The following is a 42,976-nucleotide window of genomic DNA, read 5'->3' on the forward strand; positions in this document are numbered from 1 at the left end:
CTCCTATTTGAAAAATTGTTAATAAATCATTATAATTTAATAAGGAAGGTGAAAAATGAAAAATTTTATTGATACAATAGTAGACTTTATTTATAAATTTGCAAAGCTTTTATTATTATTGCTCATTCTAGTAGCTACAACATTTTATGTTTACAAAACAATTAATTCAATGTTTTCCAAAAACTATACAAGTTCTCAAACTTACTCAAAGGATTTAAAAATCCAACAAGTTACTGAAGAAGTTAAAGACATTGAAATCACAATTCCACCTGAGGCAAAAGAATTGGATGTTTCAAAGATTTTAATCAGTGGAAACATAATTACCGATGAACAAGAATTCTTAGATTACTTAAAGCAAAACAATGTTACTGCTTTTAAGGATGGCAATTACAAATTAAATAAAAATATGACTACAGAAGAAATAGTAAATCAAATAAAGAAATAATTAATATCCCTTATTGACATAAGAATCGATAAGGGATTTTTTCTTTATTGGTTCAAAAACATTATTTGATATCAAATGTTGTTTAATATTTTCATTTATTGTGTGAAAAATCATCTTTTCATAATCTTTGAGTACAATTTCAAAAAGATTATCCCTCATTCTGTAAGACAAAATGTCTATGTAATACGCTTCAACATTCTTGTATTCTATTAATTCCAAAATCTTTAATATTGTATTATCTTTTTCTAGGTAATAGTTCCTGCATTTGTTTAAAGATGCAATATACTTCTTAGTTTTTTTGTTTTTGTATCTGTTAGCTATTGTATTGTATTCCTTAGCCTTTAAATTATAATATTGATAGTTAAAAACTCCCTCATTTACTGTTTTAATATCAGTGAAAGGTCTTAGATTGAAACTATTAATCAATACGTTGTTTCTTGAAATAAATTCCTGTTTTGTTAATTTCTTCTCATCTAACAAATCAATCAATTCATTTCTTTTTTTTACATAAAAATCTACATTTCTTTTCATAATTTTCCTCTAACTAAATTATAATTCATATTTCATACTTTTCAAAATTTGCAAATAAAAAACGGTAAAATATTTTTTTTAAATTATTTTACCGCTAATATTCTTATTCTATTATTGAAATATCATGATTTATAATTGAGTAAAATTCGTCTTGTATTTTTTGAATATCTCTGTTGTATTTTCCCATTACATACATCATTTTACATACTACTGATTCTAATGTCATATCTTTTGATTCCAATACGTCTAAATTTTCTCTGATTCTCATTCCTACTTGATATACTCCAATATCTGAACCTTCTTGTGGAACTTGAGTTGTCATCACGATTATTTTATTTGTAGAGTATTGTTCCATCAATCTTAAAAACTCTTCGGATATTCCTGCAGGCATTCCACCCACTCCATAACTTTCTACGATAATACAGTCGTATTTTTCGAAAATATCTTCTAAAATATCTGCTCTCATTGATGGAATTAATTTCAACAAATAGACGCTTTCATCTAATTTATTGTAAAATTCTACATTACTCTCTGACTTATCATCAATATATCTTAAAACTTTACCATCGTGAATAATAGCAATTAATGGATAATTAATTGAGTCAAATGCATCAAAACTTTTTGTTCTAACTTTTCTGGCTCTATTTCCACAAATAACTTTTCCATTGAACACTATATTAACTCCGTGTGATTTTTCTTTACTAGCAAATATCAATGCATCAATTAAATTATTCTTTGCATCTGTAATATCATTTGAAATGGATTTTTGAGCACCTGTAATTACGATTGGCTTCGGACTTTTTTGAATTAAATAACCCAACGCAGATGCAGTGTACGCCAAAGTATCCGTACCATGTGTTATTACAAACCCATCGTATTTATCATAATTCTCTTTAATTGTTTGTTTGATAAGTAGCCAATGCTCTGGTCTTATGTCTGTTGAATCAATACTGAATAAACTGATAGTATCTAATTCGAAATCAAATTTTCTAAATTTTACATATTCTAATATATCTTTTGCTTGAAGACCCGGCGCTAATCCTTTATCTGTAGAAACTGAAGCAATAGTTCCTCCAGTTGTAATTAATAGTAGTTTTTTCATACAATCCTCCTAGAAATAGTATAACACTTTACTTTTAAAAATTGTAAACAAATAACTTTACATACAATTTACAATAATATTATATGAATTTTAAACATTACATGTATTCTATTAGTGAATTAAATATGAAAGGATGATTTATTTGAAAATCAAAAAATTTATGTTAGTTGCTATGATGCTAGTATTTGGAGTATTCATGGTAGCATGTGCAAAACAAGATGATGGAAAAACATCAGACAACTCAAACAAAACAGAAACTACTTCTACAGATTCTAAATCAAACGAAAGTGCTGGAGGAGAAATCCACGTAGTATCAAGAGAAAATGGTTCAGGTACTAGAGGAGCTTTTACAGAAATCACTAAAATCTTAGAAAAAGGTGCTGACGGTAAAGAACAAGACAAGACAGTTTCTTCTGCAATCGTACAAAACAGTACTAACGCAGTTATGATGACTGTAGGTCAAGACAAAGACGCTATTGGATATATTTCATTAGGTTCATTAAACGACAAAGTTAACGCAGTAAAAATCAACGGTGTTGAAGCAACATCAGAAAATGTTCAAAAAGGTGATTACAAAATCTCTAGACCTTTTAACATTGCTCACAAAGGAGAACTAAAACCTCTTCCAAAAGATTTCTTAGATTATATTCTTTCAAAAGAAGGACAAGAAATTGTTAAAAAAGAAGGTTATGAACAACTTCCTGAAGAAGCTAAAGCTTACAACAAAAATTCTCAAAAAGGTAAAATCGTAGTTGCAGGTTCAACTTCAGTTTCTCCATTAATGGAAAAATTAGCAGAAGCTTATAAAGCAATGTATCCAGAAGTAGAAATCGAAATCCAATCAACAGGATCTTCAGCTGGTATGAACTCAGCTATTGAAGGTGTATGTGATATCGGAATGGCTTCAAGAGAATTAAAAGACAAAGAAAAAGAACAATTAAAAGCTCAACCTATCGCAATTGATGGTATAGCAGTTATAGTAAACAAAGAAAATACAAAAGCAACAGATTTAACTCTAGAACAAGTAAAAGATATCTTCACAGGCAAAGTTAAATCTTGGTCTGAAATTTCTAAATAATTCCTCTCAAAAAGCAGATCTCTTATGAGGTCTGTTTTTTATTTTGAAAGAATTTATTTTACATTTGTAAAATGTAATGTTTCCCTATTTCTACAGTTTTTTATTTTTTAACTCGAAAAACTTTACATTTAATTAACATTATTATCGCGTTAATTTTACAAGCTCTTGATAATATTAAAGTGAAAAAAAATAAAGAAAGGATTTAATATGAAAAAGAAATATTTATCTGAATCAATAATGAAATACGTATTTTTAGTATCAGCATTGACTTCTATCTTTGCAATAGTTTTAATATGTTTTTTCATTTTTGGTGAATCAATGCCTTTTATAAAAAAAGTTGGCTTAACTAATTTTATATTTGGTAAGGATTGGGCTCCGGTCGATGTCCCTGCCCAATTCGGTATACTTCCAATGATTATCGGTAGTATTTATGTAACTATTGGCTCCATAATTATAGGAGTACCAATTGGAATCTTTACAGCGATTTATCTTGCAAAATTCTGTCCAAAAAAATTATATAATTTTTTGAGACCTTGTATTGACCTAATGGCTGGTATTCCATCTATCGTTTATGGTTTCTTCGCCTTAATGGTTATAGTTCCAATGATTAGAAAGGCTTTTGGAGGAACTGGTATGAACATAGTCACAGCTTCCATTCTTTTAGGAATTATGATTTTACCAACTATAATCACTTTGTCTGAAAGTGCGATAAATACTGTTGTAGATTCTTATTATGAAGGAAGTGTTGCACTTGGAGCTAGTCACGAATTAGCTGTAATGGGAGTTGTAGTTCCTGCTGCAAAATCAGGTATATTATCATCAGTAATACTTGGAATTGGACGTGCCATCGGAGAAACAATGGCAGTTTATTTAGTTGCAGGAAATCAACCTGTAATAGCAAAAAGTATATTCTCAGGAACGCGTACTATGACAACTAACATCGTATTGGACATGGCTTATGCGTCTGGTGCTCATAGAGATGCTTTGATTGCAACTGCGATGGTATTATTCGTATTTATACTTTTAATAAATCTAGCATTTAATTTGATTAAGAGGGGTGTAAATAATGAAAAATAATTCTATTGATGTATCGGCAAATAGTTTAAAAAACTTAAGAAAAAATAAAACAAAAAGTAGAATTATTAAAGGTTTTATTTATTTGATGGCTTTTATTACATTAGCTGTATTGTTTTATTTAATTATTTACATGTTAGTTAATGGTATTCCCCATTTGAAACCTAGTATGTTCTCAAAACACTATACTTCCAAGAACGTATCAATGATGCCTTCAATTAAAACTACTGTTATGTTAGTTTTGTTGACATTATTAATTGCAAGTCCTATCGGAATATTTACAGCAATTTATTTGTCTGAATACTCCAAGAAAACTTCAAAAGTAGTAACTCTTATTAGACTTGCAACAGAAACATTATCTGGTATTCCATCAATTGTTTATGGTTTATTTGGTATGTTGTTATTCGTAATGAGATTAAAGTTTAGATATTCTTTAATATCTGGAGTTCTTACAATGTTCATAATGGTGCTACCATTAATAATTAGAGCCAGTGAACAAGCATTATTATCAATCGATGACGAATTAAGAGCTGGAAGTTATGCATTGGGAGCTGGAAAGTTGTATACTATAAGAAAGGTATTACTTCCTGTAGCAATGCCTGGTATTATGGCAGGTATTATCCTTTCAATCGGAAGAGTTGTAGGAGAAACAGCTGCTTTAATGTTTACATTGGGAACAGATCCTCGTGTACCAACTAGCTTATTACAGTCTGGAAGAAGTTTAGCGTTACACATGTATGTATTATCTTCTGAAGGATTCCATGTGGAAGAATCTTATGCAACTGGAGTTGTATTAGTAATTTTAGTTTTAATAATAAATATTGTTTCAAATTTAATAGGAAAAAAATTGACGAAAGGAAGTAAATAATGTCTAAGATAAGTATAAAAGATGTTGATTTATATTATGATGATTTTCAAGCCCTAAAGAAAATCAACATGGAAATGAAATCTAATGAGATCACCGCTTTTATTGGACCTTCTGGCTGTGGTAAATCTACAATGCTTAAGTGTCTAAATAGAATGAACGATCTTATTGATGGATGTAGAATCGAAGGTTTAATAACTTTAGATGGCAAAGACATATACGATAAGAATTACGATGTAAACTTGTTGAGAAAAAGAGTCGGTATGGTTTTTCAAAAACCTAATCCATTTCCAATGTCAATCTACGATAATATAGCTTATGGTCCAAGATTACATGGAGAAAAAAATAAAGCTAAGTTAGATGAAATTGTTGAAAAATCTTTAAAAGGTGCGGCTATTTGGGATGAAGTAAAAGATAACTTGAAAAAGAACGCACTTTCTATTTCAGGTGGACAACAACAAAGAATTTGTATCGCAAGAGCCTTGGCTGTTGAACCTGAAGTATTATTAATGGATGAACCTACATCAGCTCTTGACCCTATCTCAACTAATAAAATCGAAGATTTGTGTCAAGATTTGAAATCAAAATATACTATTATAATGGTAACACACAATATGCAACAAGCTGCTCGTATTTCTGATAAGACAGCATTTTTCTTGACAGGTGAAGTTATAGAATTTAATAATACTGATATACTGTTCTCAAAACCTGAGGATAAAAGAACAGAAGATTATATTACTGGTAGATTCGGTTAAAAAGAGGTGGTATTATGAGAAAATATTTTACACATCAATTAGAAGAATTAAAACATAATTTAATTTTTCTTGGAGCAAATGTCGAAAGACAAATCGAACAAAGCACTTACGCATTGGAAACTCAAGACTTGGAAATAGCACAAAAAGTTTATGATTCTCAAGAAACTATTTATGAAATGTCAAAAGAAGTAGAAGATACTTGTTTGAGACTTCTTACTACACAATCTCCTGTAGCCAAAGACTTGAGATTTATTTCATCAGCACTTAGAATTCTTTCTTGTATGAGTAAAATCGGAAACCATGCACAAGAAATTTCAGAACTTGTTATGTTGATTGGTAAATCACAACTTCCAAAAGATTTGACTATGATAAGATCCATGGGTAAATGTGCACAAAAAATGCTTGTAGAAAGTATCAACGCTTTTACTGATGATGATGTCGAATTGGCAAATTCTGTAATCAAAAAAGACGATGAGGTTGATGAGCTTTTTAATCACTTCATGGAAGAATCAATAGAATTGATTAAATCTGGTTGTGAAAATCCTGAACAAATTATCGATTTAATTCAAGTTGCAAAATACATTGAAAGAATTGGCGATAATGCAGAAAGAATCGCAACTTGGGTAATATTCTCAGTTACTGGCGAAAGATACGAGGAAAATGCACAATGATTTGCTGTGTAGAAGATGATAAAAGCATAAGAGAATTAATTATCTATGCACTTAATAATGAAGGCTACGATGCAATGGGATTTGGAGACTATGGAGAATTCAAATCCACATTGTATTCTTCTAGCATAGATTTAATTATTCTAGATATTATGCTTCCGGGAAAAAGCGGGCTTGAAATTTTAAAAGAAATAAGAAATAACGAAAAAACAAAAAACATCCCAGTAATGATGCTTACTGCCAAGACTACAGAATACGATAAAATAGTAGGTCTTGATAGTGGCGCTGATGATTATATGATCAAACCTTTTAGTATTATGGAACTACTAGCAAGAGTCAGAGCGCTACTAAGAAGATCCTCACTAAGTAAAACAAAATCTAAAATTATCTATAAGAATATTGAATTAGATTATGATAAGAGAACAGTTAGTGTTGATGGAGAAAATATAGAATTAACTTACAAGGAATTTGAATTACTGTACTATCTCCTATCAAATATCGGAAAAGTTTTGACTAGAGAAAATATCATGACAAAAATTTGGGGATTCGATTTTGAAGGAGAATCACGTACAGTTGATGTTCATATAGCCACTTTAAGGCAAAAACTTAAAAACGCTTCCAGCATAATCAAAACGATAAGAAATCTTGGATACAAAGCTGGTGAATGATGAAAAGAAAAATTTACACTAGAATTTCTCTTGTCATTATAATAGCTTTAGCAGTTGGATTAGGCTTACAAACATTTATATTTTATAATTATAACAAGTCTAAAGAAGAAACTTCTCTCCTACGTGAAATACAATACGTAGATTCTATCAGCGATAATAGTCGTGATAAGACTATTACAAATGTTAAAAAGTTTAAAAGGATTAATCCTTCAAATAGATTTACAATAATTGATGAAAATGGAAGTGTAGTATATGATACTGATACAAATGTAGACTCTTTGGATAACCACTCAAACAGAGAAGAAATACAAGATGCAAGAGAATCCAAAATCGGCTCAATAACACGTAAGTCTGATAGTTTTGATAAAAGTATGTATTATATTGCTATACTTCAGCAAAATTCTGATGTTCTTAGAGTTAGCTGCGAATCTTCTAGTTTTTTGAAAACTATTTTGGATTTATTGCCTTATACCCTATTGATATTAGCATTATCATTAATATTATTAATCGATATTAATAGAAGACAAATAAGACAAATCTTAGATCCTATAGAAACTATTGCCAATGAATTAGATGATAACATCGTTAATGACAAAGAATCAAAATTATTAGAACAACCAGTTTACGATGAGCTTATACCTTTTATCAATATTATTAGACGCAAGAATGATACAATAAAAAAATATGTAGATGAATTAGAAGAAAGGTCAACTACAATTAAAACTATTACAGACAATATGAGAGAAGGTCTTATCCTACTTGATAAGAATATGAATGTTTTGTCAGTTAATAAGTCTGCTGAGTTTTTATTTGGAGCAAATGATTCAAAGTATGAAGGAAGACCCTTTATTTCATTAAACAGAGATTTAAAAATCCATTCTGCAATAAAAAATGTAATATCAACTAAAACAGCTCATCATATAAATATTGAAATGCAAGGAATTCTATTATCAATGTATATTGCACCGGTATTAGATGAAGATACTATAAATGGAGTTTTATTGTTCTTAGTAGATGAGAGTGACAAAATTAAGGCTGAAAAAAGAAGAAGAGAATTTTCAGCGAATGTTAGTCACGAATTAAAATCTCCTCTTACTTCAATTAATGGTTATGCTGAAATGATAGCAAACAACATGGTTAGTCCAGAAAATGTAAGTAAGTTTGCTACAATAATACACCAAGAAGGATTGAGATTATTAGAATTAATCGATAATATTATTAAACTATCCAAGTTAGATGAATCAGAAGATAATATTGAAAAAAGTTTATTTAATCCTGAAAAAATAATCGATGAAATAGTCACTTCTAACCAAAACAAATTGGATAATAAAAAAATTGAACTTGTTACGGATTTACAGGAAAATTGCATGATATACGGTAACGAAAATTTAATTAAAGAAATGATTGAAAACTTAGTTACAAATGCAATTAAATACAACAAGATTTCAGGTAAAATTAAGATTTCAATATTCAAAGAAAATGACAAAACTAAAATAATTTGCGAGGATACTGGAATTGGTATAGCTGAAAAATACCAAACTAGAGTGTTTGAGAGATTCTTTGTTGTTGATAAATCACGTTCTTCACAAGAATCTACAGGGCTTGGATTATCAATCATCAAACACATAGTTGATATCCACAATGGATCTATTACTCTTGAATCTAAATTAGATGTTGGAACAAAAATCACGATAACGATTTAAATACGGCAAACTGCTTGTCGTATTTTTTTCGTTAAAATGATATAATAGTTATGTTAACTTGTATATACAAAATTATTAAACGATTTAGAAAGGAATAAAAAATGCAAAAAATTGCTATTCTATCTGATACTACATCTGATGTAGATCCATCAATTATTAAAGAATACAATATTGTAGAAGTCCCTCTTCAAATCATTTACAATTCGGAAGTTACGTATAAAGATAAATATGAAAAAAATATTGACGACGTTATAAACGACATTAATAGTAACACTATTAGTAGTTCGCTTCCCTTAACAAGTGATTTGATTGACAAAATAGAATACATCATATCAGAAGGATACACACATATAATAGCTACATGCATGAGCTGCGGAATTAGCGGGACTTATAATCTATTTCAACAAATATTAAACTTATACTCTGATAAAATTACATATCATTTGATAGACTGCAGATCATGTTCAATGGGAATGGGTTTTCTAATTGAAAAAGCTGTAAAAATGAAAGAAAATGGCATAAGTTTCGAAGAAATAGTAAAAGAATTAGAAAAGCTAAAAACAAAAGAAGATTTCTTTTTTACTGTAGACAAATTGGATTATCTTCACACAAGTGGTCGTATTAAACGATCAAGTAAAGTCGTTGGAAATCTATTAAACATAAAACCTATTATAACTTGCATCAAAAAAACTGGAAATTTGGAAGTTATAGATGCAGTAAGAGGCAGAAAAAAAGTCAACCAACAAATCCTTAATTATATAATTGACTTCGCAGCTAACGATCAAATAGACAATATCTATATAATGCATTCAAACCTACAAGAAAATGCAGATGAATTAGAAAAAGTAATACAAGATTATTATCCTAATGTTAAAATTTATAAGAGACCTATTTCTAGTCTTTTTGTTATACATACAGGTCCCCATATCTACGGAGCTGTTGTAACATTAAAATAAGGAAGGCATCATGCCTTCCCTTTTTAATTTAGTTTATTTTAATCCACTTTTATTTTCTTCTTCTTTTTTGTTTTTCAAGTTGAATTCTTTTCTTGTCATAACATCAACTACTTTGCAGTTAACTTCTACAACATCTAATCCAGTCATCTTCTTTACACTTTGTTTTACAACTTCTTGTAGTTGTTGGAATACTTTTACAGCTGATACTCCATATTCTAATATTACTGATACATCAATTGCAGCTTCTTTTTCGCCAACTTCAGCATCAATACCTTTAGTTGCATTATATCCACCGAAAGTTTCTTGAATTCCTGAGAAGAATCCACCTTCCATATCTAAAACACCAGGAATTTCTCTAACTGCTATTGCAGCAATTTTTTGAACTACAGAGTTATCAAAAGTTAGTTTTGATTCGTGTTTTTGTTCCTTTTCTTTTTCAGCTTTTTCTTCATTTACTTTGTTTACTTCATTGTATTTTTTTTCTTCCATCATTCTAATCTCCTTTTATACTATATTATTTCCTAAATAAATTCATCAAAAATCTGATAAATTTAGGATTACCTTCTTTATACAATCCATAACCATAACCTATACCAAAAAGCAATAGTATTAAGATTGTTGCCCAAAAACCAAGCTTTAAAAATGAAAGTGCAATTATTACACCTAAAATTCCATACTTAGTTGGTTTTCTTAACCCTGATAAATTTTTTATTAACCTTTCGTCAAATTTATCTTTTGAATCTTCTTTTACAAAAATTATTTTTCTTTGTTCATCTGGGGATTGAAAATTATCCAACATTTTATTATTGTTCATTCTTACCCCCTACACTACTCTTTTGCTAGTAGATTTTGCCAAATCCAAGAATTTTACAGTAATATCTTTAACTTTGTAACCAGTTAAAGTTTCCAGATTAGCCTTGATATCATTTTTGATATTTTCACCAAGACCTCCTACATTTGACATATCTCTTACTCCAACCTCTACATCACAATTCATATATGGTTCATTTGAATTGTGGACTCTTACATTAACATTAGAAGTTCTGACATCATTAAATTTATTTACAGTACTTTTTACAGTATTTTCAAGTGCATCTGTAGATATCATAACTTCTCCATCCTTGTCTTTTGAGATCAAGAAATCACTTAAACTATCAGAGAGTATTGCTTTAAACATTATTATAAGTGCCCCTAATAAAATTAAGGCTCCTATAACTGCTAATATATAAAAGCATACCTCATTCATCATGAGCTCTCTGAGATTATAACTAACTTGTCCAAAATTGAATACTGTGAAAAACATTACTAAAGAAAACAAAATTAGTAATATTGAAAACAATATATGAACAAATTTTTTAAATCCACTCATAAAACCTCCTTGTAAATTATTGATATATTTGTTACCTAATATATATACCACTTTTGAATAAATCCTAAACAACAACTTGTTAAATTATAAAAATTTAATCTTCAGTAATTATTTTAACTTCTAGCGCCTCACTTTAATTATACCCTTATTATTAATTTCTAAACATTCTAAAATTTTACAAAAACCGAAAAATTAGACAATTTGTTCAATTAAGATTTGTAAAATTATTTAATGGGTATATAAATATTGAATAAACTTACAATATAGGTTAATTTAAAGGAGGCAAATTTATGAAAATTAAAAATGTAACAGTTGCTGGTGGAGGAGTTTTAGGATCTCAAATAGCATTTCAAACTGCATTTAAAGGCTTTGATGTCAACGTGTGGTTAAGAAGTGAAGGTTCTGTAGATAGAGCTAAGCCACGTTTTGATGCATTAAAAGAAACATATCTAAGTATACTAGATAGAATTAAGGTTGGATTATCTGATGAAAACACTGTTAACTCAGTAATTATACCTAGAGGTATTTCTTCAGATCAATTGACACTTGATGATATTGAAAATTTAAAAAAAGATGTAGAAGAAGGATTCAATAGAATTCACCTTTTAACAGACTTAGAAAAATCAGTTGAAAATTGTGATTTATTGATTGAAGCTGTTTCTGAGAATCCAGAACAAAAATCTGATTTCTATAAGAATTTGGCAAAAGTATTAAATGATAATACTATAGTTGCAACAAATTCATCAACATTATTACCAAGTTCGTTTAAGGATTTACTTCCTCATCCAGAAAAATATCTTGCTCTTCACTTTGCAAATGAAATTTGGAACAATAATACAGCAGAAATTATGGGACACAGCGAAACTTCCCATGAAGTATACGATGAAGTAGTTAACTTCGCAAAAGATATAGGAATGATTCCATTAAAATTAAAGAAAGAACAACCAGGATATCTACTAAATTCATTATTAGTTCCACTATTAGATGCAGCAATGACTCTAAAGGCTTTGGACATAGCTGACATTGAAGATATCGATAACGCATGGAGATACGGAACAGGTGCTCCATTTGGACCTTTCCAAATACTAGATGTAGTCGGTCTTAAAACTGCTTATAATATCACTTTAAATAAACCAGATGTAAATGATGAAAATTCTGTAACATATCAGATTGCACAAATGTTAAAGAAATATATAGATGAAAACAAATTAGGTAGAGGAACAAAAGAAGGATTCTACAAATACTAATTAAATTGAAACAAGCTCTTGATAAAAATCAAGAGCTTGTTTGTTTTCAAAATATTTTATTAGTCGATCCAGCCATAAGCCTTCATTAATACTTCAACTGGCTTTCTTCCTTCGTGACCATTGATTAGCGGCTGAGTATCTGTATTTATTGCGTGAATAAAATCTTTGTACAATGGAGTGTGTCCGTTTCCGTACACATTATCGATAGATTTATCATCTTCCAATTCTCCGGTTTCAGACTCATCTTCAAATACCCAAGTTTTTATTTCGTTAACAGCTAACCCACCGATAACGGCAGTTCCTGTTGATCCAAATACAGAAATAGTTTCTTCAAGATTTTTAGGATAAACATCGGCACTACCTTCCAATAGTCCAATTCTACCGCTCTTAAATCTCATCAAAATTACGCCGTAATCTTCCATTTCTATGTCTCTTAGGAAAGTTTCAGTTTCAGCTTTTACGCTTACTAATTCATCGTCCATCATCCATAACAACAAGTCTAGTGCATGTATACATTGGTTCATCAATGTACCACCATCTAATGCCTTTGTTCCTCTCCATGGAGCTAAGTTATAGTAGTTTTGATTTCTGTTCCATAAAACCCTTGCTGTGATGTTTGTCATCTTTCCAAATTTATTAGCGTCAATTGTCTTTTTCAATTTTTGAATTGGAGGATTAAATCTATTTTGGTGACACACTCCAACTTTTAATCCTTTTTCATCAGCTAACTTATTAATTTTATCTATTTCTTCTAAACTCATAGCCATTGGTTTTTCAATCAATACGTGTTTTGATTGTTCTAAACAGTAAAGAGCTATCTCACCGTGGTAACCACTTTCTGTTGAAATAGAGCACATATCGATGTCGACTTCTTCTAACATTTTTTTGTAATCAGTGTATACTTTTACATCTCTGTCAGAAAATCTTTCCAAATATTCATCTCTTTTTTCGATGGCTCTTTCTTCAATAATATCGCATACTGCAACTAATTCCATTTCTGAATCATTGTTTGCAATTCCCTCTACGTGTTTATAAGAAATTCTACCACAGCCAATGATTGCGCATTTAATTTTTTGCATATTACCTCTTATAATAATTCTATTTTATCTTTATTGTTTTCTACGTTTCTTGTAGCGTATTTTGTATCAAATACAAATGGTGCATTGTCTACAACCATTTGATAATCAACATTTGTGTGATCTGCAGTTATAACAACTAAATCATAACCTTTAACTACTTCTGGATTAATTTCTTTTAATGAGTAAGTCTTAGATCCATCTGGATTGAAATATGAAGGATTGAATCCATCATAGTAATCGATAATAGCTCCTTCTTCTCTAAATTTATCCATTACAACAAATGCTGGAGAATCTCTTAAATCGTCGATGTCTTTTTTGTAAGCAATACCTAGAATTAAAACTTTTGAACCATTTAAAGGTTTTTTAAATTTTCTAGATAAAATCTTCATTGATCTATCTACAACCCATTCAGGCATACTATCATTTACAGTACCACTTGCTTCTATGATTGGCATGTGTACATCGTATTCTCTAGCTTTCCAAGTCAAATAGAATGGATCTAATGGTATACAGTGTCCACCTACACCAGGACCTGGATAAAATGCTTGATATCCATAAGGTTTTGTCTTAGCAGCGTCTACTACTTCCCACATATTGATATCCATTTTATTAGCTAGTTTAGCAAATTCATTTACCAATCCTATATTTACATTTCTATATGTGTTTTCAAGAATTTTTTCCATTTCAGCAACTCTTGGTGAAGATACAGTCATAACTTCTCCTTCAAGTACATTTCTGTACAATGCTGCTGCAACTTCTGTAGATTCTGACCCAATTCCTCCAACAACTTTTGGAGTATTCTTAGTTTTGTATTGTTTGTTACCTGGATCTACTCTTTCAGGAGAGAATGCTAAGTAAAAATCTTCTTCACATTTCAAGCCTGAACCATTTTCCAATATAGGTCTCATTAATTCTTCAGTAGTTCCTGGATAAGTAGTGGATTCTAAGACAACTATAGATCCTTTTTTCAAATGTTTAGAAACATCTGTAGTTGATTTCTCAACGTAAGAAATGTCTGGTTGTTGGTAAATATCCAATGGTGTTGGAACAGCAATAGCTATGAAATCACAACTTGCAACTGATTCAAAATCACTTGTAGCTCTTAATTTTCCAGATTCAACAATAGCTTTTAATTCTGAATCAACAACATCACCAATATAATTAACTCCATCGTTAACCATTTGAACTTTTTCAGGTTGTACATCAAATCCAATAACAGTATAACCTGCTTTTGCCTTTTCAACTGCTAATGGCAATCCTACATAACCTAATCCAACAACCCCTACTACTAGAGATTTATCTTCGATTTTGCCCAATAATTCTTCTTTTAAATTATTCATTTGATACCTCACTCAATTTATAATCATTTAATAAATATTTCTTGTCACAATTTTCACATATATAATCTGTGAGGGAAACTCTTTTTAGGTTTTCTCCACATGAACATGCATATCCATGATGTCTTGCTGGATTTCCTACTACAATTTCGTAATCCCCGACATCTTTTGTAACAACTGCTCCTGCTCCAATTATAGCATATTTGCCAATTGTGTTTCCACAAACAATAGTCGCATTGGCGCCAATAGACGCGCCTTCTTTAATAGTTGTTTTTCGATATTCATCTTTTTTCTCAATAAAAGCCCTTGGATTAATAACATTTGTAAACACACAAGAAGGTCCTAAGAACACACCATCTTCACAAACAACACCAGTATACACACTAACATTATTTTGAACTTTACAATTATTACCAAGTGTAACATCTGGAGAAATAACAACATTTTGACCAATATTACAATTTTCTCCAATAGTGCTACCTGACATCACATGACTAAAATGCCAAATTTTAGTACCTTTACCAATCTTTGTCTCTTCATCTATATAGCAAGACTCATGAGCAAAAAAGTCCATTATACTATCTCCTTTATAGAATTAATAATATATTCTCTTTCTTCATCGTTCATTTCTGGGAACAATGGAATTGCAAAAGTTCTTTCTGAAAGATATTCCGCATTAGGAAAATCTCCCTTTTTATATCCTAAATCATTAAAAGCTTTTTGTAAATGCATTGGGACTTTGTAATAAGTTCCAGTAGCAATGCCTTTTTCTTTTAATTTTGATTCTATTTCCTCTCTGTTTTCAGATTGTAAAATAAATAAGTGGAAAACGTGCTTTCCGCCCTCAGTTTCAGTTGGCATTAACAATGAAGTATCCTTCAAAGCTTCGATGTATCCGTGTGAAATACTTCTTCTATTTTCTGTATATTCATCTAAGTGTTTCAATTTAATTCTCAAAATAGCAGCCTGGATTTCGTCTAATCTTGAATTGTGACCGATTAAATAGTTGTAGTATTTCAATGGATTGTAAACAGTGTTGTCTCCTGAATTTTGTTCCACAACCTCAACTTCTTCATCATTTAATATAGCATAAGCTTTCATTCCATTTTCGCCACTACCGTGAACCTTCAAAGCTCTTATAATGGTTGCCAAATCATCATCATTAGTTGTGATCATTCCACCATCACCAAAACATCCTAAGTTTTTTGTAGGGAAGAATGAGAAACAAGCTACATCTCCTAAATTACCAACATTTTTTCCCTTGTATTGTGAATTAATTGCTTGTGCTGCATCTTCAACAACATACAAATTATGTCTTTTGGCAATATCATTTATTTCATCCATTTTACATGCATTTCCAAATAAATGAACACAAACAATTGCCTTTGTTTTGTCTGTGATCTTTTCTTCTATTTGAGAAGGATCGATATTATAAGTATCCAATTCAACATCACAAAATACAGGTGTAGCTCCAACAAATCTTATAGCTTCAGCAGTTGCAAAGAAAGTGTAATCAGTAGTTATAACTTCATCTCCTTCTTTGATTCCCAAAGACTTCAATGCTATAATCAGCGCGTCAGTTCCATTTCCAACTGTAATTGCATGTTTTACGCCAATTTTATTAGCTATTTCTTTTTCAAATTCTTTAACATTTTCACCCATTATATATTGTGCATTTTTGAAACACTCTAATACACTTGTATTTACTTCTTCTTCAATGTGTTTATATTGTCTTTTCAAATTCAACAATGGTATATTCATTAAAATCCCCCATTTAATTTCTCTTTATCTATATAAATAACTAATTAGTTATAAAATCTTCAATGTTTGAAGAATTATTTTAATATCATTTAATAAATTAATGTTTTCAATGTATTGTTTGTTTAGTTCGATTTTATTAGGCATAATTTCTTCAACATATGTCTTTTCAGGATTGTCAGATTTATCCAAAATTTCTGATTCATCTCTGTATTTTATACTTGCCAAATCCGTAATTCCTGGTCTAATTTTCAAAATATCTTTGTCCGAATCAGAATACATATCAACGTACTTTCTAACTTCAGGTCTCGGACCAACAAAACTCATATCTCCGACCAATACATTGAACAATTGTGGAAACTCATCTAATTTAGTTTTTCTCAAAAACTTTCCCACTTTCGTTATTCTAGGATCGTCTCCAACTGTTATTGCCATTCCCAATTTTGGAGCATCCACAACCATCGTTCTAAATTTCAAAATTGTAAAGTCCTTATTATTTTTCTTAACTCTTTTTTGCTTGAAAAACACAGGACCTTTTGAATCTAATTTTATAGCAACGGAAATTATAATCATTGGGATTGCCATAACCAAAATTCCAAATAAAGATGCTAAAATATCAAATAATCTTTTGATGAAAAGATTAAATTTGCTATTTTTAAGGATTTCATCTACTCGATTGTTCATATTATTTACCACTAACTATATCCTTGTAAGTTTCGATAACATATGCTACTTCATCATCTGACAATAATGTGTGAAGCGGCAATGTTATTTCGTTTTTGTATTGTTCAAAAGTATTAGGATAATCTTTAATGTCAAATCCTAAATTTTTGTATCCTGTCATCATTGCAATTGGTTTGTAGTGAACATTAGTAGCAATGCCTTTTTCTGCCATCTTCACGATTATATCGTTACGAGTTTGTTCATCGATACCTTCAACTCTTGTTAAATACAAATGACCGTTACTTGTGTAATCTTCACCAAAATGATTCAAATAACTAATTGAAGTATTATCTAAACCATCGTTATACATTTTGATTATTTCTTTTCTTCTAGCTAATAAATCGTCGTATCTTTCTAATTGTGCAAGCCCAATTGCTGCTAATATATCCGGCATATTGTATTTGTAATAAAGGCCTTTAATGTCGTATTCCCATGCACCTAATTTTGTTTTGGCTAATGCATCTTTGTTTTGTCCATGTAAGGAATATAATTGTAAATCATTGTAAATCTTATCTACATCACCAATGTTTATAGCAAGCATTCCACCTTCAGCTGTAGTAAAGTTTTTAACAGCATGGAAAGAGAAAGAAGCTATATCTTGGAATGATCCAATCTTTTTACCTTTATATGTTGAACCTAAAGCATGTGCGCTATCAGAAATCAAAGCAACTCTTCCCAAAGATTCTTGTATCTCATTTGAAGGTCTGAATATTGATTTCTTAGCTTCAATTATTTCATAAATTTTATCGTAATCAACAGGAACTCCTGCGATATCAACTGGAATAATAGCCTTAGTATTTTCATTTATGGAATCATATAATTTATCATAATCCATAAAGTAGGAATCCTTTTGAACGTCTACTAATTTAATTGTAGCATCCAAATGATCTATAACTGAACAGCTTGCAGTATAAGTGTAAGCCGAAGTAATACATTCATCCTTCTTACCATTTACGCCTAAAATCCTAAGCGCACATTCCAATGCAGCAGTTGCTGAATTAAAGCAACAAGTCTTTTTTGATTGTGTATATTCTTGTAAGTTTTTTTCTAATTGTTTGGTTTTTGGTCCAGTTGTAATCCAACCGGATTTTAATGCGTCTACCACTTCTTCAATTTCTTTATCAGAAATATCAGGTGGTGAAAATAAAATGTTCATAAACAACTCTCCTTATTTCACTAACTATATATTATACCACTAATCTGTGAAATTTTAGATATTAATGACGAAAAAGTTGACAAATTGTAGCATTTTTCAATTTTAAAATTTAAATATTCATAAACATTTCATAATAAAATGATATAATAATTATAGGTGATAATATGAAAAACGAAATCTTGTTGAACAATGGTTTAAGAATCACAAAAGCAAGGAAACTTATTATATCGATTTTAAACAAAACAGAACAGCCTATATCTGCAGAAGATTTGTATTTGATTTTTAAGGAAAAAGAAGAATCCAATTTGTCTACAATTTACAGAAATTTAAAAATATTAAAAAATAAAGGAATAGTTGAAATTGTATGTGAAATTGATGGTATTTCATACTACCGATTAAAAGGCAAAAAACATAAACACAGCATAATTTGTGAATCTTGCGGCAAAATCATTCCTATTGATCATTGCCCTGTTGAAAAAATAGAGACGGATTTGGAAAACAAAACCGGTTTCAAAATTGACTCACATTCTCTTGAATTTAGAGGAATTTGTCCAGATTGCCAAAATAAAAATAAATAAATTAAACAAAAGCATGACTTACATCAAAGTCATGCTTTGTTTAAATTATTTTCCGTTTTTAACTTTTAAAATTTGAGACATTATCGAAATAGCTATTTCTTCTACAGATCCATCATCAATATCAAGCCCTACTGGAACATTAATACTATCGACTAAGCTCTTGTCCACATTTTTTTCTATCAAATTTCGTTTTAACGTGTCTGCTTTTTTCCTTGAGCCTAACATTCCGAAGTATTTATGGGGTTTGTTCAAAATATTAAAGGCAACTTCTTCGTCGTGCTTATGGTCTCTAGTTGCAGATATAATAAAAGTATCTGGTGTAAATCTCAAATCATCTATCGAATCTTCGATTTCTTTATTGATATATTTTTTTATATTAGAAAAATCTTCATTGTAAATAAACTCATCTCTATCATCAACAACTATAACTTCAAAATTTGTTAAAGTTGCAATTCTGGCTAGTTTTTGAGAACAGTGACCAGCTCCAAAAATAATCAAAGTTGGTTTAGGAAAAAACACTTTACCAAATCCACTAGCCCTACCTCCACAACTCATACTAACTTTTTCTCCCTCATTAAGAACATAATCAAATTCGAAGTCACTATCTTTTTTTAAGTTTTCAATAGAATCTTTGATTACTTGGTGTTCGATAGCACCACCTCCTACAGTTCCAAAAGTTTTTCCGTCTTCACGAACAGCCATAATGTTTCCTTGTTTCCCAGGAACTGATCCTCTATTTTTAAACAATGTTACCATCATACATTTATATCCATCTTCCAAAGACTTATACATTTCTAACAAAACATCATTTTGCATACTTTTCTCTCCTGTTTTCTAACATCATAATCGCTTCCAAAACCGCCCCACCAATTGCTCTAGCTTTATCGCTAATTGTAAAACAATTTTCTACTTCTTCATATCTCGGATCAATATCGATTATTTTAAGTCCTTTTTTGACCTCAAAATTATCTCTAATCATTCCGCGTATAACGCCATCTAAAGTCGCTCTTATATAATTATCTCCGACTTTTGCTATAATCTCTTCCTTATTAACAATATCTGAAATACTTTTAATATGTGTAAATTGACCATCAAAATCAGAGTATATAACTCTTTCATTGGAAAATCCATCAATAATTCCTGGAATACTTGTGTTTTTCTTTGCGAATCCTTGTTCGATAATTCTTGCTAAATCATGACCACGCATAGTTTCAATCACAATATCGCAATCAACACCTGCTTCAAAACCAGGGCCTAATCCTATCGTAATATCAGCCATTTCTTTTTTTAATCCAGTGTTCTTCTTCGCTAATATAGCATCCACAATTACATCAAATTTCATCTTATTTAATATTGTAAGTTTTGGGTCTACTATTATCACAGGATTGTATCGTCCTAAGTATTGACCAATTTCATCCAAATTTTCGCACAAAACAGCTTCTATATCTTCTACAACTGTTTTTTTCTCATAAATTGCCTCAGAAAGTGACACTTTTCTTCTTATACTACTTGGATTTGAAACTTCAGTAACAACACATTTGAACCCAGCGCGAACAAGTTTTTGAATTGTACCTGTGGCTATATCGCCTGCGCCTCTAACTAAACAAATTTTCTGCATTTAAAATCCTTTCATAATCTTCACTCGTGTCTATGTCCATTAGTTCTCTTTCATAATTTACATCTACATATTTTACATCATTCAAATTCTTGTTCTTAACTATTGAACCTTTTTCATCGTTTTTCAGTGACAATAATTGATTGAAAAATTTATTGGAGAAAATTACAGGGTTACCTATTTTGTCTTTGAATTTCAATTGACAAATCTTGTCTTTCTCAAATGAATTAATTAATTTTTCTATTGAAATTTCTGTTAATAATGGCTGATCAGAAACTAGAAAACAAATACCATCCATTTCTTTGAAATATTTGACTCCTAATTTGATTGATTCGCTTTGTCCAATTTCATTATTAGGATTATTAATAGTTTTGATTCCGATTTTTTTGCAATATTTTCTTATCGTAGAATTATTCGTAATTACAACTCTATCACAAAAATTTGATTTTGCTACCAAATCAATAATATATTCAAAAATAAATTTATCATTATATTTCAGCATTAATTTGTCAGATTTCATTCTCTTGGACAAACCACTTGCCATTATTACTGCGCCTATTTTCAAAATTATCACCTAATCTATTATACACTTTTAGTTTATTGCATTCAAAAACCTCTTTATCTTAATTGATAAAGAGGTCTTTGGGATAAAAATTATTGTCTATTTAAAGCGCCTTCAACCATTTGCAACAATAATACTCTTGTTGTGATTTTTCCAACGCTATTTGCCAATACTTTTACTTTAACTTCTGGATTAACATCGCCTGATAATTTTCCGTTTTCATCCAAGCTAACTCCAACATCTACTACATAAGAATCTTCAGTAAAGTAAGAATCATCAAACATTTTAGCTTTTCCAACTGCAGTTACAACCAAATCAGCGTTTTTAGTAAATGATTTTATATCTTCTGTTCTAGAATGACACATTGTAACAGTCTTGTTTTCCTTTATAAGCATATTGAAAAGTGGTTTACCTAAAACTAATGATCTGTTTACGATTACTACGTTTTTAACGTCAAAGTTGTAGTATTTAACTATTTCAACAACAGCTCTAGCTGTAGCTGGATAATATGCATCTTCTTCTGCTGCCAAAACTTTTCCTAAGTTAACCATTCCCATCGCATCGATATCTTTTTCTGGAGCGATTATATATTGAATTTCTTTTTCCAATTTTTTATCTTTTAATGGTCTAAACATCAATATACCGTCGTGTGTTTCATTTAGTTCTTTGATAGTTTGGATTAATTTTTCATTTTCTCCTTCTTTTAAAACTATTTGATCACAAGTTATGTTCAACTTAGCGCAGTTATTTTTTACAGCTTTTTCGTAAGAAATGTCTCCTGCATTTTCACCAACTCTTACAGTTGCAACCTTAACTTCTCTGCCTAATTTTTCTACACCATCGATAATTCTTTTACCTAAATCTTCTCTAAGTTCTTTAATGTCTAAAACGTTCATAAAAGTATCCTTTCTATTTGTTCTTTTTTTGTATCGTATATTAAAAATCCAGCTTGACCATCTCTTGGATAAGTTACAGATCCTGGATTGATAACCCAAACGCCATCAATTGTTTCATTAAAATACCTATGCGTATGTCCATACAAACACATTTTGCAATTTAAAGATTTGCTCTTTTCGACTAATCTTGTCACTCCTGAAGATACATTGTACTTATGCCCGTGTGTTATGAAAATATTTTTATCAGAAATTCTAATAACCTTGTCATATTCACCACCAGCAACATAAAAATCGTTATTTCCTTTTACATAAATGACTTCTACTTTTAATAAATCTTCAAGTAAAATTGCATCATCGCACACATCTCCTAAGTGAACGATGATGTCAATTTCTTTATCAAATAAATAGTCATAAACTTTCGCGATTTTGTTATGTGTATCACTAATTATTGCTACTTTCATTTAAACCTTTCAAGATGATTTTGGCGTTTTCCAAAGCTCTTTTTCTGTGACTAATCTTGTTTTTCTCACAATCTTCCATTTGTGCAAAACTTTTATCGTAGCCATCTGGCATGAATATACTATCATATCCGAAACCATGTTCTCCACACTCTTCTAATAAAATCTTGCCATCTACTCTTCCTTTTGCTTGATGAATTTCATTATTTGAATCTATGATTGTAATCACAGTTTCAAAATAAGCGCTTCTATCTTCTTTTTCTTTCAATTCAGATAAAAGTTTTTGGCGATTTTTACTATCGTCGCATTCATCGCCTGCAAATCTCGCAGAGTATACTCCAGGTCTTCCTCCTAAGGAATTTACAAAAAGCCCAGTGTCATCGCTCATTACAATATCATCTGTGTATTTTTTTAGAAATTTAGCTTTGATAAGTGAATTGCCTTCCAAAGTTTCTGCATCTTCCACTGCATCTTCATTTATACCCAATTCGGATTTGGAATACACATCATAGTTTAAATCAGAAAGTATTTCTTTTATTTCAGAAACTTTTCCTTTATTTCCTGTAGATAAATATATTTTCTTCATTAGATTTTCTCTTTGATTAATTCATTGAACTTTTGTGGATTTCCTTTGCCTTTTGATTTTTTCATACATTGGCCAACTAAGAAACCTATAGCACGATCTTTACCATTTCTAATACTTTCGATTGATTCTGGATTTTCTGCTACCACTTCATCCACTATTTGTTGTAGTAAATTATCGTCATCAACTTGTAATAATCCTTTTTCTTTGACATAAACTTCTGGGTCAAAGTTTTCATTGAACATTTCTCTCAAAACTTTTTTTGCAGTTTGATTATTTATTTTCTTAGCTGAAGAAAGTTTAATCAATTTTGCTAAGTTTTCAGCAGACATATTCATTTCTTCAATGTCAATTTCATTTTCGTTTACTTGACGAAGAACATCTCCCAATAACCAATTTGAAGATTGAACAGGATCATTAGAAATTTTTACAACTTTTTCGTAGTAGTCAGCCAAGTAACCATTTCTAGTTAAAATATCAGCGTCGTATTCATCTATCTTGTATTCGTTCATGAATCTTTCTTTACGCATTTGTGGGAGTTCTGGCAAATTATTTTTGATTTCTTCGATATATGATTGTTCCACATAAGTTTTAGGAATATCTCCTTCGACTGAGAATCTGTAATCATTTCCTTCTTCTTTGTGTCTCATTACTATTGTGGTTTGAGTGTCCTCATCCCATCTTCTAGTTTCTTTTTCTCCGTTTTTAATTTCCTTAGCCAATTGTATGTGTCTTTCTTGTTCGTAAACCAAAGCTTTTGAAACTGATTTGAATGAGTTCAAGTTTTTGATTTCAGAAATTTTAGTTTTAAAATCAGAATCTTCATCGTAAACATTGATGTTAACATCGCATCTCAATGATCCTTCACTCATCTTAACATCTGATATTTTCAAATATTTAATTCTTTCTCTTAAAGTTTCTAAAAATTCTCTGGCTTCATCAGGAGTACTCATATCTGGCTCACTAACTATTTCAATTAAAGGAACTCCTGCTCTGTTATAATCCATTAAAGTGTTTCCACTTTCGTTGTGGATTGATTTACCTGTATCTTCTTCTATGTGAATTCTTCTAATTCTAACTTTTTTACCTTTAGTAGATGATTTTAATTCAATATATCCATTTGTGCAAAGCGGTTGGTCTTCTTGTGTGATTTGATATCCTTTAACTAAATCAGGGTAGAAGTATTTTTTTCTGTCCATCTTAAATTCATTTGCAATGTCACAATCAAAAGCCAATCCTGCCATGATAGCGTATCTTAAAGCTTCTTTGTTCATGTGAGGAAGTGCTCCAGGATGACCTAAACAAATCGGACATACATTTGTGTTTGGAACTTGTCCGAATTCATTCTTACAACCACAAAACATTTTAGTTTTTGTTGATAATTCAACGTGAATTTCCAATCCTATAAGTGTTTTTAAGTTCATGCTATCTCCTTTCAAACGCTAAAGCTGCATTCAATAAATTTTCTTCGTCGTGACTATTTGCAATTAGTTGCAAACTAGTTGATATTCCTGATTTGTAAGGAATTGAAATAGCACACAATCCACTCAAGTTTACAATTACATTGAAAATACCTGAATCGTATACAGCCAATGGATCGTCTTTTCTACTGTCTAATTCGTAAGGTAAGCTTGTCATTGTAGGTGTAGCAATGAAATCAAAATCTTTGAAAATATTTTTAAATTCTTGTGAAAGTAGATTTCTAACTTTTAAACCTTGTTTGTAAACTTTTTGGTCATTGGAACTTGCTAGATAAAAAGTTCCCATAGCAATTCTTCTCTTAACTTCTTCGCCAAATCCTTCGCTTCTAATCTTAACGAACAAATCTCTTGTATTTTCATAATCATCTGTCAAATATCCATATCTAATTCCATCAAATCTTGACATATTAGATGACACTTCACTAGTAACTATTACGTTGTATAACGCATTTGCATATTTTAAATATTCAAAGTCGATTTCTACTAAATCGGCACCCATATTTTTTAGAATCTCCAATATTTCTTGGTATTCTTTGATAACTGTTTCATCATTGCTGTATTTTTTCAAATCAACAACTGCGATTTTTTTGCCCTTAAAATCATAAACTTTCTTTTGAACATTTACTTCAGATTGAATTGTAGTCATATCATTGTCATCGTGACCTGCAATTACATTGTAAGTATCCATTATATCTTCAACAGAATTTGATAATATACCAACTTCATCCAAAGTATTTGCCATTGATTGAACTCCAAATCTAGAAATCGAACCATAAGTTGGCATAAATCCAACGACATTACAACAAGATGCTGGTTGTCTGCTAGATCCGCCTGTGTCAGTTCCCAAACTTACAACAGCCATTTCAGCTTTAATACTAGCAGCTGATCCTGATGAAGAACCTCCTGGGATTAATTTTGTGTCTACAGGATTTTTTGTAGGGCCAAAATAACTTGTTTCTGAAGAAGATCCCATAGCAAATTCATCCATATTAACTTTTCCAACTATAACGCAGTCTTCTTCTTTTAATTTTTTGATTACAGTGGCATCATAAATTGAAACATAATCCTCTAACATTTTTGATCCACAAGTCATCTTCAAATCTTTTACATTGATATTGTCCTTGACGCTTACTGCAACACCGAACATTTTTCCCAACTTTTCGTTGTTTTTTGCTTTTTCAATTAGTTTTTCAACTTGTTGGTCAACGAATGATTTGTCGTAAGTTATGAACACATTCAAATCTTTTTTTGATTCTATTAATTTGTCCAAATCATTGTAGTAGTCCTTTAAACTTTCAGGGTTTTCTACAAATTTATTTCTAAGATTTTCTATCATTATTCCACCACTTTCTTCAATTTAAAATAACCATACTCACGAGATTTTGCATTTTTTAACGCAACTTCTCTTGGAATTGATTCTTTTGGTGTATCTTCTCTAAGTATACTGTGATATTGTGGCAAGAATTCCATATATTCCACTCCTTCAGTATCACATTCCATAATCATACTTGCAAAATCCAATACAGTATTATATTTTTCATATAAATCATCCACGTTTTCAGTTAACTCTAGGTTAGCCAAATCATAGATTTTTACTACTTCATCTCGATTAATCATACTAACTCCTTTTTAATTCATGATTAAATTTTATCATAAATAAATTAAATTTATAAGTTGTCTAAGAATGAATTCAATTCATCTTCTGTCATTAATTTTACACCCAAATCCTTCGCTTTTGTAATTTTGGATCCAGCTTTTTCTCCATACACCACATAATCAGTATTTTTGGATACAGAAGATGAAACTTTTGCTCCCAAATTAGATAACTTATCTGTAAGTTCTTTTCTAGAATAATTCACCAAACTTCCTGTCAAAACAAAAGTTAAATTATCCAATTTCTTTTCAATATTTTCAGGATTTTTAATTTTAATTCCTTTTGAAAGAAGTGAATCAATAGAATGAGAAATAGTTTCGTCATGGAAAAATTCTACGATTTCTTCTGCAATTACATTTCCAATATCCTCGATTTGAATTAATTCTTCAAACTTCGCTTCTCTCAAATTATCAAAGCTTTTATATTTTTGTGCCAATTCAAAGCTTGTCTTCTCACCAATTTCAGGAATTCCCAATGCAAAGATAAAATTAGCCAAATCAACATTTTTGCTTTTTTCAATTGCATTGATAAGATTTTGGCTCTTCTTTTCTTTAAATCCTTCTAATTGCAACAACTGTTCTTTTTTTACATCGTAAATTTCTTCAATTGATGTGATGTTTAATTTTTCAAGCAGAACTTCCAAAGTTTTTTCGCTTAATCCGTCGATATTCATTGCATTTCTACTTGCAAAATGAACCATTCTCTTAACTAATTGTGGAGTACAACTCATTGAGTTTGGACAGAAAATATGAACTCCATCTCTAAATAATTCACTATGACAATATGGACAGTAATGCGGGATTTCAATTTCTTTGGTATCTTCTTGCTCAGGATTTACGACTCCCATTATTTCTGGAATTACATCGTTTGATCTTCTAATGAAAACTTCTGAATTCAATCTTACTTGTTTTCTTTCAATATCGTCAATATTATTAAGTGTAGCTCTTTTTACAGTTACATTTCCAATTTCTACAGGTTCCAACAAAGCCGTCGGAGTTACTTTTCCAGTTCTTCCAACATTCCATTCCACTTCTTTGACAATTGTTGTAAATCTTTCAGGTTCAAATTTGTAAGCTATTGCCCATCTTGGAAATTTATTGGTGTATCCTAATTTTTCTCTAGTTTTAAAATCATTTACTTTAATTACCACACCATCTGTCAAAACGTCTATTTCATTTCTTATTTCAAAAATCTCATCAATAAATCCTGAAATTTCTTCGAATGACGTAGCGTGTTTTTCGTAAGGATACAACTTGAAATAATTATCTCCCAAAAACTCCATCATATGTTCTTGAGTTTCAATCCCGTTTTCTTCCAAATAATTTACATTGTAGAAATAAGCATCCAAGTTTCTTTCTCTTGTTACCGCTGGATCTAAGTTTCTAAGAGCTCCTGCTGCTGCATTTCTAGCATTTTTGAGTTTTGGTTCATGAGTTTTATTGTAGTTTTCTAATGATGAAAGTGGCATTACTCCTTCGCCTTGAATTTCCATCAATCGTGTGTCTTTTATTTTCAATGGAATTGAATTGATAGTTCTCACTTGGCTTGTAATAACTTCTCCGATAGTGCCGTTACCTCTTGTAGTAGCCATTACCAAATATCCACCGTCATAAGTCAAATTTACTGTCAAACCGTCAAACTTAAATTCTACATAAAATTCAACAGTTGGCAATTTATTTACATGATTTTTGTTGTAATTTTCTACAAACTCAATGGTTTTATTGACCCAATTTCTAACTTCTTCTTTGCTTTGCGCTTTTCCTAAACTGTACAAAGTATTCAAGTGCACATGCTTTTCAAATCCCGATAAAACTTCTCCACCAATTCTATTTGTAGGAGAATTTGGTAGAATAATTCCCGTCTCTTTTTCAAGATTTACAAGCTCATCATACAAAACATCGTACTCTGAGTCCTCAATCAAAGGATCATCCAAAGTATAATAATGAAAAGCGTATTTATTTAGTATGTCTACTAAATATTTTATTCTGTCTTCCTTTTCCATTATTCAACCCTTGTTAGTGGTGCTAGTGATGAATTTAGCTTCTTCAAGCCTTTTTTGTCGAAATTAATCGTCAACTCATCTCCGTTTTCTTTTTCAACAATTCCAACGATTACACCCGTACCGAACTTTTTGTGTGAAACCTTATCTCCAGCTCTGTACTTTTCATTGTTTTTAGTAACATTATTTTGTTTTTTAGTGATTGAAGCTGATGCTTCTGTTCTGTAATCATCAACTACTTTTGTGTTGAACGACTCTCTAAAACTAACCTCTTTATTAGGAGATTCGTCTTTGTATTTGTTTTCCATTTCCTCTATAAACCTCGATTCAGCTTTTGTTTGAAATTCATTAAATCTTCTTCTCGATTGCACACTTGTAATGTACAATTTTTTTCTTGCCCTTGTGATTGCAACGTAGCACAATCTTCTCTCTTCTTCTACATCTTCATCAACTCTTGATGGAATAGTACCTTCTTCTAGTCCAGTGAAAAATACAACATCAAACTCCAATCCTTTTGCCGCGTGGATTGTCATCATCGATACACCTTTTGTATTATCATCAGTTTTATCTAAATCGGTCATAAGTGATGAAGTTTCCAAATATTCTCTCAAGTTTTTATCAGGATTATCTTGAACAAATTGATATAAAGATGAAATGTATTCGTCAATATTTTCCAACCTCGTCTTATCATCTCTATTATTTGATTTTTCAAGATTAGCTCTGTATCCTGTTTTATCCAAAATATATTCCATAAGTTCTGCAACATTCAAATCGTCTTTTGGAAAGCTTTTGATTAAATAATAAAACTCTTGAAGTTTTTTTGCTGTAGCATTTGAAAAATCGGGAAGATCTGTGTTTTTGATGTATTCCATCATGCTAATTCCTCTTGCTTGAGAATATTGCAACAACTTATCCATAGTTGTTTTGCCAATTCCTCTTTTCGGCTCATTGATAATTCTATTTAATGCCATATTATCATTCAAATTTTCAACAATTCTAAGATAACTAACACAATCTTTGATTTCTTTTCTATCGTAGAATTTCAATCCACCTACAACTCTATTAGGAATTCCTAATCTATTCAATTTTTCTTCAAAGAGTCTTGATTGTGCATTAGTTCTGTACAAAATTGCCATTTCTTCGTATGGATTTTGTCTGTACCTTTCCTGCTCAATCCATTGAACTACTTGGTCTGCCTCATCTAAATCAGAATACATTCTCCTATATATAGGCATATCCCCTTCATTTTTTGCAGTCCACAAATTTTTATCTTTTCTGAGTGAATTGTTTTTAATCACAGTGTTTGCCAAATCCAAAATAGGTTGTGTTGAACGATAATTTTGTTCTAATAAAATAACTTTTGCATTCTTAAAATCTTTTTCAAAGTTTTGAATGTTTTGTATGTTTGCTCCTCTCCAACCGTAAATTGATTGGTCAGAATCTCCTACACAGCAAATATTATCGTTTTTAGAAACCAAATTTTTGATAAGCTTGTACTGAGTATCGTTTGTATCTTGGTATTCATCGACAAACACGTACTTAAATCTTTCAGAATATTTTTCTCTCAAGTCTGGATTTTCTTCGAACAACAAATTAGTCTTCACAATCAAATCATCAAAGTCCAATGAATTGTACCTTTTTAATTTGTGTTCGTATTTTTGAAATAATTCCATAGTAAAAGTGCTTAAACTTATATCAAAATCTTCTTTGTCGATATTTTTTTCTGTAGCACCTGCGTTTTTTAATCTAGAAATTGTATTGATTTCGTTTTTGATTTCGACATTTTTAGGATCTACTCCCATATCCTTTAAACATTCTTTTACAAGAGATATTTGATCTGCTCTGTCATAAACTGTAAAGTTTCTTTCGAAACCAATTCTTTCTATTTCTACTCTCAATATTCTAGAACAAATGGCATGAAAAGTTCCTATCCACATGCTGTCTACGTCTTCTTGTAAGATGTTTTCAACTCTTTCTTTCATTTCTTTGGCAGCTTTGTTTGTGAAGGTAATTGCCAAAATTTCGTATTTTGAACACAATCCTTTCTCCAAGCAATATGCAATTTTCGTAGTCAAAACTTTTGTTTTACCACTTCCTGCTCCTGCCAATATCAACATAGGACCATCTGTATTTTCGACTGCTTCTCTTTGTCTGTCATTTAAATTATCTAAATTCATCATAACTCCTTATGTATCAATAAAAAAATAAGTCGCTACAACTTATTTTTTCAAATATATATTCGTCTATGTTTTCTAATGTTCATTTAGGAATAATTGCAACTATTCCTCCTCATTATTATATCACAACTATCTGATTAGGCCGAAATAAATTAGAACCAATACACCAAGAGCTATTCTGTAATAACCGAACACTTTGAAATCATTGTTTTTGATGTAATTCATTAAGAATTTAATTGTGATTACAGATACAATAAAACTTACTGCAGTTCCCAATAATAACACGAATGCTTCCATTTCTGTAAAACTAAATCCAAATTTCACAAGTTTTAGTAAACTTGCTCCAAACATTGTTGGAATTGCCAAGAAAAATGTAAATTCAGCTGCAATTGTTCTGGATAATCCTATAGCAATACCACCTAGAATTGTAGCTCCTGAACGTGAAGTTCCTGGGAACACCGCTGCAATTACTTGAAATAATCCTACAATAAAAGCTTGTTTGTAAGTAATTTTATCGATACTATCGACTAGTTTTTTGTGTGATTCTTTGTTCTTATTTTCAATTATTATAAAAAGAATACCAAAAATTATTAGTGCTAATGAAATTACAAAATAATTATAAAAGTGTTCTTCGATAAAATCATCAAATTTTATACCAATAATAGCCGCTGGAATGCACGCAACAATTATTTTTGCCCACATTATCATTTTGTTTTTACTAATTGATATCAAATGAGTTTGACCTTTTTTGAATGGCCACACTTTGTTCCAATAAATTACTACAACTGCCAAGATTGCTCCCAATTGAATTACAACTGTAAACATTGATTTGAAAGCATCTGACATATTCAATTTTATAAATTCGTCTAATAATAAAATATGACCAGTTGAACTAACTGGCAACCATTCTGTTATTCCTTCTATAATTCCCAAAAGAATAACTTTTAATATTTCTATAAACATATTTCCTCCAATTTCTTAACTACTCATATTATATGAAAAATCTGTTTATTATTCAATCTCAAATGAAAAAAGTGCAAAAGAATTTCTCTTGCACTTTCTAGGTTTAATTTGCTTTTATATTAGCCCATATATCGTCGTATTTTTCGACAAAATCTGATGGGTCTTTAAATATTTCCATATTTTTATGCTTTGATAAATCAGGGTAAGCTGTAGCATCATCTTGAACTTCTTTGTCCAAAAGTTTTTTGGCTTCTGTAGATGGAAGAGAATAACCAATGTATTCTGCATTTAATTTTGCATTCTCAGGATCTGTCATAAAATTTATAAATTTTTCGGCATTTTCCTTGTGCTTTGCATTTTTCAAAATGGCTAACGTGTCAAACCACAAGTTTGATCCTTCTTTTGGAATTACATATTCCAAGTTTTCGTTTTCACCTTTAGCGACAATTGCATCGCCTGAATACATTACTGCAATATCTGCTTCTTCATTTACCATTTGATTTTTGGTTTCATCTACTAGATAAGCAAGAACAATATCTTTTTGTTTTATCAATGACTCTTTTGCTTTTTCCAACTCAGCTTCATTTCTTGAATTCATTGAATATCCTAATCTTTTCAAAGCTACTCCTAGAGTGTCTCTTGTGGAGTTCATCATTATGATATTGTCCTTGTACTTTTCATCCCACAAAATATTCCAGCTATCGACTTTGTCTTTTACTTTATTTTTATTGTATAGAATTCCGACAGTTCCCCACATATATGGAACTGTGTATTCGTTTTTGGGATCGTAATCCAAATTTCTAAACTTCTCATCGATGTATTTGAAGTTTGGAATTTTGCTGTAATCAATTTTTTCAAGCATTCCTTGTTTAATCATTTTTTCAGCCATGTAATCTGAAGGAACCACAACGTCGTAATTATTGCCTCCTTCTTTTACTTTCATATACATATCTTCGTTTTGCTCAAAAGTGTCATAGATTACTTTAATTCCCGTTTCTTTTTCAAACTTTTCTATCAAAGCGGGTTCGATGTATTCTCCCCAATTGTACACATACAAAACATTTGATTCATCTTTGGAGCAAGAAGTTAAAACCAATATAGTTAATAAAAATAATAAAATTTTTTTCATCTTACAATTCCTCCAATAGATTTGTTCTCTTGTGAAGAATCAACAATAGAATAACCATTACTAAAAACATGATTGTGCTCAACGCATTAATTGCTGGATTTACGCCTTTCTTTGCCATAGAATACACCGTAACTGATAAGTTTGACACTCCATGACCTGTCGTGAAGAAGCTTATTACAAAATCATCAATACTAAGTGTAAATGCCAACAAGCTTCCCGAAAATACGCCCGTTTTTATTTCAGGAAGTACAACTTTTCTCAAAGTGTAAAAAGGTGTCGCTCCCATATCCATAGCAGCCTCTGGCAAGAACTTATTCATCTGTGATAATTTCGGCAACACTGCAAGTATTACATATGGAGTTGTAAATGTTATGTGTGATAATAACATCGTGAAAAATCCGAATGGAAAATTCATCAAGTTAAATATTACCATCAAACTTACTGCTGTCACTATATCAGGATTTAAAACGGGAAGATAATTCATATTTAAAAGCAAAGTTTTCTTGTATCCTCTCAAATAATAAATTCCTATTGCTGCTATTGTTCCTAAAATTGTTGCAATTATTGTAGCTAATATAGCAATTAGTATTGTGGTTTTAAAAGAAGACAAGATTTCTTCGTTGTGCAATAATTCCTTGTACCATTTGAACGTAAATCCAACCCAGCTTCCTTTCAAACGAGAATCGTTAAATGAAAATACCATTAATACAGCAATTGGTCCGTAAAGAAATAAAAATACCAATGCCAAATAAAATTTCTTAAAAAATTCTTTCATTTTATTCTCCTTTCTCATTTGTAAAAGCTAATGAAATTAAAATCATAACGATAAGTACAACTGATATTGCACTACCATAATGCCAGTTTCCTGCTATTCTGAATTGATGCTCAATTATATTACCAATCAAATTGTATTTGTTACCACCAAGTAATGCAGATATTTCAAATGTAGATATCGCAGGAATAAACACCATAGTAATTCCTGTAATAACTCCAGGCAAACTCATCGGAAACACTACTCTTAAAAAAGTTTGCAACTTAGATGCTCCCAAATCATAACTTGCTTCTACTAGTGAATAATCTGATTTGTCTAGTATTGAGAAAATAGGAAGTATCATAAAAGGTAAGAAATTATAAACCATCCCCATTAAAATAGCTCCTTCAGTGTAAAGCATTTTAATTGGAGAAAAACCAAAATGTATCAACACACTGTTGATTATCCCGTTTTTACCAGTTAAAATAATCCACGCATAAGTTCTCAACAAAAAGTTCATCCACATTGGAATAACTATCATAAGCATCAACACAGCCTTGTATTTTTTGTCTACTTTACTTATAAAATAAGCTGTTGGATAACCAATCAACAAACAAATTACTGTACTTATAAATGCCAATCTTATTGAATTCAAAAGCACTTTCACATATTTTGACGTAAAAAATCTGTGAAAGTATTCAAGCGAAAATTGTGGATTGGAAAAATCTCTCAATGATCCAGTTGTAACTGAATAGTAAACAATAAGAAACAACGGAAATACAATGAAAAATAATATCCAAATAGCGTAAGGAATAGATAATTTCTTAAGCTTCATTATCGCACCTCTTCATTATATGAATATTATCTGGATCAATGTTAATTCCTACCATACTTCCCTGAGGCTTGTTGATAGTTGATTGGGCTTTATATTTAAAATCTCCAGTATCCACAAACATTTCGTAGTGAATTCCTTTAAATCTGTCGCTTATAACTGTGCCTTTGATTTGTCCTTTTTCTGGAGCAACTATCTCCACATCTTCTGGTCTAATAACCACTTGGACACTTTCGTTTTTCGCAAAGCCTTTATCCACACACTTCCATTTATGATTAGAGAATTCAACCATGCAATCTTCCAAAAATACTCCGTCAATTATGTTACTTTCTCCAATAAATTTAGCTACAAACTCATTCTTAGGTTCATTGTAGATATCTTCTGGAGTTCCTATTTGTTGAATTATACCATTATCCATAACCACAATAGTATCGCTCATAGTTAAAGCTTCTTCTTGATCGTGAGTTACATAAACAAATGTAATTCCAATTCTTTCTTGAATATTTTTGAGTTCATTTTGCATTCCTTTTCTCAACTTCAAATCCAAAGCACCCAATGGTTCATCTAACAACAAAACACTAGGTTCGTTGACCAAAGCTCTTGCTATAGCAATTCTTTGTTGTTGGCCACCACTCAAATTATTTATTTTTCTTTTTTCAAAACCAGACAAATTAACAAGTTTCAAAACTTCTGTTACTTTTTCTCTGATTAATTTTTCGTTCATTTTTTTGATTCTCAAACCAAAAGCGATGTTTTCGAATACATTCATATTAGGAAATAGTGCGTATTTTTGAAAAACTGTGTTCACATTTCTCTTATAAGGTGCAATATGACTTATGTCTTTTCCTTCAAAAATAATTTTCCCAGTATCTGGAGTTTCAAATCCAGCAATTAATCGCAAAGTCGTAGTTTTACCACAACCTGATGGTCCCAATAATGTCAAAAATTCTTTATTTCTAATGTAAAGATTCAAATCTTTTAAAATATGTTCATCGTCAAAAGATTTATTAATACCGATTAATTCAATGATATTATCCATTAAACATTCCCCCTAAAAATTTGGTGGTGACATAACCCATATCACCTTGCAGATTTTTGTGCCATTATTTTCTAACATTCTAGTTTTATTGCACTTCGTGTAAAAACAATCACCTTTGTTTAGTTTATATATTTCATTGTCGAGATAAATGTTGCAACTTCCCTCAAGTACATACCCAAACTCTTCGCCTTCAAATGGATTGTATTCTTTAGTTTCTCCTTTTTGATTAAGCGTAATTATAACAGGCTCCATAGTGTTGACTTGAGATTTTGGAACTAGCCATGTAATAGTAGAATTCATGCTCAAATCTTCACTTGATTGATAGTCATCTTTCGTGAAAATTTCTTTTACTGAGGGCTTATCCATAAAAAAAGTTGCCATATCAGTTCCCAATGCATTTAATAAGTCATTAAGTGAATCTACAGAAGGACTTGTCAAATCTCTCTCTAATTGTGATATAAAACCTTTTGTCAAATCAGACCTTTCTGCCAATTCTTCTTGGGTCAAGCCAAGTTTTAACCTCAACGATCTTATTTTTTCTCCTATTTCCATTACTATCTCCTTACTTAAAATATTAAACCAAAAGTATTATAACATAAAAGCATACAAAACTAAACAAAAAGTTAAAAATATTTTACTAAATTTTCGTAAAAAAATACTCTCAAAATTAATTGAGAGTATTCATAAATTTGATTAAAAGCTTCTTCCAGCTCCTCCGCCTCCGGACGAGCCTCCTCCGCCAGAGAATCCACCGAATCCTCCGGAAGATCCGCCGCCAAAACCTCCACCGAATCCTCCGAAGTCATCGTCATCGAATCCTCCTCCAAATCCAGGGAAGAATATTGTTCCACCACGTCTTCTGCCTCTGTATCTATTATTTCTACGATTACTTCTTGATATAATGTACAGAATAAACAGAAATATTATAATTCTAGCAATAGTGTTCATAAGTTGCTCGTCTGAACTTCTGTTTAAATTTTCTTGATATTTGTCAAAATCCCCAGTTAATTCAACATCATACTCAGCAGCAACTTCACTGACAACAGCATTGAATCCTTCTTGTAAAGCGTTAGAATAATTACCGTCTTTTAAATCATCAAGCATATATTCATCAATTATTCTACCAACCTTACCATCGTTAAGTCTTCCTTCAATTCCATAACCTGTAATGATATTGATGTGACGATTACGACCTTTAGGTTCATTTAAATCTTGTGACAATAAAATCAGTACCCCATTTTTCTTAGTGGCATCTCCGATTTTCCATTTGTTAAACAAATCAACGCCATAATCAACAGGATCCCTTCCTTTTAAATCTTTTATGGTTACAACAAGTACTTGTGAGCCTGTTTTTTGCTCAAGTTCTACATTCGTCTTAACTATTTTATCTTTAACTTCCTGGCTAATCACACCCATCTCATCAAGATAAAAAGTATCCGGTGATTTCGGCAAATCTTGGGCAAAAGCATTTACATTAAAAATTAATAAAAAAGCTAAAACAAATGAGAATATCAATCTAAATTGCTTTCTCATTATTTATTTGTCCTATTCAAAGTTAACTTGTGGTGCTTTTTGTGCTGAAGCATCTGCTTCAAAGTATTTTTCAGAGCTGAATCCCATTAATCTAGCAAATATTACTGTTGGGAATCTCTTAACTTTTTGATTATATGATTTTACAACTGTATTGTAATTCTTTCTTTCTGTAGCGATTCTGTTTTCTGAACCTGCTAATTCATCCATAAGTTGTGTAAAATGTGCATCTGATTTTAATTCAGGATATCTTTCTACAACAACATTCATACCATTTAATGCTTTTGTCAATTCATCATTTGCTTTTGCTAATTCTTCTGGGTCTTTAGCATTCTTAACACCACTTCTAGCTTCAGAAACTTTGATGAATACATCTTCTTCATGCTTTGCAAATCCTTTTGCTGTGTTAACCAAGTTTGGAATTAAATCCGCCCTTCTTTGAACAACGTTTTGAACTTGTGCGTAAGCTTCGTTTACATCTTCCTTTGATTGAACCAATCCGTTGTATTGTGGCACTAATAATAATGCTAACACAACAATAATCCCTATAATAACTCCTGCTTTTTTCATACTTCCTCCTATTGTCTAATCTTAATTAATTCCATATTATCTATACATTCTTGAACCAAGGCTTCAATATCTAAGTTTTCTTCTTCTCTTTTGACATCGTAAATTCTTGGTTTAGTGACTGGTCTTTTCGGTGTAAACACCGTGCAACAATCTTCAAAAGGCAAAATTGATGTTTCGTACGTTCCAATTTCTCTTGCTATTTCTATGATTTCTGTTTTATCACTTGCAATCAAAGGTCTTAAAATAGGAAGACTTGTAACTTCGTTGATAACTGAAACTCCTTGAATAGTTTGACTTGCAACTTGACCCAAGCTTTCTCCTGTAATCAAAGCGTCAATTTTGTTTTCATTTGCAATTCTTTCTGCAATTCTCATCATAAATCTTCTAGAAATGATAGTCATCATTCTTTCCTTGCAGTTTTTGGTGATAGCTTTGTACACTGGAAGCAAGTTCACAGAATAAAAGTTAATATTACCAGTATAATAAGAAACTTCTTCTGCTAATTGCTTAACCTTTTCAAAACCTCTTTGACTTGTGAATGGATAGCTGTGGAAATGCAAACAATCCACACGAACTCCTCTTTTTGCCATCAGAAAAGCAGCTACAGGACTGTCTATACCACCAGATAATAACAACAAACCTCTTCCAGAACTTCCAATAGGAAGACCTCCCCATCCTTTGATTCTATCAGTGTAGACATAACAATTATCCTTGATATCTACATAGACAAAAAAGTCAGGATTTTTGATGTCAACCTTAACATAATTTCCGTATTTTTTTAATATCGTGCCACCTAAAAGCGGATTTAATTCTGGCGATTTTGGTTCAAATTTCTTGTCAACTCTATGAACATCAACCTTGAAAGTTTGAAGTTTGTCTTCGATAATTTTTCCTTCTACTATCTTTAATACCCCGTCTTGCATACTTTCAACCGTTTTTTCACATTTTATGCAAGGACTAATGTACACAATTCCAAAAACTTTTTTAATTTTATCTATCATTTCATCAAAATCATTGACATCAGCCTTGATGTACAACTTACCTTGTTCTTGATAGTATTCTTCTATTTTATAATCAGAAATCGCATCCAAAATCTTGCTTATTGCACGTTTTTCGAAAGTGTGTCTATTCTTTCCTTTTAATGTTAGTTCTCCAAAACTAACCGATATATACCAATCTAACATTTATCTCCTCATAATATCTCTAATATCTTCTAATCTAAGCTTTAATTTCTCAACAAATATATCCAGTACATCCTCAGGCGTATCATCAGTAAATGAAATTCTTATACATCCATCTGAAAACTCATCAGGTGTGTTAATACTTTGGATAATTCTTGATTTTTTGGAACCATTACATGCACTCCCAGTAGAAATATAAATTCCATCTTGTTCCAAATAATGTAGCAATACTTCACTCTTAATGTAATTAAAGCACACATTCGTAATGTATGGACTGTATCCTTCCAGTTTGGAATTAAAATACACACCATCAATTTTTGATAACTCATCCATCAAATATGATTTCATCTTGTACAATCTGTCGTAAGTCTCATCAATTTTAGAAAAAACTTCTTCACTAGCGCATTTCAATGCCACAATTCCCGCTACATTCTCAGTTCCCGGAGAAATTCCAGACTCTTGTGATCCACCTATTATAAGAGGCTTAACTCTTTCAGGGTTTCTAATGAAAATCGCACCAATTCCTTTTGGAGCGTGAATCTTGTGACCACTAATTGTGTAAAAATCAATCTTCGCTTCATTAATATCCAATTTAATTTTGCCAAAACCTTGAATTCCATCAACATGAAACAAAGTATTAGGATTTTTTTCTTTAATTCTCTTGCCCAATTCTGTTATTGGAAGAATTTTACCAGTTTCATTATTAACATGCATAACTGAAACTAAACGAGTTTTTTCATTTACCAAATCAATAATATCATCGACTTTAAAATCATCACTTACATTTACAAAATGAACTGTCCTATTTTCCTTCAATTTATTATAAGTTTTAAACACAGAAGAATGTTCGATATTTGTAGTTATAAATTCTTCTTTTTTATCATTTGTAACACTACCATTGATTGAAATATTATTACCTTCAGTTCCGCAAGATGTAAAAAATACATTCTCTGATCTTACATTTAATAAGTTTGCGATTGTATTTCTGGAATCAGTAACAAGTTTTTCAGCCCTCATTCCAAAATCGTACAAACTTGAAGGATTACCAAAATCAACAGTCATTGCGTTAACCATTTCTTTTACTGCATTTTTCGACACTTTTGTAGTAGCAGCATTGTCTAAATATATCATTATATCCCTTCATTTCTATTTAAAATCATACTAATATTATAACATGTAGAGAAAATTTACCAAAATAATAGTATAATGGAAATGGTGATAAAATGAATGAAAATCAGGCTATTATAAATATAGAAACAACAGGAATCGATCCTCACAAAAACCACATCTATCTTATAAATATATTCACAAATGATAGGTACTATAATTTTTACTCAAAAAACAATGAAACTGAGGAAAAAATTATAAAATCAGCTTATAAAATCATACTAAACAAACAAATTATTTGCTTTAGTGAATTTGACGTAAAATTTATCAATACCAAGATAATCAAATATACAGAATTTGATATCATTAATAATTGCATTTACTTGCAAAAATTAATAAAAAATTACTACAAAAACTCATTCACTTCCCTTAAAGCAAAAGATTTGGCATCAAAATTATTCGATATCAATATAGATGATAAATCAAAATCAGTGAAACTATACAAAAAGATTTCCAAAACAAATCGTATTTCAGATGAATTAATAGAATTTTCTAAAACATCCATGAATTTTAAGATAAAGTTGTACAATTATATGAGAAAATTCTTTGAAAAAAATTGTGATACGTTTGAAGTATACTCAAATTTTGTTAGATATTTATTGTATGATATTAAGAAAGTAAAAAACAACTTAGAAATTAGTTTGATTACAGATAATAAAATGGAAATTGATGCCATGTATGAATCAACTCAAATCAAATCGCAAGGAATGTTTATAACTTTATGTTTGAGTTTGCATGAAGGATACATTGAAGATGATTTTGTTGAATGTTCAATGACAAGTATGGAGAACAATTATAATTTAATAAACAATTACTACCCTTTAGTCATAAATGAAGAGTTTATTTATGATAATATTAAAGAATTAGTAAAATACACACTTACGGAGATTTTTAATGAATAAAAAGACAAAACAAATATTGTTTGCAATATTAGGAAACTTAATAATAGGATTTAGTATAGGAATACTCAGACTATCAAAATTAGGCGTAGATCCTCTTAGCTTTATGAATAGTGGATTTTCGGACTTTTTGAAAAAAGATTTTGGAACTGTAATTACTGTGACCAATTTTATATTAATAGTTGTAGTATTTTTCGGTCATAGAAAATCTATCGGACTTGGAACAGTCATAAATATGGCGACTGTAGGTTACAGTGCTGATTTTTCGTATATGCTACTAAAATTTATGGATACGGACAAATTTTGGGTGAACTTTATTCTGTTGATAATTGGAATAAATGTTATGAGTATAGGAGTTGGAATTTATTTGGAAGCTGACCTGGGTGCCAGTGCTTATGACGCTATGCCCTATGTTGTGGACAATATAGTTAAAAGAGATTTATCATACAAGTATACGAGAATCGTACTAGACATAATATGCATTGTAGTTGGCCTATTATTTGGAGAACAAATAGGAATAGGAACTATATTTTTAGGATTTTTATCAGGCCCATTAATTGTATTTTATAGGAATTTGGCTAAAAATTTAATTTTTGAAGAGATTTAAAAATATTTAATTATTTGTATTGAATAATCCTTGATTTTGATTATAATAAAAGTAAGTAGAATAATAAATAACTGGAGGAAATTATGAAACTACAAACGTTAAAAAAGAAGAAAAAAGGGTTTACATTACTAGAATTATTGGTAGTACTTGCCATACTGGCTATCCTTATAGCAATAGCTATCCCTGTCTACAAAAACCAAAAAGAAAAAGCAGCTATCACTGCCCACAACGCTAACGTAAGAGTCTTGGAAACAGCTGTGGAAAGCTATAGACAAGATCATGGTGAATATCCAAAAAATGTAGATGCTTTGAAAGGCAATTACATTAAGAGCGTACCAAAAGTTCCAGTTAGCAATAACGAAAACTTAAAAAACCAAAAATATTTAATCAACAAAACTACTGGCGAAATTTCTCCTGCAGAAATTCATAACGATAATGAAACAGACAAAACACCAAAACAATAAAACAATATAATATCAAACCTGCTTAATCAAGCAGGTTTTTGAATGCAAAAAAAGATAAAACTAAGCTATCTTTTTATATTTGGCAGAGATTGAAGGAATCGAACCTTCATCCTTCAGATTCGGAGTCTGACATTTTACCAATTAAACTAAATCTCTATACCCTATCATCTATGACTATAATTTACATTATTGTTTTTTATAAAACAATACATAATTTACGTATTATAAATTTTACTTACACAGAAAATATATAATCTCCTAAAAAATTGTTACGTTAATTGTTACGTTATATAATCGTAGATTAAATATATAAAACATAAAAACGGCTTGTTTTCAATGTTTAATAACACATAGAAACAAGCCGTTAAGTCGTGGCAGGGGATAGAGGACTTGAACCCCTGACATCCGGTTTTGGAGACCGACGTTCTACCACTGAACTAATCCCCTTGGTGCCCAGAGCCGGAATCGAACCAGCGACACAAGGATTTTCAGTCCTTTGCTCTACCGACTGAGCTATCTGGGCACGTACTTTATTTAGGAAATGATTTCAACATTATAAAAAAATATTTCTTGAATAAATCAAGAAATAAATTGGTGGGCCTTCAGGGACTCGAACCCGGGACCTACCGGTTATGAGCCGGGCGCTCTAACCAACTGAGCTAAAGGCCCAAGAATAAATCATATATTCTTGGCGGAGAAAGAGGGATTTGAACCCTCGCATCCCGTTAAGGATCTACTCCCTTAGCAGGGGAGCCTCTTCAGCCACTTGAGTATTTCTCCTAAATAAAGTAATTTAAAATGGCGGAGAGGGTGGGATTCGAACCCACGCGGGGTTGCCCCCAAACGGTTTTCAAGACCGCCTCGTTATGACCACTTCGATACCTCTCCACATTTGGTGGCTCATCCGGGACTCGAACCCGGGACACCCTGATTAAAAGTCAGGTGCTCTACCATCTGAGCTAATGAACCATATTGGCTGGGGTGACAGGACTCGAACCTGTGGAATGCAAGAGTCAAAGTCTTGTGCCTTACCAACTTGGCGACACCCCACTATTATTGGCGCACCTAGGGGGATTCGAACCTCCGGCACACGGATTAGAAGTCCGTTGCTCTATCCAGCTGAGCTATAGGTGCTTAATTGGAGCGGGTGAAGGGAATCGAACCCTCGCAACCAGCTTGGAAGGCTGGGGCTCTACCACTGAGCTACACCCGCATATAGGTAATTAATCTTATTATTTTGTAAAATTTAATTGGTGGAGGAGGGTGGATTTGAACCACCGAAACATAAAGTAACGGATTTACAGTCCGTCCCCTTTGGCCACTCGGG

At 31.0% G+C, this 42,976-nt stretch carries 46 protein-coding genes and 10 tRNA genes; 14 read left to right on the forward strand and 42 right to left on the reverse strand.

The window, feature by feature from the left end; genetic code table 11:
- The first annotated feature begins 55 nt into the window (after positions 1-55).
- Positions 56-445 (forward strand): hypothetical protein, encoded by a 390-nt coding sequence (locus GKF99_RS03750; RefSeq protein ID WP_094224576.1) that lies wholly within the window; start codon positions 56-58, stop codon positions 443-445.
- Here GKF99_RS03750 and GKF99_RS03755 read toward each other — a convergent pair whose 3' ends face one another.
- Entirely contained in the window at positions 446-976 is a 531-nt protein-coding gene (locus tag GKF99_RS03755; RefSeq protein ID WP_154272685.1) for a DUF6648 family protein, read from the reverse strand.
- 103 nt (positions 977-1,079) lie between these two features.
- Positions 1,080-2,078 (reverse strand): asparaginase, encoded by a 999-nt coding sequence (locus GKF99_RS03760; protein ID WP_154272686.1) that lies wholly within the window; start codon positions 2,076-2,078, stop codon positions 1,080-1,082.
- 142 nt (positions 2,079-2,220) lie between these two features.
- Here GKF99_RS03760 and GKF99_RS03765 point away from each other — a divergent pair, with 142 nt between their 5' ends.
- From GKF99_RS03765 to GKF99_RS03800, 8 genes are all read left to right on the forward strand, one after another.
- Complete coding sequence (locus GKF99_RS03765; RefSeq protein ID WP_094203503.1) at positions 2,221-3,156, forward strand: substrate-binding domain-containing protein; 936 nt, start codon at positions 2,221-2,223, stop codon at positions 3,154-3,156.
- A gap of 207 nt (positions 3,157-3,363) precedes the next feature.
- On the forward strand, positions 3,364-4,233 hold the full coding sequence (gene pstC, locus GKF99_RS03770) for a phosphate ABC transporter permease subunit PstC (RefSeq protein ID WP_094203502.1): 870 nt from the start codon (positions 3,364-3,366) through the stop codon (positions 4,231-4,233).
- A complete protein-coding gene (gene pstA, locus GKF99_RS03775; RefSeq protein WP_154272687.1) occupies positions 4,223-5,098 on the forward strand; it encodes a phosphate ABC transporter permease PstA in 876 nt (291 codons plus the stop codon). The genes pstC and pstA overlap by 11 nt, the downstream gene beginning before the upstream one ends.
- Positions 5,098-5,850, forward strand: coding sequence for a phosphate ABC transporter ATP-binding protein PstB (gene pstB / locus GKF99_RS03780; RefSeq protein WP_002836199.1), 753 nt, complete (start codon positions 5,098-5,100; stop codon positions 5,848-5,850). Before pstA ends, pstB begins: the two co-directional genes overlap by 1 nt.
- 14 nt (positions 5,851-5,864) lie before the next feature.
- Complete coding sequence (gene phoU / locus GKF99_RS03785) at positions 5,865-6,521, forward strand: phosphate signaling complex protein PhoU (protein WP_094207005.1); 657 nt, start codon at positions 5,865-5,867, stop codon at positions 6,519-6,521.
- Entirely contained in the window at positions 6,518-7,186 is a 669-nt protein-coding gene (locus tag GKF99_RS03790) for a response regulator transcription factor (RefSeq protein WP_094207004.1), read from the forward strand. The genes phoU and GKF99_RS03790 overlap by 4 nt, the downstream gene beginning before the upstream one ends.
- A complete protein-coding gene (locus GKF99_RS03795) occupies positions 7,186-8,889 on the forward strand; it encodes a PAS domain-containing sensor histidine kinase (RefSeq protein ID WP_094207003.1) in 1,704 nt (567 codons plus the stop codon). Before GKF99_RS03790 ends, GKF99_RS03795 begins: the two co-directional genes overlap by 1 nt.
- A 101-nt stretch (positions 8,890-8,990) precedes the next feature.
- The gene (locus GKF99_RS03800) at positions 8,991-9,845 is read left to right on the forward strand and encodes a DegV family protein (protein WP_094207002.1); all 855 of its coding nucleotides are present in this window, start codon (positions 8,991-8,993) and stop codon (positions 9,843-9,845) included.
- Between the two features lie 33 nt (positions 9,846-9,878).
- Here the strand turns inward: GKF99_RS03800 and GKF99_RS03805 are convergent, their stop codons facing one another.
- From GKF99_RS03805 to amaP, 3 genes are read right to left on the reverse strand one after another with little or no spacing between them, the layout of a single operon-like run.
- Positions 9,879-10,337: an Asp23/Gls24 family envelope stress response protein gene (locus tag GKF99_RS03805; protein ID WP_227905412.1), complete on the reverse strand. Its 459-nt coding sequence runs from the start codon at positions 10,335-10,337 to the stop codon at positions 9,879-9,881.
- Between the two features lie 22 nt (positions 10,338-10,359).
- Positions 10,360-10,659, reverse strand: a complete 300-nt coding sequence (locus GKF99_RS03810) for a DUF2273 domain-containing protein (protein WP_094207000.1) — start codon at positions 10,657-10,659, stop codon at positions 10,360-10,362.
- Positions 10,660-10,668: 9 nt separating this feature from the next.
- Positions 10,669-11,214, reverse strand: coding sequence for an alkaline shock response membrane anchor protein AmaP (gene amaP, locus GKF99_RS03815; RefSeq protein WP_094206999.1), 546 nt, complete (start codon positions 11,212-11,214; stop codon positions 10,669-10,671).
- Between the two features lie 290 nt (positions 11,215-11,504).
- Between amaP and GKF99_RS03820 the strand changes: the two genes are divergently transcribed.
- Positions 11,505-12,461 (forward strand): 3-hydroxyacyl-CoA dehydrogenase, encoded by a 957-nt coding sequence (locus GKF99_RS03820; RefSeq protein ID WP_094206998.1) that lies wholly within the window; start codon positions 11,505-11,507, stop codon positions 12,459-12,461.
- A 59-nt stretch (positions 12,462-12,520) separates the two neighbouring features.
- Here GKF99_RS03820 and GKF99_RS03825 read toward each other — a convergent pair whose 3' ends face one another.
- The 6 genes from GKF99_RS03825 to GKF99_RS03850 are packed head-to-tail and all read right to left on the reverse strand — an operon-like array spanning position 12,521 to position 18,514.
- Positions 12,521-13,540, reverse strand: a complete 1,020-nt coding sequence (locus tag GKF99_RS03825) for a Gfo/Idh/MocA family oxidoreductase (protein WP_094205516.1) — start codon at positions 13,538-13,540, stop codon at positions 12,521-12,523.
- A gap of 8 nt (positions 13,541-13,548) precedes the next feature.
- Positions 13,549-14,880, reverse strand: a complete 1,332-nt coding sequence (locus tag GKF99_RS03830) for a nucleotide sugar dehydrogenase (RefSeq protein ID WP_154271194.1) — start codon at positions 14,878-14,880, stop codon at positions 13,549-13,551.
- Complete coding sequence (locus tag GKF99_RS03835; protein WP_154271195.1) at positions 14,873-15,451, reverse strand: acyltransferase; 579 nt, start codon at positions 15,449-15,451, stop codon at positions 14,873-14,875. The genes GKF99_RS03830 and GKF99_RS03835 overlap by 8 nt, the downstream gene beginning before the upstream one ends.
- Positions 15,451-16,638, reverse strand: coding sequence for a DegT/DnrJ/EryC1/StrS family aminotransferase (locus tag GKF99_RS03840; protein ID WP_154272688.1), 1,188 nt, complete (start codon positions 16,636-16,638; stop codon positions 15,451-15,453). Before GKF99_RS03840 ends, GKF99_RS03835 begins: the two co-directional genes overlap by 1 nt.
- Before the next feature lie 48 nt (positions 16,639-16,686).
- Entirely contained in the window at positions 16,687-17,319 is a 633-nt protein-coding gene (locus GKF99_RS03845) for a sugar transferase (protein ID WP_154272689.1), read from the reverse strand.
- A 1-nt stretch (position 17,320) separates the two neighbouring features.
- Positions 17,321-18,514: a DegT/DnrJ/EryC1/StrS family aminotransferase gene (locus GKF99_RS03850; RefSeq protein WP_154272690.1), complete on the reverse strand. Its 1,194-nt coding sequence runs from the start codon at positions 18,512-18,514 to the stop codon at positions 17,321-17,323.
- 164 nt (positions 18,515-18,678) lie between these two features.
- On the opposite strand from GKF99_RS03850, the gene GKF99_RS03855 reads away from it, so the two are divergent.
- Positions 18,679-19,092, forward strand: coding sequence for a Fur family transcriptional regulator (locus tag GKF99_RS03855; protein ID WP_154272691.1), 414 nt, complete (start codon positions 18,679-18,681; stop codon positions 19,090-19,092).
- Positions 19,093-19,137: 45 nt separating this feature from the next.
- On the opposite strand, the gene GKF99_RS03860 is transcribed toward GKF99_RS03855, so the two are convergent.
- The 21 genes from GKF99_RS03860 to GKF99_RS03960 form a co-directional block, all read right to left on the reverse strand.
- Positions 19,138-19,908: an XdhC/CoxI family protein gene (locus GKF99_RS03860; RefSeq protein ID WP_094224558.1), complete on the reverse strand. Its 771-nt coding sequence runs from the start codon at positions 19,906-19,908 to the stop codon at positions 19,138-19,140.
- Positions 19,898-20,710: a selenium-dependent molybdenum cofactor biosynthesis protein YqeB gene (gene yqeB / locus GKF99_RS03865; protein WP_154272692.1), complete on the reverse strand. Its 813-nt coding sequence runs from the start codon at positions 20,708-20,710 to the stop codon at positions 19,898-19,900. The genes GKF99_RS03860 and yqeB overlap by 11 nt, the downstream gene beginning before the upstream one ends.
- Entirely contained in the window at positions 20,688-21,281 is a 594-nt protein-coding gene (locus GKF99_RS03870; RefSeq protein ID WP_316094168.1) for an NTP transferase domain-containing protein, read from the reverse strand. The genes yqeB and GKF99_RS03870 overlap by 23 nt, the downstream gene beginning before the upstream one ends.
- An 80-nt stretch (positions 21,282-21,361) precedes the next feature.
- The gene (locus tag GKF99_RS03875; RefSeq protein WP_154272694.1) at positions 21,362-22,165 is read right to left on the reverse strand and encodes a bifunctional 5,10-methylenetetrahydrofolate dehydrogenase/5,10-methenyltetrahydrofolate cyclohydrolase; all 804 of its coding nucleotides are present in this window, start codon (positions 22,163-22,165) and stop codon (positions 21,362-21,364) included.
- Positions 22,162-22,626: a metallophosphoesterase gene (locus GKF99_RS03880; protein ID WP_094205505.1), complete on the reverse strand. Its 465-nt coding sequence runs from the start codon at positions 22,624-22,626 to the stop codon at positions 22,162-22,164. Before GKF99_RS03880 ends, GKF99_RS03875 begins: the two co-directional genes overlap by 4 nt.
- Positions 22,607-23,209, reverse strand: coding sequence for an RdgB/HAM1 family non-canonical purine NTP pyrophosphatase (gene rdgB, locus GKF99_RS03885; protein ID WP_094206990.1), 603 nt, complete (start codon positions 23,207-23,209; stop codon positions 22,607-22,609). Before rdgB ends, GKF99_RS03880 begins: the two co-directional genes overlap by 20 nt.
- Positions 23,209-24,630 carry an Asp-tRNA(Asn)/Glu-tRNA(Gln) amidotransferase subunit GatB gene (gene gatB, locus GKF99_RS03890; RefSeq protein WP_154272695.1) on the reverse strand — a complete coding sequence of 474 codons (1,422 nt, stop codon included), beginning with the start codon at positions 24,628-24,630 and terminating at the stop codon, positions 23,209-23,211. The genes rdgB and gatB overlap by 1 nt, the downstream gene beginning before the upstream one ends.
- 1 nt (position 24,631) lies before the next feature.
- Positions 24,632-26,023 (reverse strand): Asp-tRNA(Asn)/Glu-tRNA(Gln) amidotransferase subunit GatA, encoded by a 1,392-nt coding sequence (gene gatA / locus GKF99_RS03895; protein WP_154272696.1) that lies wholly within the window; start codon positions 26,021-26,023, stop codon positions 24,632-24,634.
- On the reverse strand, positions 26,023-26,304 hold the full coding sequence (gene gatC / locus GKF99_RS03900; RefSeq protein WP_002836168.1) for an Asp-tRNA(Asn)/Glu-tRNA(Gln) amidotransferase subunit GatC: 282 nt from the start codon (positions 26,302-26,304) through the stop codon (positions 26,023-26,025). Before gatC ends, gatA begins: the two co-directional genes overlap by 1 nt.
- Before the next feature lie 50 nt (positions 26,305-26,354).
- Entirely contained in the window at positions 26,355-28,343 is a 1,989-nt protein-coding gene (gene ligA, locus GKF99_RS03905) for an NAD-dependent DNA ligase LigA (RefSeq protein WP_154272697.1), read from the reverse strand.
- Complete coding sequence (locus GKF99_RS03910) at positions 28,343-30,517, reverse strand: UvrD-helicase domain-containing protein (protein ID WP_154272698.1); 2,175 nt, start codon at positions 30,515-30,517, stop codon at positions 28,343-28,345. The genes ligA and GKF99_RS03910 overlap by 1 nt, the downstream gene beginning before the upstream one ends.
- Before the next feature lie 129 nt (positions 30,518-30,646).
- Complete coding sequence (locus GKF99_RS03915) at positions 30,647-31,480, reverse strand: undecaprenyl-diphosphate phosphatase (protein WP_154272699.1); 834 nt, start codon at positions 31,478-31,480, stop codon at positions 30,647-30,649.
- A 103-nt stretch (positions 31,481-31,583) separates the two neighbouring features.
- Entirely contained in the window at positions 31,584-32,609 is a 1,026-nt protein-coding gene (locus GKF99_RS03920; RefSeq protein ID WP_154272700.1) for a spermidine/putrescine ABC transporter substrate-binding protein, read from the reverse strand.
- 1 nt (position 32,610) lies between these two features.
- Positions 32,611-33,384, reverse strand: a complete 774-nt coding sequence (locus GKF99_RS03925; RefSeq protein ID WP_035109446.1) for an ABC transporter permease — start codon at positions 33,382-33,384, stop codon at positions 32,611-32,613.
- Position 33,385: 1 nt separating this feature from the next.
- Complete coding sequence (locus GKF99_RS03930) at positions 33,386-34,195, reverse strand: ABC transporter permease (RefSeq protein WP_094205495.1); 810 nt, start codon at positions 34,193-34,195, stop codon at positions 33,386-33,388.
- Positions 34,185-35,231 (reverse strand): spermidine/putrescine ABC transporter ATP-binding protein, encoded by a 1,047-nt coding sequence (gene potA / locus GKF99_RS03935; RefSeq protein ID WP_154272701.1) that lies wholly within the window; start codon positions 35,229-35,231, stop codon positions 34,185-34,187. Before potA ends, GKF99_RS03930 begins: the two co-directional genes overlap by 11 nt.
- Before the next feature lie 12 nt (positions 35,232-35,243).
- Positions 35,244-35,783: an XRE family transcriptional regulator gene (locus tag GKF99_RS03940; protein WP_002836156.1), complete on the reverse strand. Its 540-nt coding sequence runs from the start codon at positions 35,781-35,783 to the stop codon at positions 35,244-35,246.
- A 141-nt stretch (positions 35,784-35,924) separates the two neighbouring features.
- Entirely contained in the window at positions 35,925-36,764 is an 840-nt protein-coding gene (locus tag GKF99_RS03945; RefSeq protein WP_154272702.1) for a TPM domain-containing protein, read from the reverse strand.
- Between the two features lie 12 nt (positions 36,765-36,776).
- Positions 36,777-37,331, reverse strand: coding sequence for a LemA family protein (locus GKF99_RS03950; RefSeq protein ID WP_002836154.1), 555 nt, complete (start codon positions 37,329-37,331; stop codon positions 36,777-36,779).
- An 8-nt stretch (positions 37,332-37,339) separates the two neighbouring features.
- Positions 37,340-38,515 (reverse strand): tRNA uracil 4-sulfurtransferase ThiI, encoded by a 1,176-nt coding sequence (gene thiI / locus GKF99_RS03955; RefSeq protein WP_154272703.1) that lies wholly within the window; start codon positions 38,513-38,515, stop codon positions 37,340-37,342.
- Positions 38,516-39,643, reverse strand: a complete 1,128-nt coding sequence (locus GKF99_RS03960) for a cysteine desulfurase family protein (protein WP_154272704.1) — start codon at positions 39,641-39,643, stop codon at positions 38,516-38,518.
- 92 nt (positions 39,644-39,735) lie between these two features.
- Here GKF99_RS03960 and GKF99_RS03965 point away from each other — a divergent pair, with 92 nt between their 5' ends.
- The 3 genes from GKF99_RS03965 (at position 39,736) to GKF99_RS03975 (ending at position 41,649) form a co-directional block, all read left to right on the forward strand.
- The gene (locus GKF99_RS03965; protein WP_154272705.1) at positions 39,736-40,581 is read left to right on the forward strand and encodes a ribonuclease H-like domain-containing protein; all 846 of its coding nucleotides are present in this window, start codon (positions 39,736-39,738) and stop codon (positions 40,579-40,581) included.
- Positions 40,574-41,185 carry a hypothetical protein gene (locus GKF99_RS03970; protein WP_094206976.1) on the forward strand — a complete coding sequence of 204 codons (612 nt, stop codon included), beginning with the start codon at positions 40,574-40,576 and terminating at the stop codon, positions 41,183-41,185. Before GKF99_RS03965 ends, GKF99_RS03970 begins: the two co-directional genes overlap by 8 nt.
- A gap of 83 nt (positions 41,186-41,268) precedes the next feature.
- Positions 41,269-41,649, forward strand: a complete 381-nt coding sequence (locus GKF99_RS03975) for a prepilin-type N-terminal cleavage/methylation domain-containing protein (protein WP_154272706.1) — start codon at positions 41,269-41,271, stop codon at positions 41,647-41,649.
- An 80-nt stretch (positions 41,650-41,729) separates the two neighbouring features.
- Here GKF99_RS03975 and GKF99_RS03980 read toward each other — a convergent pair.
- The 10 genes from GKF99_RS03980 to GKF99_RS04025 form a co-directional block, all read right to left on the reverse strand.
- Positions 41,730-41,805: transfer RNA gene (locus tag GKF99_RS03980), tRNA-Arg, on the reverse strand.
- A gap of 216 nt (positions 41,806-42,021) precedes the next feature.
- Positions 42,022-42,096: transfer RNA gene (locus GKF99_RS03985), tRNA-Trp, on the reverse strand.
- Positions 42,097-42,172: transfer RNA gene (locus GKF99_RS03990), tRNA-Phe, on the reverse strand.
- A 69-nt stretch (positions 42,173-42,241) separates the two neighbouring features.
- A tRNA-Ile gene (locus GKF99_RS03995) sits at positions 42,242-42,318 on the reverse strand.
- 20 nt (positions 42,319-42,338) lie between these two features.
- Positions 42,339-42,429: transfer RNA gene (locus GKF99_RS04000), tRNA-Ser, on the reverse strand.
- Positions 42,430-42,448: 19 nt separating this feature from the next.
- A tRNA-Ser gene (locus GKF99_RS04005) sits at positions 42,449-42,537 on the reverse strand.
- 5 nt (positions 42,538-42,542) lie between these two features.
- Positions 42,543-42,618: transfer RNA gene (locus GKF99_RS04010), tRNA-Lys, on the reverse strand.
- Between the two features lie 4 nt (positions 42,619-42,622).
- Positions 42,623-42,699 (reverse strand) — tRNA-Gln (locus GKF99_RS04015).
- 7 nt (positions 42,700-42,706) lie between these two features.
- Positions 42,707-42,783: transfer RNA gene (locus GKF99_RS04020), tRNA-Arg, on the reverse strand.
- 5 nt (positions 42,784-42,788) lie between these two features.
- Positions 42,789-42,862, reverse strand: a tRNA-Gly gene (locus tag GKF99_RS04025).
- Positions 42,863-42,976: the final 114 nt, after the last annotated feature.

It is taken from the genome of Finegoldia sp. BIOML-A2, assembly GCF_009678315.1.
In the GTDB taxonomy this organism is placed as follows: Bacteria; Bacillota; Clostridia; order Tissierellales; family Peptoniphilaceae; genus Finegoldia; species Finegoldia magna.

Coding starts and splice junctions, on each gene's coding strand:
- GKF99_RS03875 (WP_154272694.1), bottom strand. CDS start 22,165: ATGAACGTTTTAGACATTAAAGAACTTAGAGAAGATTTAGGTAAAAGA.
- amaP (WP_094206999.1), bottom strand. CDS start 11,214: ATGAGTGGATTTAAAAAATTTGTTCATATATTGTTTTCAATATTACTA.
- GKF99_RS03845 (WP_154272689.1), bottom strand. CDS start 17,319: ATGAACAATCGAGTAGATGAAATCCTTAAAAATAGCAAATTTAATCTT.
- rdgB (WP_094206990.1), bottom strand. CDS start 23,209: ATGAAGAAAATATATTTATCTACAGGAAATAAAGGAAAAGTTTCTGAA.
- GKF99_RS03850 (WP_154272690.1), bottom strand. CDS start 18,514: ATGAACATTTTATTTTCACCACCTGATATTTCTGATAAAGAAATTGAA.
- GKF99_RS03825 (WP_094205516.1), bottom strand. CDS start 13,540: ATGCAAAAAATTAAATGCGCAATCATTGGCTGTGGTAGAATTTCTTAT.
- GKF99_RS03930 (WP_094205495.1), bottom strand. CDS start 34,195: ATGAAGCTTAAGAAATTATCTATTCCTTACGCTATTTGGATATTATTT.
- GKF99_RS03760 (WP_154272686.1), bottom strand. CDS start 2,078: ATGAAAAAACTACTATTAATTACAACTGGAGGAACTATTGCTTCAGTT.
- GKF99_RS03755 (WP_154272685.1), bottom strand. CDS start 976: ATGAAAAGAAATGTAGATTTTTATGTAAAAAAAAGAAATGAATTGATT.
- GKF99_RS03795 (WP_094207003.1), top strand. CDS start 7,186: ATGAAAAGAAAAATTTACACTAGAATTTCTCTTGTCATTATAATAGCT.
- GKF99_RS03945 (WP_154272702.1), bottom strand. CDS start 36,764: ATGAGAAAGCAATTTAGATTGATATTCTCATTTGTTTTAGCTTTTTTA.
- GKF99_RS03800 (WP_094207002.1), top strand. CDS start 8,991: ATGCAAAAAATTGCTATTCTATCTGATACTACATCTGATGTAGATCCA.
- GKF99_RS03855 (WP_154272691.1), top strand. CDS start 18,679: ATGAAAAACGAAATCTTGTTGAACAATGGTTTAAGAATCACAAAAGCA.
- GKF99_RS03915 (WP_154272699.1), bottom strand. CDS start 31,480: ATGTTTATAGAAATATTAAAAGTTATTCTTTTGGGAATTATAGAAGGA.
- GKF99_RS03925 (WP_035109446.1), bottom strand. CDS start 33,384: ATGAAAGAATTTTTTAAGAAATTTTATTTGGCATTGGTATTTTTATTT.
- pstA (WP_154272687.1), top strand. CDS start 4,223: ATGAAAAATAATTCTATTGATGTATCGGCAAATAGTTTAAAAAACTTA.
- GKF99_RS03960 (WP_154272704.1), bottom strand. CDS start 39,643: ATGATATATTTAGACAATGCTGCTACTACAAAAGTGTCGAAAAATGCA.
- gatC (WP_002836168.1), bottom strand. CDS start 26,304: ATGATTAATCGAGATGAAGTAGTAAAAATCTATGATTTGGCTAACCTA.
- GKF99_RS03920 (WP_154272700.1), bottom strand. CDS start 32,609: ATGAAAAAAATTTTATTATTTTTATTAACTATATTGGTTTTAACTTCT.
- phoU (WP_094207005.1), top strand. CDS start 5,865: ATGAGAAAATATTTTACACATCAATTAGAAGAATTAAAACATAATTTA.
- GKF99_RS03970 (WP_094206976.1), top strand. CDS start 40,574: ATGAATAAAAAGACAAAACAAATATTGTTTGCAATATTAGGAAACTTA.
- GKF99_RS03880 (WP_094205505.1), bottom strand. CDS start 22,626: ATGAAAGTAGCAATAATTAGTGATACACATAACAAAATCGCGAAAGTT.
- GKF99_RS03975 (WP_154272706.1), top strand. CDS start 41,269: ATGAAACTACAAACGTTAAAAAAGAAGAAAAAAGGGTTTACATTACTA.
- GKF99_RS03910 (WP_154272698.1), bottom strand. CDS start 30,517: ATGAATTTAGATAATTTAAATGACAGACAAAGAGAAGCAGTCGAAAAT.
- GKF99_RS03860 (WP_094224558.1), bottom strand. CDS start 19,908: ATGCAAAATGATGTTTTGTTAGAAATGTATAAGTCTTTGGAAGATGGA.
- GKF99_RS03790 (WP_094207004.1), top strand. CDS start 6,518: ATGATTTGCTGTGTAGAAGATGATAAAAGCATAAGAGAATTAATTATC.
- GKF99_RS03835 (WP_154271195.1), bottom strand. CDS start 15,451: ATGGACTTTTTTGCTCATGAGTCTTGCTATATAGATGAAGAGACAAAG.
- GKF99_RS03820 (WP_094206998.1), top strand. CDS start 11,505: ATGAAAATTAAAAATGTAACAGTTGCTGGTGGAGGAGTTTTAGGATCT.
- thiI (WP_154272703.1), bottom strand. CDS start 38,515: ATGTTAGATTGGTATATATCGGTTAGTTTTGGAGAACTAACATTAAAA.
- ligA (WP_154272697.1), bottom strand. CDS start 28,343: ATGGAAAAGGAAGACAGAATAAAATATTTAGTAGACATACTAAATAAA.
- GKF99_RS03965 (WP_154272705.1), top strand. CDS start 39,736: ATGAATGAAAATCAGGCTATTATAAATATAGAAACAACAGGAATCGAT.
- GKF99_RS03805 (WP_227905412.1), bottom strand. CDS start 10,337: ATGATGGAAGAAAAAAAATACAATGAAGTAAACAAAGTAAATGAAGAA.
- GKF99_RS03810 (WP_094207000.1), bottom strand. CDS start 10,659: ATGAACAATAATAAAATGTTGGATAATTTTCAATCCCCAGATGAACAA.
- GKF99_RS03950 (WP_002836154.1), bottom strand. CDS start 37,331: ATGAAAAAAGCAGGAGTTATTATAGGGATTATTGTTGTGTTAGCATTA.
- GKF99_RS03940 (WP_002836156.1), bottom strand. CDS start 35,783: ATGGAAATAGGAGAAAAAATAAGATCGTTGAGGTTAAAACTTGGCTTG.
- GKF99_RS03750 (WP_094224576.1), top strand. CDS start 56: ATGAAAAATTTTATTGATACAATAGTAGACTTTATTTATAAATTTGCA.
- gatB (WP_154272695.1), bottom strand. CDS start 24,630: ATGAACTTAAAAACACTTATAGGATTGGAAATTCACGTTGAATTATCA.
- GKF99_RS03840 (WP_154272688.1), bottom strand. CDS start 16,638: ATGAATATACCATTGTTGAATTTGAAAAGACAATATAAACACATTGAA.
- pstC (WP_094203502.1), top strand. CDS start 3,364: ATGAAAAAGAAATATTTATCTGAATCAATAATGAAATACGTATTTTTA.
- potA (WP_154272701.1), bottom strand. CDS start 35,231: ATGGATAATATCATTGAATTAATCGGTATTAATAAATCTTTTGACGAT.
- gatA (WP_154272696.1), bottom strand. CDS start 26,023: ATGATAGAAAATCTTAGAAATAAATTTGTAGAAAACCCTGAAAGTTTA.
- GKF99_RS03830 (WP_154271194.1), bottom strand. CDS start 14,880: ATGAATAATTTAAAAGAAGAATTATTGGGCAAAATCGAAGATAAATCT.
- pstB (WP_002836199.1), top strand. CDS start 5,098: ATGTCTAAGATAAGTATAAAAGATGTTGATTTATATTATGATGATTTT.
- yqeB (WP_154272692.1), bottom strand. CDS start 20,710: ATGCAGAAAATTTGTTTAGTTAGAGGCGCAGGCGATATAGCCACAGGT.